The 50,901-nt window shown below is 72.5% G+C and carries 48 protein-coding genes and 1 riboswitch; of the genes, 22 read left to right on the forward strand and 26 right to left on the reverse strand.

Translation table 11 applies throughout. The features are described 5' to 3' along the window. The coding region (locus ACSNOD_RS02820; protein WP_436765092.1) for a TerD family protein at positions 1-534 on the reverse strand (534 nt) is incomplete at its 3' end. 371 nt (positions 535-905) lie between these two features. Here ACSNOD_RS02820 and ACSNOD_RS02825 point away from each other — a divergent pair. From ACSNOD_RS02825 to ACSNOD_RS02840, 4 genes are all read left to right on the forward strand, one after another. Beyond that, on the forward strand, positions 906-2,114 hold the full coding sequence (locus ACSNOD_RS02825; RefSeq protein WP_436765093.1) for a serine hydrolase domain-containing protein: 1,209 nt from the start codon (positions 906-908) through the stop codon (positions 2,112-2,114). A gap of 271 nt (positions 2,115-2,385) precedes the next feature. Further along, on the forward strand, positions 2,386-3,930 hold the full coding sequence (locus ACSNOD_RS02830; protein WP_436765094.1) for an aldehyde dehydrogenase (NADP(+)): 1,545 nt from the start codon (positions 2,386-2,388) through the stop codon (positions 3,928-3,930). 202 nt (positions 3,931-4,132) lie between these two features. Continuing rightward, the gene (locus ACSNOD_RS02835; RefSeq protein ID WP_436765095.1) at positions 4,133-4,792 is read left to right on the forward strand and encodes a GntR family transcriptional regulator; all 660 of its coding nucleotides are present in this window, start codon (positions 4,133-4,135) and stop codon (positions 4,790-4,792) included. A gap of 113 nt (positions 4,793-4,905) precedes the next feature. Beyond that, positions 4,906-5,967 carry an aminotransferase class V-fold PLP-dependent enzyme gene (locus ACSNOD_RS02840; RefSeq protein WP_436765096.1) on the forward strand — a complete coding sequence of 354 codons (1,062 nt, stop codon included), beginning with the start codon at positions 4,906-4,908 and terminating at the stop codon, positions 5,965-5,967. A gap of 130 nt (positions 5,968-6,097) precedes the next feature. Here the strand turns inward: ACSNOD_RS02840 and thpD are convergent, their stop codons facing one another. The 4 genes from thpD to ectA all read right to left on the reverse strand — a co-directional run bounded on the left by thpD (position 6,098) and on the right by ectA (position 9,579). After that, positions 6,098-6,985: an ectoine hydroxylase gene (gene thpD / locus ACSNOD_RS02845; protein WP_436765097.1), complete on the reverse strand. Its 888-nt coding sequence runs from the start codon at positions 6,983-6,985 to the stop codon at positions 6,098-6,100. 3 nt (positions 6,986-6,988) lie between these two features. Further along, entirely contained in the window at positions 6,989-7,387 is a 399-nt protein-coding gene (locus ACSNOD_RS02850) for an ectoine synthase (protein WP_436765098.1), read from the reverse strand. A gap of 263 nt (positions 7,388-7,650) precedes the next feature. After that, complete coding sequence (gene ectB, locus ACSNOD_RS02855; RefSeq protein ID WP_436765099.1) at positions 7,651-8,919, reverse strand: diaminobutyrate--2-oxoglutarate transaminase; 1,269 nt, start codon at positions 8,917-8,919, stop codon at positions 7,651-7,653. 69 nt (positions 8,920-8,988) lie between these two features. After that, on the reverse strand, positions 8,989-9,579 hold the full coding sequence (gene ectA, locus ACSNOD_RS02860) for a diaminobutyrate acetyltransferase (RefSeq protein WP_436765100.1): 591 nt from the start codon (positions 9,577-9,579) through the stop codon (positions 8,989-8,991). 440 nt (positions 9,580-10,019) lie between these two features. Here ectA and ACSNOD_RS02865 point away from each other — a divergent pair, with 440 nt between their 5' ends. Beyond that, positions 10,020-11,111 (forward strand): amidohydrolase family protein, encoded by a 1,092-nt coding sequence (locus tag ACSNOD_RS02865; RefSeq protein WP_436765101.1) that lies wholly within the window; start codon positions 10,020-10,022, stop codon positions 11,109-11,111. 183 nt (positions 11,112-11,294) lie between these two features. Here the strand turns inward: ACSNOD_RS02865 and cobC are convergent, their stop codons facing one another. The 10 genes from cobC to ACSNOD_RS02915 form a co-directional block, all read right to left on the reverse strand. Continuing rightward, complete coding sequence (gene cobC, locus ACSNOD_RS02870; protein ID WP_436765102.1) at positions 11,295-12,356, reverse strand: Rv2231c family pyridoxal phosphate-dependent protein CobC; 1,062 nt, start codon at positions 12,354-12,356, stop codon at positions 11,295-11,297. Further along, positions 12,340-12,864: a cobalamin biosynthesis protein gene (locus tag ACSNOD_RS02875; protein ID WP_436765103.1), complete on the reverse strand. Its 525-nt coding sequence runs from the start codon at positions 12,862-12,864 to the stop codon at positions 12,340-12,342. Before ACSNOD_RS02875 ends, cobC begins: the two co-directional genes overlap by 17 nt. 194 nt (positions 12,865-13,058) lie before the next feature. Beyond that, positions 13,059-14,468, reverse strand: coding sequence for a cobyrinate a,c-diamide synthase (locus ACSNOD_RS02880; protein ID WP_436765104.1), 1,410 nt, complete (start codon positions 14,466-14,468; stop codon positions 13,059-13,061). After that, on the reverse strand, positions 14,468-15,064 hold the full coding sequence (gene cobO / locus ACSNOD_RS02885) for a cob(I)yrinic acid a,c-diamide adenosyltransferase (protein WP_436765105.1): 597 nt from the start codon (positions 15,062-15,064) through the stop codon (positions 14,468-14,470). Before cobO ends, ACSNOD_RS02880 begins: the two co-directional genes overlap by 1 nt. Then, positions 15,064-17,178 (reverse strand): putative cobaltochelatase, encoded by a 2,115-nt coding sequence (locus tag ACSNOD_RS02890; protein ID WP_436765106.1) that lies wholly within the window; start codon positions 17,176-17,178, stop codon positions 15,064-15,066. The genes cobO and ACSNOD_RS02890 overlap by 1 nt, the downstream gene beginning before the upstream one ends. 186 nt (positions 17,179-17,364) lie before the next feature. Then, positions 17,365-18,879, reverse strand: a complete 1,515-nt coding sequence (locus ACSNOD_RS02895; RefSeq protein WP_436765107.1) for a cobyric acid synthase — start codon at positions 18,877-18,879, stop codon at positions 17,365-17,367. Then, positions 18,876-19,838 carry a cobalamin biosynthesis protein gene (locus tag ACSNOD_RS02900; RefSeq protein WP_436765108.1) on the reverse strand — a complete coding sequence of 321 codons (963 nt, stop codon included), beginning with the start codon at positions 19,836-19,838 and terminating at the stop codon, positions 18,876-18,878. Before ACSNOD_RS02900 ends, ACSNOD_RS02895 begins: the two co-directional genes overlap by 4 nt. 125 nt (positions 19,839-19,963) lie before the next feature. Continuing rightward, positions 19,964-20,088, reverse strand: a riboswitch (cobalamin riboswitch). 183 nt (positions 20,089-20,271) lie between these two features. Continuing rightward, a complete protein-coding gene (locus ACSNOD_RS02905) occupies positions 20,272-20,556 on the reverse strand; it encodes a hypothetical protein (protein WP_436765109.1) in 285 nt (94 codons plus the stop codon). A gap of 43 nt (positions 20,557-20,599) precedes the next feature. Then, positions 20,600-21,847 carry an anion permease gene (locus tag ACSNOD_RS02910; protein ID WP_436765110.1) on the reverse strand — a complete coding sequence of 416 codons (1,248 nt, stop codon included), beginning with the start codon at positions 21,845-21,847 and terminating at the stop codon, positions 20,600-20,602. Positions 21,848-21,982: 135 nt separating this feature from the next. Continuing rightward, complete coding sequence (locus ACSNOD_RS02915) at positions 21,983-22,726, reverse strand: lysozyme (protein WP_436765111.1); 744 nt, start codon at positions 22,724-22,726, stop codon at positions 21,983-21,985. Positions 22,727-22,966: 240 nt separating this feature from the next. Here ACSNOD_RS02915 and ACSNOD_RS02920 point away from each other — a divergent pair, with 240 nt between their 5' ends. The 3 genes from ACSNOD_RS02920 (at position 22,967) to ACSNOD_RS02930 (ending at position 26,582) form a co-directional block, all read left to right on the forward strand. Then, positions 22,967-23,779, forward strand: a complete 813-nt coding sequence (locus tag ACSNOD_RS02920; RefSeq protein ID WP_436765112.1) for a class II aldolase/adducin family protein — start codon at positions 22,967-22,969, stop codon at positions 23,777-23,779. Positions 23,780-23,908: 129 nt separating this feature from the next. Then, the gene (locus ACSNOD_RS02925) at positions 23,909-25,033 is read left to right on the forward strand and encodes an alpha/beta hydrolase family protein (protein WP_436765113.1); all 1,125 of its coding nucleotides are present in this window, start codon (positions 23,909-23,911) and stop codon (positions 25,031-25,033) included. Between the two features lie 160 nt (positions 25,034-25,193). Continuing rightward, positions 25,194-26,582: a hypothetical protein gene (locus tag ACSNOD_RS02930; RefSeq protein ID WP_436765114.1), complete on the forward strand. Its 1,389-nt coding sequence runs from the start codon at positions 25,194-25,196 to the stop codon at positions 26,580-26,582. Positions 26,583-26,632: 50 nt separating this feature from the next. Here ACSNOD_RS02930 and ACSNOD_RS02935 read toward each other — a convergent pair whose 3' ends face one another. After that, positions 26,633-27,061 carry a VOC family protein gene (locus ACSNOD_RS02935; RefSeq protein WP_436765115.1) on the reverse strand — a complete coding sequence of 143 codons (429 nt, stop codon included), beginning with the start codon at positions 27,059-27,061 and terminating at the stop codon, positions 26,633-26,635. Between the two features lie 402 nt (positions 27,062-27,463). On the opposite strand from ACSNOD_RS02935, the gene ACSNOD_RS02940 reads away from it, so the two are divergent. The 4 genes from ACSNOD_RS02940 to ACSNOD_RS02955 all read left to right on the forward strand — a co-directional run bounded on the left by ACSNOD_RS02940 (position 27,464) and on the right by ACSNOD_RS02955 (position 31,674). Further along, complete coding sequence (locus ACSNOD_RS02940) at positions 27,464-28,225, forward strand: outer membrane protein assembly factor BamB family protein (protein WP_436765116.1); 762 nt, start codon at positions 27,464-27,466, stop codon at positions 28,223-28,225. A 93-nt stretch (positions 28,226-28,318) separates the two neighbouring features. After that, the gene (locus ACSNOD_RS02945) at positions 28,319-29,917 is read left to right on the forward strand and encodes an ABC-F family ATP-binding cassette domain-containing protein (protein WP_436765117.1); all 1,599 of its coding nucleotides are present in this window, start codon (positions 28,319-28,321) and stop codon (positions 29,915-29,917) included. Positions 29,918-30,544: 627 nt separating this feature from the next. Further along, complete coding sequence (locus tag ACSNOD_RS02950) at positions 30,545-30,766, forward strand: helix-turn-helix domain-containing protein (RefSeq protein WP_188281871.1); 222 nt, start codon at positions 30,545-30,547, stop codon at positions 30,764-30,766. A gap of 122 nt (positions 30,767-30,888) precedes the next feature. Further along, complete coding sequence (locus tag ACSNOD_RS02955) at positions 30,889-31,674, forward strand: enoyl-CoA hydratase/isomerase family protein (protein WP_436765118.1); 786 nt, start codon at positions 30,889-30,891, stop codon at positions 31,672-31,674. A gap of 108 nt (positions 31,675-31,782) precedes the next feature. Here the strand turns inward: ACSNOD_RS02955 and ACSNOD_RS02960 are convergent, their stop codons facing one another. Next, positions 31,783-32,682, reverse strand: coding sequence for a nucleopolyhedrovirus P10 family protein (locus ACSNOD_RS02960; RefSeq protein ID WP_436765119.1), 900 nt, complete (start codon positions 32,680-32,682; stop codon positions 31,783-31,785). A gap of 390 nt (positions 32,683-33,072) precedes the next feature. On the opposite strand from ACSNOD_RS02960, the gene ACSNOD_RS02965 reads away from it, so the two are divergent. The 5 genes from ACSNOD_RS02965 (at position 33,073) to amaP (ending at position 35,728) form a co-directional block, all read left to right on the forward strand. After that, positions 33,073-33,579 carry an Asp23/Gls24 family envelope stress response protein gene (locus tag ACSNOD_RS02965; protein WP_436765120.1) on the forward strand — a complete coding sequence of 169 codons (507 nt, stop codon included), beginning with the start codon at positions 33,073-33,075 and terminating at the stop codon, positions 33,577-33,579. A 113-nt stretch (positions 33,580-33,692) separates the two neighbouring features. Then, positions 33,693-33,884: a hypothetical protein gene (locus tag ACSNOD_RS02970; RefSeq protein ID WP_436765121.1), complete on the forward strand. Its 192-nt coding sequence runs from the start codon at positions 33,693-33,695 to the stop codon at positions 33,882-33,884. Positions 33,885-33,887: 3 nt separating this feature from the next. Next, the gene (locus ACSNOD_RS02975) at positions 33,888-34,292 is read left to right on the forward strand and encodes a hypothetical protein (RefSeq protein WP_436765122.1); all 405 of its coding nucleotides are present in this window, start codon (positions 33,888-33,890) and stop codon (positions 34,290-34,292) included. Positions 34,293-34,315: 23 nt separating this feature from the next. Continuing rightward, positions 34,316-35,002: a DUF6286 domain-containing protein gene (locus ACSNOD_RS02980; protein ID WP_436765137.1), complete on the forward strand. Its 687-nt coding sequence runs from the start codon at positions 34,316-34,318 to the stop codon at positions 35,000-35,002. Positions 35,003-35,131: 129 nt separating this feature from the next. After that, positions 35,132-35,728 (forward strand): alkaline shock response membrane anchor protein AmaP, encoded by a 597-nt coding sequence (gene amaP, locus ACSNOD_RS02985; protein ID WP_436765123.1) that lies wholly within the window; start codon positions 35,132-35,134, stop codon positions 35,726-35,728. Positions 35,729-35,813: 85 nt separating this feature from the next. Here the strand turns inward: amaP and ACSNOD_RS02990 are convergent, their stop codons facing one another. The 5 genes from ACSNOD_RS02990 to ACSNOD_RS03010 all read right to left on the reverse strand — a co-directional run bounded on the left by ACSNOD_RS02990 (position 35,814) and on the right by ACSNOD_RS03010 (position 40,869). Further along, positions 35,814-36,590, reverse strand: coding sequence for an SDR family oxidoreductase (locus tag ACSNOD_RS02990; RefSeq protein ID WP_436765124.1), 777 nt, complete (start codon positions 36,588-36,590; stop codon positions 35,814-35,816). A gap of 4 nt (positions 36,591-36,594) precedes the next feature. Continuing rightward, the gene (locus tag ACSNOD_RS02995) at positions 36,595-38,373 is read right to left on the reverse strand and encodes a glycoside hydrolase family 15 protein (RefSeq protein WP_436765125.1); all 1,779 of its coding nucleotides are present in this window, start codon (positions 38,371-38,373) and stop codon (positions 36,595-36,597) included. A 249-nt stretch (positions 38,374-38,622) separates the two neighbouring features. After that, complete coding sequence (locus tag ACSNOD_RS03000) at positions 38,623-39,417, reverse strand: SURF1 family cytochrome oxidase biogenesis protein (RefSeq protein WP_436765126.1); 795 nt, start codon at positions 39,415-39,417, stop codon at positions 38,623-38,625. 107 nt (positions 39,418-39,524) lie between these two features. After that, positions 39,525-39,758: a hypothetical protein gene (locus ACSNOD_RS03005; protein ID WP_436765127.1), complete on the reverse strand. Its 234-nt coding sequence runs from the start codon at positions 39,756-39,758 to the stop codon at positions 39,525-39,527. An 85-nt stretch (positions 39,759-39,843) separates the two neighbouring features. Next, positions 39,844-40,869 (reverse strand): DEDDh family exonuclease, encoded by a 1,026-nt coding sequence (locus tag ACSNOD_RS03010; RefSeq protein WP_436765128.1) that lies wholly within the window; start codon positions 40,867-40,869, stop codon positions 39,844-39,846. 188 nt (positions 40,870-41,057) lie between these two features. Here ACSNOD_RS03010 and ACSNOD_RS03015 point away from each other — a divergent pair, with 188 nt between their 5' ends. Continuing rightward, the gene (locus ACSNOD_RS03015; protein WP_436765129.1) at positions 41,058-41,993 is read left to right on the forward strand and encodes a sterol desaturase family protein; all 936 of its coding nucleotides are present in this window, start codon (positions 41,058-41,060) and stop codon (positions 41,991-41,993) included. An 80-nt stretch (positions 41,994-42,073) separates the two neighbouring features. Here the strand turns inward: ACSNOD_RS03015 and ACSNOD_RS03020 are convergent, their stop codons facing one another. Then, complete coding sequence (locus tag ACSNOD_RS03020) at positions 42,074-43,648, reverse strand: S8 family peptidase (protein ID WP_436765130.1); 1,575 nt, start codon at positions 43,646-43,648, stop codon at positions 42,074-42,076. A gap of 197 nt (positions 43,649-43,845) precedes the next feature. Then, on the reverse strand, positions 43,846-45,387 hold the full coding sequence (locus ACSNOD_RS03025) for a S8 family serine peptidase (RefSeq protein ID WP_436765131.1): 1,542 nt from the start codon (positions 45,385-45,387) through the stop codon (positions 43,846-43,848). Between the two features lie 805 nt (positions 45,388-46,192). On the opposite strand from ACSNOD_RS03025, the gene ACSNOD_RS03030 reads away from it, so the two are divergent. The 3 genes from ACSNOD_RS03030 to moaA all read left to right on the forward strand — a co-directional run bounded on the left by ACSNOD_RS03030 (position 46,193) and on the right by moaA (position 49,469). Continuing rightward, positions 46,193-46,567, forward strand: a complete 375-nt coding sequence (locus ACSNOD_RS03030; protein WP_436765132.1) for a DUF485 domain-containing protein — start codon at positions 46,193-46,195, stop codon at positions 46,565-46,567. Next, a complete protein-coding gene (locus ACSNOD_RS03035; RefSeq protein ID WP_436765133.1) occupies positions 46,564-48,189 on the forward strand; it encodes a solute symporter family protein in 1,626 nt (541 codons plus the stop codon). Before ACSNOD_RS03030 ends, ACSNOD_RS03035 begins: the two co-directional genes overlap by 4 nt. Positions 48,190-48,479: 290 nt before the next feature. Beyond that, a complete protein-coding gene (gene moaA, locus ACSNOD_RS03040; RefSeq protein ID WP_436765134.1) occupies positions 48,480-49,469 on the forward strand; it encodes a GTP 3',8-cyclase MoaA in 990 nt (329 codons plus the stop codon). A 69-nt stretch (positions 49,470-49,538) separates the two neighbouring features. Here the strand turns inward: moaA and ACSNOD_RS03045 are convergent, their stop codons facing one another. Both ACSNOD_RS03045 and ACSNOD_RS03050 read right to left on the reverse strand, forming a co-directional pair. Continuing rightward, entirely contained in the window at positions 49,539-49,778 is a 240-nt protein-coding gene (locus tag ACSNOD_RS03045; RefSeq protein WP_436765135.1) for a hypothetical protein, read from the reverse strand. A gap of 189 nt (positions 49,779-49,967) precedes the next feature. Then, a complete protein-coding gene (locus tag ACSNOD_RS03050; protein WP_436765138.1) occupies positions 49,968-50,354 on the reverse strand; it encodes a DUF3099 domain-containing protein in 387 nt (128 codons plus the stop codon). Between the two features lie 215 nt (positions 50,355-50,569). Here ACSNOD_RS03050 and ACSNOD_RS03055 point away from each other — a divergent pair, with 215 nt between their 5' ends. Further along, the gene (locus ACSNOD_RS03055; RefSeq protein WP_436765136.1) at positions 50,570-50,860 is read left to right on the forward strand and encodes a GlsB/YeaQ/YmgE family stress response membrane protein; all 291 of its coding nucleotides are present in this window, start codon (positions 50,570-50,572) and stop codon (positions 50,858-50,860) included. The last annotated feature ends 41 nt before the right edge of the window (positions 50,861-50,901 follow it).

Below are 50,901 nucleotides of genomic sequence, written 5' to 3' on the forward strand. Positions count from 1 at the left end.
GGTCGGGGTGGGCGTGGCGGCGGGCGCCGAGGGTTCCTCGACGCTCACCCCGAAGTCGGTGGCGATGCCCGCGAGCCCATTGGCGTACCCCTGGCCGACGGCCCGCACCTTCCAGGCTCCCTGGCGGCGGTAGACCTCCATGACCACCAGGGCGGTCTCCGCGCCCAGTCCGGGCGGCGTGAACGTGGCCAGGACGGAGCCGTCATCCGTACTGCGCACCGTGGCCGTGGGCTCGGTGCCCGCGAACGTCGCCCCCGGCGCGTCCAGGCTGGCGGTCACCACGATCCTGTCGATGTCGGCCGGCACCGCCGCCGTGTCCACACTGACCGAATCCGGGGCGGAGCCGCCACCGGAGCGGTACGTCACGCCGGGGCCGGACGGCTGGTTGTAGAAGACGAAGTCGTCGTCCGAACGGACCTTGCCGTCGGCCGTGAGCAGCAGACCGGACACGTCGAGCCGTACGGGCGCGCTGACGTCCACCGTCACGCGCGGAACGGAGAGCGGAATGTTCGAGCCAGGGGTCATTGCGGTCATGACGGGATAACGAACGGCGCCGCTTTACGGTTCCTTGACCGTCCTCCCGTGGGCGTGCCGCAGTGGGTCAGCCCGGGTTCGCTCCGGCCGCCTGTGCGGCTCGTGGCCGAGCGCACGGGCGCCGGTAAGCCCTGCCGTGGAGAGCGTGCGCCCCGGAGGCATTCCGGGGGCGCGCCGGAGCCATAGGCGGGCTGGCGGCGGCCGCACGGCGGTACGGTCGTCCCGCGTTACCGGATGGCCACCGACGCGCCTGAGCGGCCCCCTGGGCCCTTCCCGGGGCCGGTGGGCCGCGCGGCGCCACGCGCCCTGAGCGGCACCCGGCCGCCCCGCCGGCCGATGCTGGCCGACAAGTGATCGCGAAAGGGTTGCCGATGACCAGTGAGACGCTCACACGGGACCGCGCCCCGTCAGCCGTCCAGGGAACCGTCGCGGTCGGCTACGAACCAGTACGCGAGACGTTCGCCGCGGTGCTCGCCGCGGACCCCGGCCACGCCGCACAGCTGGCCGCCCATGTCGGCGGAGAGCGGGTCGTAGACCTGTGGGGCGGCCCCGGGATGACGGCCGACTGTCTCCTCGGTGTGTTCTCCTCCACCAAGGGCGCCGCCTACCTGGTCACGGCGCTCCTCGCCCAGGACGGCACGCTCGCCCTCGACCGTACGGTGCGCCACTACTGGCCCGAGTTCGCCGCCGAGGGCAAGGGCGCGATCACCGTACGGGAGCTCCTCGCGCACCGCGCGGGGGTGATCGGCACCGACACCGGTTTCGCACCGCACGAACTGGCCGACGACCGTGTGATCGCCGAACGGCTGGCGCGGCAGCGCCCGTACTGGCGGCCGGGAGCCGCCCACGGCTATCACGCGCTCGTCATCGGCGCCCTCATCGGCGAACTGGTGTACCGCACCACAGGACTGACGCTGCAGCGTTTCTACGACGTTCACATCCGCCGGACCCGCGCCCTCGACTTCCACCTGGGCCTGCCCGCGGCCGAGGAGCACCGAGTCCTGGACATCCTGCCCGCCCTCTCCCCGGCGGATCGCGGCGGCGCGGCGGAGGGCGCGGCGGAGGAGACCGCGTACGCCCCCGACAGCCTGCGCGGCATCGCCTTCAACGAGCACCACCCGGACGCCCCCGCCTTGGAGGCCCTGCCGAACCTGCGCGCCGTACGCGCCGCCGGCCCCGCGTCCGTCGGAGGTGTCGCGAGCGCCCGCGGGCTCGCCCGCGCATACGCGGCGGCCATCAGTACGGTCGACGGACGACCGCCGCTCCTGACGCCGGCCATGGCGGCCGAGGCGGCCCAGATCCACTCCTGCGGCCACGACCTCGTCCTGGGCGAGCACCGCACCTTCGGCCTCGGCTTCCAGACCTATGAGACCAGGCTCCCGTTCCTCGGCGCGGGCGCCTTCGGCCACGACGGCGCCGGCGGCTCCGTCGCGTTCGCCGATCCACGGGCCGCGCTGGCCTTCGGCTACACCCGGCGGCGCTTCCCCTGCCCGCGGGGCGTCGGCGACGACGCCGTACGCCTCGCGCGAGCGGTCCGCGCCTGCGCGACCGGCGGCGCGGCGGACCGGCCGCGGGACTGACCACAGCACTGCCGGACCGGGCCGCAGAACTGAAGGCCCGGCCGTGGGCGGCTGGCGGAGCGGGCCGCAGGACTGCCAGACCGGGCCGCGGGACTGCCGGAGCCTGCGGGTCACCAGGGCGAGGCCGGCCACCGCGTAACCGCGCTCCGCGCGACCCTTGACCCCCTCATCCGACCGGAAATAGAAAGAAGACCCCGCAAGACTTCATCATCAGGGAAGCCGTTCAGCGCATCGAACAGCGTTCGATAGGTGGCAGCAGGAGGGACTTGCGGTGACATCGGCGGCGGCAGCACCGGTCTGGAGCGTGGACCCACGAACAGGGAGGCGCCGCCAGCGCGTTGGAACGGAAGCCGGTCCCGAGGACGTCGACCGGGCCGTCCGGGCGGCCCACGCCGCACGCGACGCGCTCGCCGACCGGAGCGTCCGCGCCGCCTTCCTCCGTACTGCCGCGGACCTGCTGGAACGGGAGGCCGAACCCGTCATCGCCACAGCCGACGCCGAAACCGCGCTGGGGACGACGCGCCTCACGGGCGAACTGGCCCGCACCGCCTACCAACTCCGCTGCTTCGCCGAGGACATCGAGGAAGGATCGTTCCTCGATGTCCGCATCGACCACGCCGACCCCCAGGCCGTTCCGGTGCCCCGACCCGATCTGCGCCGCTACAAGATCCCCCTGGGCGTGGTCGCCGTCTACGCGGCCAGCAACTTCCCCCTCGCCTTCTCCGTCCCCGGAGGGGACACCGCGAGCGCCCTCGCCGCGGGCTGCCCCGTGGTCGTCAAGGCACACCCCGACCACCCGGCGACATCCGAACGGTGCGCGGCCGTCCTGCGCCGGGCCGCGGCCCGCCACGGGCTCCCGGAGGACGTCGTGGGGCTGGTGCACGGCTTCGACGCCGGCCTGGACCTGGTGCGGCACCCCCTCGTCGCGGCAGCCGGCTTCACCGGCTCCGTACGCGGCGGGCGGGCCCTCTTCGACGCCGCGGCCGCCCGCCCCACGCCCATCCCCTTCCATGGCGAACTCGGCAGCCTCAACCCCGTTCTGATCACCCGGTCCGCCGCCCGCGAACGCGCCGAACCCATCGCCGAGGGCCTCGCCGCCTCCGTGACCCTCGGCACCGGACAGTTCTGCGTGAAGCCGGGGCTGGTCCTGGCCCCTGCCGACGAGAGCGGCGACCGCCTGCTGAAGGCCCTCACCACAGCCCTCGGGACCGCCGATGCGGGAGTACTGCTCGACGCGCGGATGCGCGACGCCTTCCTCGACGGCGCACGGGCCCGCGCCACCCTGCCCGACGTCGAGAGCCCCGTCGCCCCCGGGGAGAGCGGCCCGAACGCCGTCACCGCCGGATTCCTCACCGTTCCCGCCGCTCACCTCACCACCGGCGGCCCCCACGCCGTACTGCTGGAGGAATGCTTCGGACCCGTCACCGTCGTCGCCCGGTACGCGGACGAGACGGAGGCCTCCGCCGTCCTTCAACGGCTGCCGGGCAGCCTGACGGCCACCGTCCACCTCGGTGACGCCGAGGCCACCCAGGAGAACGGCCCCGCCGCCCGCCTGCTCGCCGCACTCACCCCGCTCGCCGGGCGCGTCCTCGTCAACGGCTGGCCGACAGGAGTGGCCGTCGCCCCCGCCCAGCACCACGGCGGCCCCTACCCGGCCACCACCTCGACCTCCACCTCCGTGGGCGCCACCGCGATCGAACGCTGGCTGCGACCCGTGGTCTACCAGGGCACGCCCTCCCCGCTGCTCCCCGCGGAGCTGCGGGACGGCAACCCGCTGGGGCTGCCGCGGCGCGTGAACGGACGCCTGGAGGCCTGAGGCGCCGGGTGGCCCCGCCGCGACCCGCGGGCCGCCCACGGGCCCGTGAGGGGCGCCGTACGGCCCCGCACGGCCCCGCACAGCCTCTGGGCGGCCCTGCCCCGGCCGGGGAGGAGCGCGGAAGCCGTCAGAGGCCCGTCCGGGAGCAGCCCTGGGGCGCCGGGATTCCCGCCTCGCCGGGAACGGCGTGGACAATAGGGACATGTCGCATGTTCCCTTTGGGATCGATCAGGCATACGACCACGTGAAAGCACGCCTGATGGACGGGCGGCTCGACGTCGGCTCGGTGATCTCCGAAGAGACCGTCGCCGCCGAGCTGGATTTGCCGCGCCTTTCGGTCCACGAGGCATTCCTGCGCCTCCAGGCCGAGGGCTATCTGCGGCTGTACCCCAAGCGCGGCGCGCTCGTCCTGCCGGTCACCCTCGACGAGGCCCGGGCGGTGATGGAGGCCCGACTGCTGCTCGAAGTCTTCGCCCTCGACTCCGTGGCGGCCCGCGGCCGCACCGCCCTGCGAACGCTCGGCGAAGAGCTGATCGCCGACATCCGCGACGTGGAAACCCCCCAGGACGCCCTCGAGGACGCCCGGGCCTTCCACACCCGGCTCGTGCGCTCCGCCGGCAACCACGTCGTATCGGCCATGTTCACCACCCTCTGGGAATGGCAGGTACGCATCGCCGCGGCCTCCACCACCGGGCCCGGCTACGCGGCGCGCGACACCGCCGAGCACACGGAGATCGCCCAGGCCCTGATCCGCGGCCGCGGCGGACAGGCCCGCCAGCTGCTGCACGCACACATGTCCGAGGTCCTGCGTCGGCTCGGCGTCGGCGACGACTTCGCCCTGCCCCGCCCGGCCGACCTCTGACCGCGCGCTCGGGCCGGGCCGCGCCGGGCCCCCGACAAGTCCTGCGCCGGGGCTGGAACGCCCAGCCGAAACGCCATGGACGACAGGATCGGCGTCACCCATAGTTGACGGTTATGGAGACCAGTCCGGGCGGCGCCGCGTTCGCACCACGGCCGAACACCTACCTCAACACCGCCTCCGCCGGCCTGCTGCCGGTCCACGCGGCGTCCGCCCTCAAGGCCGCCGTCGACGCGACGGCCACCGGCGAACCCTCACAGGCCGACGTGTTCGAGGCCAGGGCCGCCGCCCGCGCCGGCTTCGCCCGCCTCGCCGGAGTGCCGATCGAACGGGTGGCGCTCGGCAGTTCTGTCGCCGTCCACATCGGAATGATCGCCACCGCCCTGCCCTCCGGAGCCGAGGTCCTGGTGGCCGACGGCGACTTCAGCTCCCTGATCAACCCCTTCGCCGTACGGCCCGACCTCCGACTGCGCAGCGTGCCGCTCGACGACCTCGCATCGGCCGTACGGAGCACCACCGCGCTGGTCGCGGTCAGCCGCGTCCAATCCGCGGACGGCCGCCTCGCGGACCTGACCGCCATCCGTGCGGCCGCACGCGCCCACGGCGCTCAAACCCTCGTCGACGCGACCCAGTCCGCCGGATGGCTCCCCTTGGACGCGGCCGACGACGACTACACCGTCTGCGGCGGCTTCAAATGGCTCCTCTGCCCGCGCGGTGTGTCCTTCCTCGTCATCCCCCCGCTCGACCGGGCGTTCGCCGACCTGACGCCCCTCCACGCCGGCTGGTGCGCCGGTGACGACCTGGCCGACAGCGTGTACGGCGTGGTCGCCCTCGCCTCCTCTGGCCGCCGCTACGACGAGAGCCCCAACCTCTCCTACCTCGCGGCCCACCACTGCCTGGAGCTCATCGAGAGCATCGGCGTCCCGGTGATCCGCGAGCACAACCTGTCACTCGCCGACCGCTTTCGCACCGAACTGACGGCCATGGGCCACAAGCCGCTGCCCGGGCCGTCCGCGATCGTCGCAGTGCCCGGCCTGGGCAGCGCCCAGGAAACACTGCGGGCGGCCGGTGTCGTGGTCTCCGCCCGAGCCGGCAACCTACGGGCGTCCTTCCACCTCTACAACACCTCCGACGATGTCGACCGCGCTCTGGAGGCCCTCGCACAGTACGGAGGCTGACAGCCCCCGCTGCGGCGCCCCGCCCCCACCTGGCTCTGAACGGCCCCGTGGGCGCCCTGGGACGGGCTCACAACCAGGGGCCCGTCCCAGGGCGCCCACGGGCCGGCGCGGCCGCCCGTACGGCGCCCCGTCACCTCACCGGGGTGAAGTCCCGCGCACCGATGAACTCCGGCCGCCGTACCGGCGCCGCGAACGGCTCCACGGCCTTGTTCTCCACACTGTTGAAGACGATGAAGACGTTGCTGCGCGGGAACGGGGTGATGTTGTCGCCCGAGCCGTGCATGCAGTTGCAGTCGAACCACGTCGCGGAGCCGGCCGGACCGGTGAACAGTTTGATGCCGTGGCGGCCGGCGAGCTCCGACAGCGCCTCGTTGGACGGCGTACCCGCGTCCTGCATCTGCAAGGACTTCTTGTAGTTGTCCTTGGGCGTGGCACCCGCACAGCCGAGGAACGTCCGATGCGACCCCGGCATGATCATCAAGCCGCCGTTGGTGTCGTAGTTCTCCGTCAGCGCGATCGAGACCGAGACCGTACGCATGGCCGGCAGACCGTCCTCGGCATGCCAGGTCTCGAAGTCCGAGTGCCAGTAGAAGCCCGAGGCACCGAACCCCGGCTTGACGTTGATCCGGCTCTGGTGCACATACACGTCCGAACCGAGGATCTGCCGTGCGCGGCCCACCACTCGCGGGTCACGGACGAGCTCGGCGAACACCTCACTGATCCGGTGCACCTCGAACACCGACCGCACGTCCTTGGAGGCCGGCTCCACGATCGACCGCTCATCGGCCCGCACCGCCGGGTCGTTGATCAGCCGGTCCAGCTCGGCGCGGTAGACCGCGACCTCGTCCGGCGTGATGAGCTGGTCGACGGTCAGGAAGCCGTCCCGATCGAAGTCGCGCAGGTGATCCGCGGAGATCGGCCCGGGAGCGCCGGGCTCGGACCAGACCACCGGGTCCATACGAGGCGTGATCACTTCGTTGGCGAGACGGGTCGGGTACAGATCGGTCATGGTCGTCATCGCTCACACCTCCTCGGTGAGCAGCGGGTAGACACCGTTCTCGTCGTGGTCCTCCCGTCCGGTCACCGGCGGGTTGAAGACGCACACGCAGCGGAAGTCGGTCTTCGGGCGAAGGGTGTGGCGCTCGTGGCCGTCGAGGAGGTACATCGTCCCGGGCGATATCCAGTGCTTCTCACCCGTCTCGTCATTGGTGAGCTCGGCCTCGCCCTCGACACACAGCACCGCCTCGATGTGATTCGCGTACCACATCGACGTCTCCGTCCCCGCGTACAGGGTGGTCTCGTGCAGGGAGAAGCCCACCCCCTCCTTGGCGAGCACGATGCGCTTGCTGCGCCAGGTGCCGCTCTTGGCGGTCACGTCGCGGTCGGTGCCCTCGATGTCCTGGAATGATCGAACAATCACGGTGAGTCGAGCCTTTCTCTGTTCTCTGTTCGTATGTCGCCATCGGTCGTGCGCCGACGCTCAGGAGCGGCCGGCTCGCTCCGTACGGACGAGCGGCGGGTCGGCACGCAGTACGGAGCCGGCCGGCGACCGTACGGTGCTTGTCGGGGCGGCGTTCGTCAGAACGGCGCTCGGCAGGACGGTCCTCGGCGGGGCGGTGCTCGGCAGGACGGTCCTCGGCGGGGCGGTGCTCGGCAGGACGGTCCTCGGCGGGGCGGTGCTCGTCAGGCGGTCTCGCGCACGGCGCGGGCCAAGGTGCGCAAGCCCTCGTCCAGCTCGTCGGCGGAGATGGTCAGCGGCGGCAGCAGCTTGACGACCTCGCTCTGCGGGCCCGAGGTCTCGACCAGCAGACCGAGCTCGAACGCCCGGGAGGACACGGCGCTCGCCCGGGTCACGTCGTCGAACTCCAGGCCCCACACCAGCCCACGACCGCGGTAGCGGGCCCCGAGCGACTCGTGCTCCGCGCAGATCGCGCGGAGGGTCTGCTCCACCTGCTCGCCCCGGAGCAGCGTCTGCTTCTCCATCTGGCCGTCGGCCCAGTAGGCCTCCAGCGCGGCCGCGGAGGTGACGAAGGCGGGATTGTTGCCCCGGAAGGTCCCGTTGTGCTCGCCGGGCTCCCACACGTCGAGCTCGGGCTTGAAGAGGGTGAGGGACATGGGCAGGCCGTAGCCGCTGATGGACTTCGACAGCGTCACGATGTCGGGGGTGATGCCCGCCTCCTCGAAGGAGAAGAAGGCGCCCGTACGGCCGCAGCCCATCTGGATGTCGTCCACGATCAGCAGCATGTCGCGTCGCTCGCACAGATCGGCGAGACCCCGCAGCCACTCGGGCCGGGCCACATTGATGCCACCCTCGCCCTGCACCGTCTCGACGATGACAGCGGCCGGCCGGTTGAGCCCCGACCCCTGGTCCTCCAACAGCCGCTCGAACCACAGGAAGTCCGGCACCTGGCCGTCCAGGTAGTGGTCGAACGGCATCGGCGTGCCGTGCACCAGCGGGATGCCCGCGCCGGCCCGCTTGAAGGCGTTGCCGGTGACCGCGAGGGACCCGAGCGACATGCCGTGGAAGGCGTTGGTGAAGCTCACGATCGACTCGCGGCCCTTGACCTTGCGGGCCAGCTTCAGCGCCGCCTCGACGGCGTTGGTGCCCGTCGGCCCCGGGAACATCACCTTGTACGGCAGATCACGCGGCCGCAGAACGGTGTTCTGGAAGGACTCCAGGAAGGCGCGCTTGGCGGTGGTGCCCATGTCGAGGCCGTGGGTGACGCCGTCGCGTTCCAGATAGTCGATGAGCGCGCGTTTGAGCACCGGGTTGTTGTGGCCGTAGTTGAGCGCTCCCGCGCCGGCGAAGAAGTCGAGGTAGACATGACCGTCCTCGTCGAACATGTGGGCGCCCTTGGCGCGGTCGAAGACGGCGGGCCAGCTGCGGCAGTAACTGCGGACCTCGGACTCGAGAGTCTCGAAGACGCTCAGGGCGGGCGGGGTGATGGTCATGGCGTGCTCCTGGGGGTGGTCATCGAACGACAGGACTGAGGCGGAGGAGAGGAAGGAACGGGCACGCCGCTAGAAGACAGCCGTACTGGCCACGGGGCCGATCCGGTACAGCACCTCGGGCTCGTGGCCGCCGTCGGGGAACAGCCCGCCGTCGAACAGCACCTCACGCTCCAGCGAGGCGCCGTGGCGCTCGGCGTACGAGGTGAACAGGCGCTTCGACGCGACGTTGCCCGGCGTGATCGTCGTCTCGACACGGCTGACGCCCAGCGTGTCCACGACGCGCGCGGTCAGGCCGTCCAGGAGGGCGCCCGCCAGCCCGCGCCCGCGCTGCGCGTGATCGACGGCCACCTGCCAGACCACGAGCGTCTCGGGGCGATCGGGGCGTATGTAGCCGGTGACGAAGCCCACCGGTTCACCGTCCGCGCCGCGCGCCACCACGGACGTGGCGGCGAAATCGCGGCACCAGAGCAGATAGCTGTACGAGGAGTTGAGGTCGAGCACCCGCGAATCGCGGGCGATGCGCCAGATCGCGGCGCCGTCCTCGACGTGCGGCGTATCGAGCTCCAGGCCTTCCGGCATTTCACGGAAGGACCCTTCCGTGCGGCCTGGCCGGCCGAGGTGGGAGTGGGCGCGTACAAGGTGTGCTTGTGCGGCGGTCATGCGAAATGAATTTACCCATGCCGAATGCAAAATGCATCGTCGACAGGGCTTCCCGGGAGTCGGGAGCCTGTGTTATCGCGCGGATACGTGCCCGCGCGAGGGGTCCGAGATTTGCGTCTATTGTCCTGAAAATTAAGGGCGAATCGGACCGGATTGTGGAGTCCATCACAGCGCCGCCAGACCCTGGTGCGGCGCGAGGATCGGGGTTCGCACTCTTAATGAAACTCATGCGTTTGGAGGCGACGAAAGCGGGAAGGAGCGATCCTGGAGTCAGGGTTCCGGGAAATTGGATAAAGGGCATTCGTGTATCCCAAAGAAGGTGTCCGAGGGGATGGTGGAATTGTCTTCGCTGCATAGAAGGATTGCCATTCGATGCCGTCGGTGACCCCGGCTCCCGGTCCCCGTACCGCCGTCGGCGGCCGACTCGTACAGTGCGTGCCATGAGCGATAGCGCGGTGCTGCACATCAAGGGGCGGGTGCTCGTCGGGCCCGAGGACGTCCGTGACGAGTTGTGGATCGTGGAGGGCCGGATCTCCTACACGCGCCCACCGGGCGCACGGGAGATCCAGACGCTGTCGGGCTGGGTGCTGCCCGGGCTGGTCGACGCACACTGCCACGTAGGTCTCGACGCCCATGGCCCGGTCGAGTCGGCTGTCAGCGAACAGCAGGCGTTGACCGAACGGGACGCGGGAGCCCTCCTCCTGCGTGACGCGGGCTCCCCGTCGGACACCCGCTGGATCGACGACCGGGAGGACCTGCCGCGCATCATCCGCGCCGGCCGCCACATCGCCCGCACCAAGCGCTACATCCGCAACTATGCCCACGAGGTCGAGCCGGAAGACCTCGTGGCCTACGTCGCCCAGGAAGCCAAGCGCGGCGACGGGTGGGTGAAACTCGTCGGGGACTGGATCGACCGCGAGACCGGCGATCTGGGCGCCTGCTGGCCCCGGGGAGCGGTCGAGGAGGCCATCGCCGAAGCACACCGGCTCGGGGCGCGCGTCACCGCCCACTGCTTCGCGGAGGAGTCGCTCGCCCCCTTGGTCGAGGCGGGCATCGACTGCGTCGAACACGCCACAGGACTGACGGAGGACACCATCCCGCTGTTCGCCGAGCGCGGCGTGGCCATCGTCCCGACGCTCGTCAACATCGCGACCTTCCCCAAACTGGCGGCCGGAGGCGAGGCGAAGTTCCCGCGCTGGGCCGACCACATGCGCCGACTGCACGAGCGCCGCTACGACACGGTGCGCTCGGCGTACGACGCCGGGGTGCCGGTGTACGTGGGCACCGACGCCGGTGGGTCACTCGCGCACGGCCTGGTCGCCGCCGAGGTCGCCGAACTGGTCAAGGCGGGGATTCCGCCCGCGGCGGCCCTTTCGGCCACCACATGGGGCGCCCGGCGCTGGCTGGGGCGCCCGGGCCTCGACGAGGGGGCATCGGCGGACCTGGTCGTCTACAACGCCGACCCGCGCGCGGACGTGCGGGTGCTGGCCGCCCCGAAGCGCGTCGTGCTCCGGGGACGGGTCATCGGCTGAGGCGCGCACCACAGGAACGGCACTGCCGCCCTGCCGAACCGGCGCTCCGGTTCGGCAGGGAACGCTCGACAGAGAGCTGGGGAAACGTTCCTTCGCGGGGCGGGAGAGGACACCGGCGGACGCGAGAGGGGCGTGCCGAGCCAGCTCACCGCCGTGCCGGGCCCCTGCACGGTGAGGCGAAGGTCAGCGGTCGATCAAACTCTTGGCCAGCGCTTCCACGAAGCGATCGGTGACCTCGGCATCGCGCACCGCCAGCCTCAACCAGTCCTGACCGAGCCCAGGGAAAGTATCGCCCCTGCGCACCGCGAAGCCCCTTGCCCGCAACCGGGCCCGCACCACGTCGGCCCCCGCCAGCCGTACGAGAACGAAGGGCCCGGCCGCGGGACCGGCCACCGTCACCTCGGGGAGCTCTGCCAGCCGCGCCACCAGGTGAGCGCGGTTGTCCTCGATCCGCTGCGCCGCCTCCGAAGCCTCCGCCAGCGCCTCCGGGCCGCAACACGCCTCCGCGGCGGCCAGTGCGGGCGTCGACACCGGCCACAGGGGCTGGGCCCGCTCCAGGGCGCCGATGACCCGCGGCTCCGCCAGGACGTAACCGATCCGCAGTCCTGCCAGACCCCAGGTCTTGGTGAGGCTGCGCAGCACCACAAGCCCGGGGAGATCGGTCCGGGACGCAAGGGACTCCCGCTCACCCGGCACGGCGTCCATGAACGCCTCGTCCACGACCAGGACACGGCCCGGGCGGGCCAGCGCGGCCAGTGCCGCTGCCGGGTGCAGTACGGACGTCGGATTGGTGGGGTTACCGACGACGACCAGGTCCGCGTCCTCGGGCACGGCGCCGGCCCGCAGGCGGAAGCCGTCCTCCGCCGTCAGCAGAACGCGCTCCACCGGCCGGCCGGCATCGCGCAGCGCCGCCTCCGGCTCCGTGAACTGCGGGTGCACCACCACGGGCCGGCGTGCCTCCACAGCGCGAGCGATCAGCACGAACGCTTCCGCCGCCCCGGCCGTCAGCAGGACTCGCTCACTGGACACGCCATGCCGCGCCGCGACGGCCTCACGAGCGGCCCTGCCGTCCGGATAGGCGGCCAGTCCGTCCAGAGAAGCGGCGATCCGTTCCTTGAGCCAGGCAGGGGGAGTGTCGGACCGGACATTGACCGCGAGGTCCGTCATCTCCGAGGACAGGCCGCGGACTTCGGCGTCACCGTGGTGACGCAGGTCGTGCTGCTGATCGTCAGAGGGCGTGAGCATGGCCGCCGTGGGGGTGCTGGTGATGAGTACGGGCGTCGGAGTGAGTGGGCGACGGGGGAGCGGTGTCGGGCGCGCGCTCCATCGCGCAGGCGGTGCCCCGGACATGCGCGGGCAACGCCCGGCGCGCGACCGCTGCCGTGGCTTTGGCCGGGCCTCCGCCCACCGCCACCGACTTCCGCTTGGACACCAGCAGCGCGCCGCCGTCGGAAGCGGCCAGGGCGGCCGCCTCCGCGACGCTCGGCGTGCCGACGGCGGCCAGGGGTGTCCGCGACGGATTCGGGACCTCGACCAGGGCGAGCATCCCCGCCGGGAACGTCCGGAGGGGCACGCCCAACCGCTCGGCCGCCTCGATCAGACCGCCTTCCGCCGCCTTCGCCTCCACGGTCGCCAACGCGGCCAGGTCGCTGGCCGAGCTCCCTGCCTCGGCCAGCACCCGGTGGACGAGCGCCAGCACCTCCTCCGGCCCCACACCGCTGCCACCGCCCACGCCGACAACCAGAGCAGGCACCTGCCGCGGAACGCCCCCTCCCGCGCCCCCGGCCTCAACGGCCGACGCCGTGGCCTCAGGGCCTCCCGCTCCACCCACCGGCCGGGCGGGTGCACTGGCCGAACCCGCGCGCGTACCGGAAGGCGACAGCGGCGACCGCGAACCCGTACGGATCGCGGTCGCCCCCTCGCCGTCGGACCGGGCGCCGTCCGGCATCAGGCGCACCCCGCCACGAACCTACGGGCCATCCCGGGTGAGGCGGCCCAGTGCACATGGAGGTATGACGCATGGACCCCCCGCTGCACAAACCCCTCGACCCTGCGCTCCGGGTGGGTGAAGCCCCACGCCGGGTCGGCGCCCGCGCCAGGTTCGAGGACGGTCCGGTGGAACTCGTGACCCCGCACCCGCGCACCGGCGGGGACCAGCGCGTTCGCCGTCACCGCCACCGCTTCGCGATAGCCCAGCGTCAGGCGCTCCGACATCCGGGCGTCGGCGCTGAGCACACCGCACATCGGCTTGCCGTCGATGGACCGGGCCAAATACAACAATCCCGCACATTCCGCAGCGACCGGCGCGCCGGATGCGGCCAGCTCGGCGACCGCCTTCCGCAACAGTTCGTTCTCCGACAGCTCCGGCGCGTACACCTCCGGAAAGCCGCCCCCGATCACCAGCCCGGCCGTGCCCTCCGGCAGCCTCTCGTCCCGCAGCGGGTCGAACGAGACCACTTCGGCGCCCGCCGCCTCCAGCAACTCGGCATGCTCGGCATAGGAGAACGTGAACGCCGGACCGCCGGCGAGAGCCACCACGGGACGCAGCCGGCTCGCCGTCCCCGCAGGGACAGAAGCCAGCTCGGGAGAGGCCGGGGCACTCTGCGGCGGCGTGGCCGCCAGGGCCTCCGCCGCGCTCCACACCGGGCCCGTCACCGGAGGAGCGCTGCGTGCCAGCGCCAGCAGCGCTTCCAGATCGCACCCCTGCCGGACGTGGGCGGCCATCGCCCGCACCGCCTCCAGGGCGTCCGAGTGGCGCTCGGCCACGGGCACCAGGCCCAGGTGCCGGGACGGCGTACGGACGCGCTGTTCCCTGCGCAGCACTCCCATGACCGGGACGCCAGATTCCTCCAGGGCCTCGCGCAGGAGTTGCTCGTGCCGGTCCGAGCCGACCTTGTTCAGGATCACTCCGCCGATCCGCACCTGCGGGTCCCATGAGGCGAAGCCGTGCACCAGTGCCGCGACCGAGCGCGACTGCGAGGAGGCGTCCACGACCAGAACGACGGGAGCGCGCAGCAGCTTCGCCACGTGCGCCGTCGAGGCCAACTCGCCCCGGCCGGCCGCTCCGTCGTAGAGGCCCATCACCCCCTCGATCACGGCCACGTCGCAACCCCGCGAACCATGCGCAAAGAGCGGAGCGATCAGCTCCGGCCCGCACAGCATCGCGTCCAGGTTGCGGCCCGGGCGGCCCGCCGCCAGGGCGTGGTAGCCCGGGTCGATGTAGTCCGGTCCCACCTTGTGCGGGGACACGGACATGCCAAGCTCCGTGAAAGCGGCCATCAAACCCGTCGCGACGGTCGTCTTTCCGCTGCCGGACGCCGGAGCGGCGACGACGAGCCGCGGAGTCGACGCGGACATCACCACTCGATGCCCTTCTGGCCCTTCTGACCGGCGTCCATCGGATGCTTGACCTTGGACATGTCCGTGACCAGATCCGCCGCGTCCACCAGCTTCTCAGGCGCGTTGCGGCCCGTGATGACGACGTGCTGGGTGCCGGAGCGCTCGCGCAGCACCGACACGACCTCGTCAGTGTCGATCCATCCCCAGTGCATGGGGTACGTGAACTCGTCGAGGACGTAGAGCCGATATGTCTCCGCAGTCAGGTCGCGCTTGACCTGCTCCCACCCCTCGACCGCCGCCTCCTCGCTGGAAGCGATGTCCCGCTGGACCCAGGACCAGCCCTGCCCCATCTTGTGCCATGCGACGGTCCCCCCCTCGCCGGAGTCACCGAGGACACGCAGCGCGCGCTCCTCGCCGACCCGCCACTTCGCGGACTTGACGAACTGAAAAACTCCCACCGGCCACGATTGGTTCCATGCTCGCAGAGCCAAGCCGAAAGCGGCAGTGGATTTTCCCTTCCCGACGCCCGTGTGGACGATCAGCAGCGCCCGATTGCGGCGCTGGCGGGTGGTCAAGCCGTCGTTCGGCACGACGGGCGGCTGTCCTTGTGGCATTACGCGGCCCTCCGGGTTCCCTGGACGTTACGTACGAGAGCCGCGACGCTGTCCGCCCGCAGCTCGTCAAGTGTCACCGCGGGCCCGCCCAGATCCCGCGCGAGCGCGCCGGCCAGCCCGAGCCGCACCGGCCCGGACTCGCAGTCCACGACGACGGACGCGGTGCCCTCGGCGGCCAGCAGCCGTGCGGCCCGCGAGGCCAGCGCCACGGGCTCCGGACCGCCGGTCGCGCGCCCGTCCGTCACCGTCACCAGCAGCGGCCGCCGCGACGGGTCGCGAAGCCGCTCCACGCGGAGCACCTCGCGCGCCTTCAACAGTCCTGCGGCAAGCGGTGTACGCCCGCCGGTCGGCAGCGCCTCCAGACGCGCGGCGCCCGCCTCCACGGACGACGTCGGAGGCAGCGCCACCTCCGCCGAACTGCCCCGGAACGTCACCAGGCCCACCTTGTCGCGCCGCTGGTAGGCGTCCAGCAGCAACGACAGTACGGCGCCCTTCACGGCACTCATCCGCTTCCGCGCCGCCATGGAGCCCGAGGCGTCCACGACGAACAGCACCAGATTGCCCTCCCGCCCTTCCCGGACGGCCTGCCGCAGATCGTCACGGCGAACCACCAGGCCGGGCCCCCGCCGGCCACGCGCGTGCTGATGCGGCGCCGCCGCCTGTACGGTCGCCGCCAAATGCAGCTTGGTGAGCGCTCCCCGTGGCCGGTGCGCACCCGTGGTGCGACCGTGCGCCGTACGGGCGCGGGAGCGCCGGCCGGCAGCGCCTTCGCCCAGTCCGGGCACGCTCAGGACGCGGGCCCGAAACGGTTCCGCCGCGGCGACAGCGCCCTGCTCGCCGCCGCCCTGGCCGCCGGTGCCATGGCTCTCCGTGTCGTGCGGGGCGGAGTCGTTCGGGGCGGGTTCGGGACGAGAAGGCCGGTCGGGCGTCTCGCGCGCCTCATCCGCCGCCCCGGGCTCCTGTCGTTCTTGCGGTCCCTGCGGCTCCTGCGGCCCGTCCGCGGGCGGCAGGCCGCCCCCGCCGTCAGGACCGCCATCGGGGCCGCCGTCAGGGCCATCCGGCTGGGGGCCGTCCGGTTCCGGGTCGTTGTCGCCGCCGTCGAACTCGTCCAGTGTCCGGTCGAGCTTCTCGGTGTCCAGCCCTGGAGCGTCGAAGGGGTTGCGCCGACGCCGGTGAGGCAGCGACAGCAGCGCGGCCTGCCGTACGTCCTCGGTGCGGACCTCCGTACGGCCGTCCCACGCCGCCAGAGCGGTCGCCGTGCGCGCGGTCACGATGTCCGCACGCATCCCGTCGACCTCGAACGCCGCGCACACGGCGGCTATCTGCCGGAGGGCGTCGTCCCCCAGCTTCACGGACGGCAGCAGCGTGCGCGCCGCCGCGATCCGCTCCCGCAACGCGCTCTCCTCGGCCTCCCAGCGCGCCGAGAAGCCGGCAGGGTCCTCGTCGTACGCCAGACGCCGCCGGACGACCTCCACCCGCTGATCGGGCTCCCGTGACGCCGCCACCTCGACGGTGAGGCCGAACCGGTCGAGCAACTGCGGACGCAGCTCACCCTCTTCGGGGTTCATCGTGCCCACGAGGAGGAAGCGCGCCGCGTGCCGTACTGACACGCCCTCGCGCTCCACGTACGAGGCGCCCATGGCCGCGGCGTCCAACAGGAGGTCGACCAGGTGGTCGTGAAGGAGGTTGACCTCGTCCACGTACAGGACGCCGCGGTGCGCGTCCGCCAGCAGCCCCGGTTCGAAGGCCTTCTTGCCCTCGGACAGGGCCCGCTCGATGTCCAGGGCGCCCACCAGCCGGTCCTCGGAGGCACCGACGGGCAGTTCCACCATCCGGGCCGGCCGGGAAACGCCCTGGGCCGCCTCATGGGGGCCGTCCGGGCACGCCGGGTCCGGAGCCGCCGGATCGCAGGAGAACCGACAGCCGGGCACGACGTCGACCGGCGGCATCAGTGCTGCCAGCGCGCGCACGGCAGTGCTCTTCGCGGTTCCCTTCTCGCCGCGCACCAGTACTCCGCCAACCGCGGGGGAGACGGCGTTCAGGAGCAGAGCCAGCCGTAGATCGTCCATGCCGACGACCGCGGTGAACGGGTAGTGCGGGACGGTGGTGCTCATACGGTGCCCTCCAGGTGGCCCAGCATCGAATGGGGCGTAGCGAGCCGCCTCGGCGTCTCGACGTCGGGTTCGGCAGGTCGGTCATGGCGCCGGGGCCATGCGGCGTGCGTGGGTAGGCCACCACCGCCGTCAGTGGCGGCCGTGACGGGGTGCGTCGTCCTCATGGAGCCCCCACGGTGGCGGCCCTCACGGCGCGCCGGGCGGTATGAAGGGCAGTCCGGACGGCGCCCCCGCCTCGATCAGCCGGAGCAGCGCGTCGGTGTCCGCGTGCTCTTCGATCAGGTCGCCCAGGCGGTCCAACTGCTCTTCCCGGAGGGTGTCGAAAGACGTGTCGGGGGCCGGTATGAACCGACGGCCGGCTGCGGCGGCCACCTTCTGCAGAAAGGCACGCCGAAACCCGTCGCTCTCCAGCGAGCCGTGCCAGTGGGTGCCCCACACGGCGCCGACCCGGCATCCGTCCAGGAAGAACTCGTCCCCCTCCTCGACCTCGGCGACGCCATGGTGGATCTCGTAGCCCTCCACGTGCTCGCCGTAGGCCTCACCCACGGGGCGCGCGAGCGTCTTCTCCGCCGCGAACCGGACCCGTACGGGCAGCAGCCCGAGCCCGTCCACCGTTCCGGCCCGTGACTCCACCTCGTCCTCGATGGTCCGGGCCAGCATCTGGAAGCCGCCGCAGATGCCCAGCACCGGGCGCCCCTCGGCGGCCCGCCGCGCCACCGCGTCGGCGAGCCCGCGCTCCCGCAGCCAGGCCAGCGCCCGTACGGTGCCTCGGGTGCCCGGCAGCACCACGAGGTCTGCGTCGGACAACTCCTCCGGGCGGTCCACGAACCGGACCACCACGCCCGGCTCGGCGGCCAGCGCGTCCACGTCCGTGAAGTTCGACATGAGGGGCACGGCGGCCACCGCGACCCTCAGCACGTCCTCGCCGTGCGGAGGCGCGACCGTGGACTCCCGCACGGTGCCCCGGAGCGATACGCGCAGACCGTCCTCCTCGTCGATGCCCAGGCCGTGCTGGTACGGCAGGACGCCGAAGGTCCGCCGGCCCGTGAGGTCGTACAGCATGTCGAGGCCGGGCTCCAGCAGGGTGACGTCGCCGCGGAACTTGTTGACCAGATATCCGGCCACCAATGGCTGGTCCTCGCGGCTGAGCAGGGCCGTCGTGCCGAAGAAGGACGCGAAGACGCCGCCCCGGTCGATGTCACCGACCACCAGTACGGGCAGCCGGGCCGCCCGCGCGATGCCCATGTTGACGATGTCGGTGCGCCGGAGGTTGATCTCGGCAGGGCTTCCCGCGCCCTCGCAGATCACCGCGTCGTACGTGCTCCGCAGCTCCTCCAGACACTCCAGTACGGTGCCCAGCAACTGCTCCTGGCGCCCCGCGTGGTAACCCCGCGCGCTCAGTTCTCCGACCGGCTTGCCCAGCAGCACGACCTGACTGCTGCGGTCGCTGCCCGGCTTGAGCAGTACGGGGTTCATCAGCGCCGAGGGTTCGACCCGGGCCGCCGCCGCCTGCATGGCCTGCGCTCGCCCGATCTCCGCGCCCTCGCGCGTCACGAACGAGTTCAGTGACATGTTCTGTGCCTTGAACGGGGCGACCTTCACACCCCGGCGCGTCAGCCAGCGGCAGATCCCCGCCGTGACGACGCTCTTGCCGGCGTCCGATGTCGTCCCGGCGATCAACAGCCCTTTGCCGCCGTTCACGCCCGCCCCTTTCCCGCGCGCCGCAGCGCTCCCCACGCCAGCCGGCCACCGACGCACACGCCGAGGGCCAGTACGTTCACCCGCCGCGCCAGCCGCACGGCGCGCTCGATGTCGTCCACGGTCACAGGACGGTTGCCCTCGCCCAGTACGGGGCGGTGCTCCACGCGCCCTGCGTATGCGAGGGTGCCGCCCAGCCGAACGCCCAGCGCGCCCGCGAAGGCGGCTTCCACGGGGCCCGCGTTGGGACTGGGGTGCTTGCGCGCGTCACGGCGCAGCACGCGCCAGGCGCCCCGTGGGTCCGGCCCGGCGACGGCCGTCAGTACGGCGGTCAGCCGCGCCCCCGGGAACCCCACGGCGTCGTCAAGCCGGGCGGAGGCCCAGCCGAAGCGCCGGTACCGCGGGGACTTGTGGCCGACCATGGCGTCGAGCGTGTTGACCGCGCGGAAGCCGACCAGGCCGGGAACGCCCGCCGCCGCGCCCCACACCAGGGCGCCCACGACGGCGTCCGAGGTGTTCTCGGCCACGGATTCGACCACGGCACGGGCGATCTGCTGCCCGTCGAGGGCCTGCGGGTCGCGGCCGCACAGGTGCGGCAGTCTCTCCCGCGCCACCTCGATGTCGCCCGCGGCCAGGGCCCCGCCGATGGCACGGGCCTCACGGCGCAGCGACGTCCCGCCGAGGACGGCCCAGGTGGCGGCGGCGGTCAGTACGGTCGACGCGGCGGGTGAGCGCCGTACGGCGCGCGAGAGCGCTCCCGCGGCAACCGCGGCTCCGCCCGCGCACAGAACGGTGTGCAGGGCTCCGACAGCGCGGTGGTCGCGCCAGAGCAAGCCCTCGACGGCTCCCGCGGCCCGCCCGAAGGCGGCGACGGGATGCCCGCGGCGTGGGTCACCCACGAGGAGGTCACCGATGAATCCGAGGGCCGCGCCGCCGGCGAAGGTGGCGAGGTCGGCACGCATCCGGTCAGACCGCCGTCGTGCCTCGGTGGAACGGGGATATCGGGGTGGGCGTTCGACGGCAGCCGGGCATGGTGGTGTGTCCTCACTCAGGGTCCGCGCCCTGGATCGACGTGACCGGCGGTGAGAGTCTCCTGGCTCCCGGATCGGCATCTCCCCCGGCCTTCCAGCCCGCAGTACGGGCCGTGGCTCCGGTGGGGGATCGCTCCCCGGTGACAGTGGCGGGACCGCGCCGGATTCGCACCGGCTTCCTCTCCTGCCGCCGTTTGGCCCCGGCAGTCCACCATGGGCCGCGAAGGCCCGTCAACTTGCCTTGACCTGGGGCGGGGAGGGCGCGCGGGCCTTCCCGACGACGACAACGCGCCCCGCCGGATGGCGAAGTCCTGGTCGGCGCTTCGCCATCCGGCGGGGCGGAGGCTGTGAGAGGGGATCGCTGTCAGGAGACGATCAGAAAGATGCCGTAGGCCACGGCCGCCGCGCACAGCGCGAAGCAGGCGTACGCGCCGGCGCGCGCCGCAGCGGTCGGGCTGGTGGACACCGCCACCGTGCCGTCGGGCTGCACATGCATCCGGGCCGAGGCCTGCGCGGAGTCCTGCGGCCCGGCGGGCCGCGTCTTGCGCGAGGTGCCGACGATTCCGAGGGTGAAGAATCCGACGACGCCGACGGTCACGATGAGGCTGACGCCGAAGACCTGGCCGAGTGCTGCCCAGTCGATGCTCATGTGGTTGCTTCCTTGGCTTCTCGTGTCGTGCCGGGGGCGGCCGTCAGGCCGTGACCCGCTCGGCCGCAGGGGCCGGGGCCGTCGTCTGGTGGGGGAGGACGCCCACCGGCTCGGGGGCGGTCAGCACGCCGGCCGGCGGCGGGGCGACGGTCTTGATCGCCGCGGTCACCACGCCGTCGGGCTCGGCGTCGAGCTCGTTGACGTTGGTGTGGTCGACCGGCTTGCGGCGCGAGGCCGCCCAGATGGCACCGCAGGCGATGACGGCCAGGACGGCGACGGTGGTGACACCCCAGTCACCCTGCTGGGCGAGGAGCGCCGCGCCGCCCGCGACCAGTCCTGCGGCCGGCAGCGTCAGGCCCCAGGCGATGATCATCCGGGTGGCGGTGGACCAGCGGACCACGCCGCCCTTGCGGCCGAGGCCGGCGCCCATCACCGAGCCGGAGCAGACCTGCGTGGTGGAGAGCGCGAAGCCGAGGTGCGAGGAGGCGAGGATGACCGTCGCGGCGCCGGTCTGGGCGGCGAAGCCCTGCGGCGGCTGGATGTCGGTGAGCCCCTTGCCGAGGGTGCGGATGATCCGCCAGCCGCCCAGGTAGGTGCCCAGGGCGATCGCCACACCGGCCGAGACGATGACCCACATCGGCGGGTCGGAGTTCGGGACGAGCACGCCGCCGGTGACCAGCGCGAGGGTGATCACGCCCATGGTCTTCTGCGCGTCGTTGGTGCCGTGGGCGAGGGAGACCAGGGCCGCCGAGGCGATCTGGCCGGCCCGGTAGCCCTTGGCGGTGTCCTGGGGGTCGCGGCCGCGAGCCAGGCGGTAGGTGAGCCGTGTGGCGGCCGTGGCGGCCAGTCCCGCGACGATCGGCGCGGCCACTGCCGGGATCAGCACCTTCATGACGATCTTGTCGGCGTTGACGCCGTCCATGCCGACCGCGACGAGGGTGGCCCCGATGAGACCGCCGAACAGAGCGTGCGAGGAGCTCGAGGGCAGGCCCGCGAGCCACGTCAGCAGGTTCCAGACGATCGCGCCGACCAGACCCGCGAAGATCACTTCTGGTTGGACGCCGGCGCTCTCGTCGATGATGCCGCCGGAGATCGTCTTGGCGACCTCGACGGAGAGGAACGCTCCGACGAGGTTGAGGACCGCCGACATCGCCACCGCAGCCTTGGGCTTGAGTGCCCCGGTGGAGATGGTCGTGGCCATGGCGTTGGCTGTGTCGTGGAAGCCGTTCGTGAAGTCGAACACCAAGGCCGTGATGATCACGATCCCGATGAGAAGCGTGATGTTTTCCATTCACCCAGGCAATCAGTTTGGTGGTCAGTGGCACGGCGACCGTAGGGACTTTTGGTGAACGGAAGGTGAACTGGGCTAGGCGTTGCGGTGCCGCCCTCTCTGGATGCCCGCAGAGGGCGTCGAATCCGGTCGAAATCACCCTCCGGCCAGGCGCTTCAGCTGGTCGTCCGTCCCGTTGAAAACGTTCTGATCGCCCGGGAGGTCGCCGGCGTTGGAGTACTGCCAGAACGTCCAGAACTGCCATCCCGCGGGCAGGGGCCCGGGCGAGTCCGCCCACCGGGCCAGCCAGAGCGGGTGGTCGGCCCCGAAGGCCGTACTTCCGGCCGTGCAGTCGTTCCACCACTTCGTCGTGGTGTAAATCACGGGGCGCCGCCCCGAGACCCTCCTCACCTCGTCGCTGAACGAGGTGATCCAGGCCACCATCTCCCGCGGATCGAGGCCGTAGCACTTCTTGCGGCCGCGAGGGTAGTTCTCCAGATCCAGCGCGGGTGGCAGGGTCCAGCCGTCCGGTCGCCCCGCTCCGCCGTGCTTCAGGAAGTAGGCCGCCTGGGCCTGGCCGGAGGACTGGTCCGGTACGGCGAAGTGGTACGCCCCGCGCACCATGCCCACCTTCCGTGAGCCGCCGTACTGCTGCTCGAAATAGGGATTGCGGTACGAGGTGGACTCGGTCGCCTTCACATAGACGAAGGCCGCGCCCTTGCTCCTCACCGCCGCCCAGTCCACGTCCTTCTGGTGCGAGGACACGTCGTGGCCGCGCGGCTGTCCCGCGGCCGACGCCGTCGGCGCGCCGGAGAGGGTGGTTCCGATGAGGGTCAGTATCGCGGCGGAAGCCGCGAACAGAAGCTGGCAGTGGCGGCGCGACGACCGGCTGTGAGTCATTTGTCCCCCGATTGGCGACGTTCATGACAAATCGTGCCGAGATTACTGGAAGATCCCACCCGGACCGACGGTTCCCGATGGGTCCGCGGGGCGGCGTGCTGAGGCAGCAGAGGCGCGAGGCATGTGCCGCGCGCCCAGATGCGCTCGGCAACGCCTGATCGCAGGCTGCTCCACCTCGCGCGCCCCGCGCACCGCGCCGCGCCCGGCACCTGCCAGGATCGGCTCAAGGAGGTGAGCCGCATGGCGGAGCCGGACGGCGCGGGCACGGCGGACCCGGCGGGAGCGCGGGCACGGGAGAGCGCGGCACAGGCGGCGGGAAGGGCCCCGGCGGGCCCTTCGAGCCCGCCACGGGGGCGACCCGACCCCGAGGCCGCGGGAGAGCGGTCCAGGGCCCTGGAGCGGGCGTGGCGGGACCTGCTCCGTACCGCGCGCCGGACTGCCGAGAGTGGGCTGGTGGTCGGCACCTCGGGAAACGTCTCCGTACGCGTGGGGGACACGGTTCTCGTCACGCCCAGCGGCGTTCCGTACGACCGACTCGGCCCTCGCGACATGACCGGCACCGATCTCCACGGCCGGCAGGTCATCGGCGACCTCGCACCCACCAGCGAGCTCCCCATGCATCTGGCCGTCTATCGCGCCACCGACGCCCGAGCCCTGGTCCACACCCACGCCGTGCACGCCACGGCCGTCTCCACCCTCGTCCCCGAACTGCCTCCCATCCACTACGTGACCGCGGACCTCGGCGGGCCCGTCCGCGTCGCGGACTACGCGCTGTACGGCACCGAGGAACTCGCCGCGCGCGTACGCGAGGCCCTGCGCGGCCGTACGGCCTGTCTTCTGCGCAACCACGGCACGCTCGCCTGTGGAGCGACCCTCGACCAGGCCTACGACCGCACCGCTCAGCTCGAATGGATGTGCCAGGTGTGGCTCGCCGCCCGGTCCGTCCCAGGACTGTCGCCCAGCCTTCTCTCGGGAGACGACCTGCGACAGGCCGCCGACAAGCTGCGAGGCTACGGTCCCCAGGGCGCCCAGGACCGCTCCCCTCAGGACTGACGACGGGCGCTCAGTACTGCCGACGGCGCCCAGCCGCTCAGTACTGGCGACGGGCTGCGCCGGCTCGACACCTCACCCGACGGCTCCGCCCACTGGCCCCACGCCCGCATGCCGCCCACACTGGTACGGATGCGCGTGCGAACCGTGGCGGCCGCGGCCGCGACCTCCGTGCTCGGTGTCGGCGTGGCCGCGGTGGCGGCCGGCCGATACGCCTCCGGCGCTGCCCTGAACCCGGCGCGGCTGCGGCCGCTGCCGGGCGACCCACCGCTCACCGTCCACACCATGACCCCCGACCGCATCACCCTGACCCGTAGCCTGGCTTCCCAGCGGCCGGGCACCTACGGGCTCATGGGGCCGGGCTGCCATGCCATCGTCGGCCCCGTCCTGGACACCGTGCCGCACCCGGTGGACTGCGTCGTCCGGCGGCTGGAGCGGGTCACCCACGGCGTGCTCGAGACCGGCACCCGCATGTGGCTCACGCCGCAGGTCCACATCGGCAACCCGCGCGACGCCCTCGGCCTCGACCACGCCGATGTCGACGTGCCCGGCGACGTCGGCTCCCTGCCCGCCTGGTTCGTCCCCGGCGCCCGCGACACCTGGGTGATCGCCGTGCACGGCCTCGGCACCAGCCGTGAGCACCCCATGGTCGTGATGCCCTTCCTGCACCGCCATCACATATCCGTCCTCTCGCTCGCCTACCGGGGAGACCTCGGCGCGCCCCGCTCACCCGACGGCGTACGGCACCTCGGGGACACCGAGTGGCGCGACGTGGACGCGGCCATCCGCTACGCCGTGCGGTACGGCGCGCGGCGCGTCATCCTCCACGGCTGGTCGACCGGCGCCACCATGGTCCTGCGCGCCGCGGCCGAGTCCCCGCTGAAGCAGCGCATCACCGGCCTCATCCTGGACTCGCCGGTGTTCGACTGGCGGACGGCCGTACGGACGCTTGCGGCGGCCGATGGGGTCCCGCGCCCGCTCCTGCCTCTCGCAGTACGGGCGGCGCAGGGCCGTACGGGCCTCGACGAGCGGCTGGCCCGGCTGGCCGCCCCGGACGGCTTCTCGGTGCCCACCCTGATCCTCCACGGGCCCGATGACGCCATCGCCCCGTGGGAGACGTCCCGCGCCCTGGCCGCCGCGCGTCCCGAACTGATCACCCTGCACTCGTTTCCGCGGGCGCCCCACGCGGCCATGTGGAACGCCGACCCCCACGGCTACGAGGAGGCCCTCCGCCGCTTCCTCACGCCCCTGATGTGAACCGCGCCACGCCGCGAAGCCGATAGCAGGTGCCGCGCCGTGCGGTGCACGGCGCACCGCGCGGCGCGCGAGGCGCGGCGGCTCACTACAGTTCAGGCCGGGAACCCGTAAGGCAGGTTCCGATTGGGCTTTCGGGGCGTCAGCCGTAAGACTGCTCCTCGTGACGTCCCGTACTCCGCGCGACTCCAGGCTCCGCCTTGTGCCTCGACAACCGATCGCCACAGCACGCCAGGCCGTGACGAATCGGCGTCGTCGTCCGGCACCCAGACCGCCGGCCGGAACGCCGGCACCCGCGGAACTCGCCCGGTACGCCAGAACCGGGCTCGCCGACGCCGTACGGATCGCTCGCTGGGCGGAGAAGCAGCGCGCGCACGGGCAGGGGCTGCGCCCGGAGCCCACCGGTGCCCTCTCCGACGCCGCCGCCGCCCGAGCCGCCGCGGACCTCGGGCTGACGCCCCGACAGGTGAGGGCCGACTGGGACCGCGCCCGGCTGGCGGGCCTGGTCGAGTTGCACGGCGACGCCGCCCTGCCGGGCTGGCGCCTCCAGGCCTGGGACCGGGACGACTCCGCGGCGCTGCGCGGTTGGGTGGCCCTGTTCGACGCGTGGTCGCTCGCTCACCCCGCCCCTGCCGCGTTCGCCCCCACGGCGGTCGCGGAAGTGGTGGAGGCCGTGCCGCAGCTGCTGTCCCTGCTCCAGCTCTCCGCCGGCCCCGTACTGCTGCCCGTTCTGCGCGATCTGCTGGAGCAGCGTGTCGCCGAGCTCCGTACGGAGCGCTGCGAGGTGCCCTACGGCAGTACGGAGGCCGCGGAGACGGCGGCCACCGAGCCGCCGCCCCCGGCGCTCCTCGCCTGGGCGCTCGACGCCCTGGCGGAGGTGGGGGCGCTGACCCTGCAGGAGGGCCAGGCGACCCTCACCCCGCTCGGCAACTGGGCGGTGTGGGTCAAGCTCGAACAGATCTGTGTGGCGGCGCAGAGCCCCGCCGGGAACATCGAGCAGTCCGCGGAGGCCATGCTGCGCGGCTGCGCGGGGCTCACCCCGGGCCCCGCGCGCGCCGAGTACCGGGCCTGGCTGGCCGCCCGCCCTGTCGGCAGCGCCGTCATCGAACTCCTGAACGCCGCACGGGGTGACGACGCCCTGCTGCGCGGCCTCGCGTTCGAGGCGCTGCGCGTGGTCGGGGCCCCCGCCGAACCCGCCGTGCGGGCCGTCGTGGACGAGGTCTGCCTGCGGCCGTACGCGCTCCTGTGGCTCGCCGAGTACGAGGGCGGGGACCCGGACGACCTGACGGACGTGCTCACCCGCGAGGAGGCCACCTGGCTGTGGGTGGACACCGCGGCGGCGGTGGCCGACCACGGTGACGGCCCCCTGCTCGTGCGGCACCTCGAATCCGCGGTGCAGGGCACGGTCCCCGCGCTGCTCGAGGAGGTGCGGGCCGTCGGGCACCCCCGCACGGTGCAGGTCCTCGTCGCCCTGGCTGCGGCACACCCCGACCCGGCGCTGGCCAAGGCCGTGCGCAGGGCCGCCTTCCAGGTTCACACCGGAGGCGTCTAGCCCGGGCCTGAAGGCGCGCGGGACAGGCCGGACCGGCGCGGCAGGGCCTTTCAGCCCGCCGCGCCGGGAGCGTAGGTCCCGAAGCTCCAGACGTTGCCCTCGCCGTCGCGCGCCATGTACTCGCGCGAGCCGTACTCCTGATCCGTCGGCTCCATCAGGATCTCGACGTTGTGGTCGCGGGCCCGACGGTAGTGGTCGTCCACGTCGGCCACGACCACGTAGACGCCCGTCGGGCCGGCGTCGCGCATCGCCGTGGCGTAGGCGCCCTCCCCGCCCGCGGAGCCGAGCAGCACCATCCCGGTGCCGTACGACAGTTCCGCGTGCTGGACGCGCCCCGTGTCGTCCGCGTACACGGCCCGCTCGGTGAAGCCGAAGGCGTCCTGCAAAAGGGCGATCGCCGCCCGCGCGTCGCGGTACAGCAGGGTCGGGCACACCTGGCAGAAGCCGCCGTCCGGCCGCCCCGCACCGTTGTCCGCCATGTCACCACTCCTGTTCGACTGTTCGACCGGGCGCGTACGCGGGGCCGGAGCACCGCCCCTCGTGCAGTATCGGGCGCGTGGCCCCAGGACGCGCGGCATGGACGCGCGGCATGCGGAGGCGCGGGAACCGGCCGTTCGGCGGGCCGATCCCGTACGGGGCCGCTCCCTCGCGCCAGGACTGCGGCCGAACGGACGACGGCCGCCCGCCGTGTCGTCCCGTGTTCGCCTCGCGCGGCTCTCCTCGCGACTACGCTCTGCGCCTGTTCTGTGACCAGCCGTGCGGAAGGGGGGTACGTGGCCGGTACGTCCGATGCCCCGCCGGCCAGGACATCGGCACGCACGCCCGTCCCGGCCGCTCTGCGCGGCCGCGCGGCCCGTGCGGTTCTCACCGTCGCGGCCCTGGTGACCCTGCCCCTGGCGACCGCGGCCCACCAGACCCGGCCCGTTCCCTACGGCGACCGGCTCACGGTCCACGAGGCCGCCGCGGCCGTGGCGCCCGCGCCGAAGATCCGGCTGCGGGGCCGGGTCGTGGAGGCGTACGACCCACGGACCGGGGCGCGCCAGTGGACATACGCCCGCCTGGGGCGCAGACCGGTGACCGTACGGTCCGCGCCGGGCCACGCGGTGGCGCTGTGGGACGACGGGATGGTCACGGACACCGGCAGCGGCGTCGACGGCTCCGGCGGAGCGGTCCGCTGGCACCGCGCCATCCCGGGCGCCGGGGAGTGGCTGGCGAGCCGCTCGGCCCGCCGGGGGGCGGGAGTACTGCGCCCGCTGGACCCGGACACCAGGATGCTCGCGGTCGTCACCCCTCGCCGCATCGCCGCCTATCGCACCGCCGACGGAGATCTGCGCTGGGTGCTGCCCGCGCGACCCGGCTGCGCCTTCCAGCCGCACCGCGCCGTGCAGCGTGGCTCCGTACTGTTGCTCGCTCAGCCCTGTCAGGGGGAGCGGCGGCCGGCACCGCCCGCACGGGGCACCCGCGCCGCGGCCCGTACGGGCGGCCCCGCCGTCGGTGGTGGCCCGGCCCGTCCGGCCGGCGACCCGTCCTGGACCTCAGAACTGATCGCCGTGGACAGCCTGGGACCCGTGACCCCCGACCGGTCCCCGCTGGGCAACGAGGTGCGAGGGCGGCGCGGAAAACCGGTTGCACACCACCGCTAGACTTCTCGTATGGCAAATCTCCTTGCGCATTAGACGGCGTCGCTCGACCCCGGCCCCCGTCCGACGCCCTCACCCTGCCCTGGAGTCCCCACCGTGATCACCGCCACCGGCCTTGAGCTGCGCGCCGGCGCCCGTGTCCTCATCGAGTCCGCGTCCTTCCGCATCGCCAAGGGCGATCGCGTCGGCCTGGTCGGCCGCAACGGCGCGGGCAAGACCACGCTCACCAAGGTGCTCGCCGGCGAAGGCATGCCGGCCGCCGGCACCGTCACCCGTTCGGGTGAGGTCGGCTACCTGCCGCAGGACCCGCGCACCGGCGACCTCGACGTTCTCGCCCGCGACCGCATCCTGTCCGCCCGCGGCCTCGACTCCGTACTGCGCAAGATGCGCGAGAACGAGGACCGGATGGCGAACGGGCAGGGCGCCACCCGTGAGCGCGCCATGAAGAAGTACGAGCGGCTGGAGACGGAGTTCCTGACCAAGGGTGGGTACGCCGCCGAGGCGGAGGCCGCGACCATCGCCGCCAGCCTCGGTCTGCCCGACCGGGTCCTCGGCCAGCCCCTGCACACCCTGTCCGGTGGTCAGCGCCGCCGCGTCGAACTGGCGCGCATCCTGTTCTCCGACTCGGACACCCTGCTGCTGGACGAGCCGACCAACCACCTCGACGCCGACTCCATCGTGTGGCTGAGGGACTTCCTCAAGACCTACCGCGGCGGCTTCGTGGTGATCTCCCACGACATCCAGCTCGTCGAGACGGTCGTCAACAAGGTGTTCTACCTGGACGCCAACCGGTCCCAGATCGATGTCTACAACATGGGCTGGAAGCAGTATCTGGCCCAGCGCGAGGCGGACGAGCGCCGGCGCAAGCGGGAGCGCGCCAACGCCGAGAAGAAGGCCGCCGCCCTCAACGCCCAGGCCGACAAGATGCGCGCCAAGGCCACCAAGACCGTCGCCGCGCAGAACATGGCCCGGCGCGCGGAGAAGCTGCTGTCGGGCCTGGAGGAGGCGCGCCAGTCCGACAAGGTCGCCAAGCTGCGCTTCCCCGACCCCGCGCCCTGTGGCAAGACCCCGCTCACCGCCGCGGGCCTGTCGAAGTCCTACGGCTCCCTGGAGATCTTCACCGACGTCGACCTGGCGATCGACAAGGGCTCCCGGGTCGTCATCCTGGGGCTCAACGGCGCCGGCAAGACGACGCTGCTGCGGCTGCTGGCGGGCGTCGAGAAGCCCGACACCGGCGATGTCACGCCCGGCCACGGCCTGAAGCTCGGCTACTACGCGCAGGAGCACGAGACGCTCGACCCGGACCGCACGGTCCTGGAGAACATGCGGTCGGCCGCCCCGGACATGGACCTCGTCGACATCCGGAAGACGCTGGGCTCCTTCCTGTTCTCCGGTGACGACGTCGACAAGCCCGCCGGCGTCCTCTCCGGTGGCGAGAAGACCCGGCTGGCCCTCGCGACGCTGGTCGTCTCCTCGGCCAATGTGCTGCTCCTGGACGAGCCCACGAACAACCTCGACCCGGCCAGCCGCGAGGAGATCCTCGGGGCGCTACGCAGCTTCACCGGCGCCGTCGTCCTGGTGACGCACGACGAGGGCGCGGTGGACGCCCTCCAGCCCGAGCGGATCATCCTGCTTCCGGACGGCGTCGAGGACCTCTGGGGCGAGGACTACGCGGACCTCGTCGCCCTGGCCTGACCCTCGTGCCGCGGCCGTACTGCGGGCCTGCGGCCTAACTGCGGGCGCGGGCCGGCGGCCGTACTGCTCAGGGTGGCCGCGGCGCGTGAGCAGTACGGCCGTCGTGTGAGCAGTACGGCTGTCGTGCCACCGTCCCGCGCGTGAGGGCGCGGGTGGCCGCCGGCCCGGCGCACCACCGTACGGTCGCAGGCTCACGCGTACGGTCTCACGCGTACGGCCGAAGGCTCTCGCCGTACCGAGCTCGGGCGTCGGCCTCGCTCATCGGACCTCGTGCGTCGCCCACCGGGCCCCTGATCCACTTCCACTGGATCATTCGGACGATGCGTGATCCATCATCTGAGTGAGACCGGGTCGTACCTGAGCGTGCTCGGGCGAGCACTGCCGGAATTCATGGTGATGGAAACCACTTCCCGGTGGCCTGTCCATCCGCGCCCCGCTGACCAGCCACGACGCCGCGCGAGGCGGCTGCCGTGAGATTCGGCGGCGAAGGGAATCCGTCGTTCCGCCGACGCTTGAGCGGCGCGGAAACGGAAACGATGTCGCACAGACCTTGCTGAATGGGTGGCCAGGAAGCCCCCAAGGGGTGATCATGAGAGTCCAGAGCGCACTTCCCATGAGGAGGCACGGGTGGCCGAGACTCTGAAGAAGGGCAGCCGGGTGACCGGCGCCGCGCGCGAGAAGCTCGCGGCAGACCTGAAGAAGAAGTACGACTCCGGGGCAAGCATCCGGGCGCTGGCCGAGGAGACCGGCCGGTCCTACGGCTTCGTTCACCGGATGCTCAGTGAGTCCGGTGTGACCTTGCGCGGACGCGGTGGCGCCACGCGAGGCAAGAAGGCCGCTACGGCCTGACCAGATAAGACGGCAGGTGTGTGGACAGTCACCACCCGGTCGGTCGGCCGGTCGCCCGGGTGGTTACTGTGCAGTCAGCTCAGCACAACAGCTCGCTGACCGCAGCCGATCCGGAGGCTCCCATGACCCTGCTCGACAAGGACGGCGTACGGCTCACCGTCGATGAAGCCGTTGCCGTCGCCACCGTCACCTTGGCCAACGGAGCCAAGCGAAACGCTCAATCGCCCGCCATGTGGCGGGCGTTGACGGAGGCGGGGCGGCTGCTGCCGGGCAGTGTGCGGGTCGTGGTGCTGCGCGGAGAGGGCATGTCGTTCTCCGCCGGCCTGGACCGGCAGGCGTTCACTCCCGAGGGGTTCGACGGCGAACCGTCCTTCCCGGAGCTCGCCCGCTCCACCGACGACGAGCTGGACGCGGTGATCGCCGAATACCAGGAGGCTTTCACCTGGTGGCGGCGGAACGACCTCGTCACCATCGCCGCCGTCCAGGGGCACGCGATCGGCGCCGGCTTCCAGCTCGCGCTCGCCTGTGACATTAGGGTGTGCGCCGATGACGCCCAGTTCGCCATGCGCGAGACCTCGCTCGGGCTCGTGCCCGACCTCACCGGCACGCATCCGCTCGTCGGGCTGGTCGGCTATGCCCGCGCTCTGGAGATATGCGCCACCGGGCGCTTCGTCCGCGCCGCCGAGGCCGAGCGCATCGGGCTCGCCAACCTGGTGGTGCCGGTGGCCGAACTCGACTCCGCGACAAGGGATCTGACGGCCGCGCTGCTGGCCGCGCCCCGCGATGCCGTGATCGAGACCAAGGCGTTGCTGCGCGGAGCGACGGAGCGCGGCTACGAGGAGCAGCGTGTTGCCGAGCGCGCCGCTCAAGCGCGGCGGCTACGGGATCTGGCGGGGCTCTCCGACTGACACTCGGGCCGGCCGACGGTTTCCGGGCCGCCGGTGGACCGAGGCCGGTGGCGACCCTCGTACGGCACGCCCGGGGCCGGTGAGGCCCCTCGCGCGGCGGCGGCGCGCTCAGAACTCCGGCTCCGCCGACCGCGCCGCTTCGGGCCCTGTCGGCGTCCCAGGAGGCCGCGCCGCGCCCGCCGGCACATCCGTCACGACGACGGCGACGGTGGCCGGCCGCCCCGGCGCGGCGGCCTCGGAGACGGCCCGGCGGACGGCTCGCGCCACATCCAGGGGGCGGTGGCCGGCCGCCACCGCGAGCTGCACCAGGACGTGCCGCCGCGGCAGCGCGGCGGCCTCGCCCGGGGAGTCGCTGACACGGATGGGCCGGCCGAGCCCGCCCAGTACGGAGCTCAGGCCGGCCACGCCCGGTACGGCCGTCACCGTGGCGGCCAGGGCCTCCTCCGGCGCGCCGGAGCCGGCCGCGTCGCCCGCCGTGGCCCGGGCTGGGGACGGCCCGAGCTGCCCGGCCTCCCAGGCTTCTTCGCTCGGTGCGGTCACCGGGGCCACCTGCCGAGCGGCAGGCGCCTCCTTGGAAGAGGCTTTCTCGGCAGGTGCCTCCTCGTCGAGGAGCGCCGTCACCCGCAGGTCTGCCGCGACCGCCCGCAGCCCCAGCTGTTCCCGGGCGGCCAGCAGCAGAACGGTGCGCAGTTCCTCCGCCAGTTCCGGCAGTGACTGCCGTGGCGATGCCCCCGTCGCCACGGCGAAGTCGGCCTCGACCCTGAGCGGGCAGGGTGGCAGAGCGCTAGGAGGGGCCGGCACCACGGGTTCGCGCGCGGCCGCCGGGTCGTCGAGGTCGACCCGTACGGTGCCCGGCTCCACCCCGGGCAGCCCGCGCGCCGCGTGGCGCAGCACCTCGGCCGCGGCCCGTTCCACCAGCCAGGCGCCGTCCGCCGGACCGCCGAGCGGCAGCAGCCGCCCCAGCCCGAGCTGACGCCGTACAGCCTGTGCCCATCCCTCAGTCACCACCGGGATCGCCCCTTTCCGCCTCGCCTGCCACGGCTGTGCTCCGTGCGCCGTCGCGTGCCTCGCCCGCCCGCCGGGGGCCACTCGTGGCCGTGTCTCCCACAGTGCTCCCCGTCGCCCCGGCCCGCCCGGTCAGCCTGCCGTACGGGGTGCGGCAGGGCACACCGCGCCACTCCGGCAGTACGGCGCATCGCACGTCTGCCCAGCAGTACGGCGGGTCGTACGCCGGCCCGGCAGTACGGCGGGTCGCACGCCTGCCGCATCCCCTGAGCGGGTCTGGGCAATCGGTCTTAGTGTGGGCAGCGGAGCGGCTCGTCCGCTCCGCAGTCCGGGATTCCCGGTGCTCGGGTTTCCCGTAAAGGCTTCTCGGATCTCGGAAAGGGACGACCGGCGATGAGCGAGACCGCACAGCGGAACCGGCCCGAGACCTCCACAGCGGAGACCACGGCCGAGAGCGGGCAGAAGACCCTAGGCGGCAAGCGCGGCAGTGGCGTCGCTCCTGGCGACCGGGGCCGCACCACGATCGCCGACGGAGTGGTCGAGAAGATCGCGGGCCTGGCGGCCCGGGATGTCGTTGGCGTGCATGCCATGGGCAGCGGGTTCGCCCGTACGTTCGGTGCGGTGCGGGACCGGGTGCCCGGCGGCGGCAAGGGCGTGACCCGTGGCGTGAAGGCCGAGGTGGGAGAGGTTCAGACGGCGCTCGATCTCGAAATCGTCGTCGACTACGGCGTCGCCATCGCGGATGTCGCGAGAGCGGTGCGCGAGAACGTCATCTCCGCCGTGGAGCGCATGACCGGCCTTGAGGTCGTCGAGGTCAACATCGCGGTCGGCGATGTGAAGCTGCCGGACGAGGAAGAGGACGAAGGCGAGAGCGAGGACGAGGGACCCCGGATCAGGTGATCCGACGGGCCCGCGTCACCGTCGCTCCGTACGACGGGCGGCCGCCGCACCGGCGACGGTCGCACAGTACGGATGGGCGGCCGCCGCACCGGCGATGAGCGAAGGAGCGCACGATGAGCATGGCCATGGTCGGCTTGATCGCCGGCATGGGGTTGGGCTTCGCCGGGTACTTCGGCGGCTTCGGGGCCTTCCTCCTGGTGGCCGCCCTGGGGGCGGTCGGTTTCGTCGTCGGTCGCTTCGTGGACGGGGACCTGGAGCCGGGTGACTTCTTCCGTCCGCGCGAACGCGACGAGCGGCGGCGGTGACGGGTGACGACGGAGACTGCCGTCGGCGGGCCGTCCGCCGTGCCCGCCTCCGACCGGGGAGCGACCAGGATCGCCGACCGCGTGATCGCCAAGATCGCCTCACAGGCGGCCCGCGAAGCGCTGCGCCAGGCGGTGGCGCCCGAATGGCTTCCCGCAGTACGGGCCACGCCGCACGCGACGGTGGCCGTACGGAGGGCCAAGGGGCCGGGTGCCGACGAGGCCCGGGTCCACGTCGCCGTCGAGCTCGGCTACCCCGCCGACATCGGCGCCCAGTGCGGCGCGGTGCGCCGCCATGTCACCGAACGCGTGCGCGATCTGTCGGGCATGGCCGTGCCCGAGGTCGCCGTGTCGGTGGAGCGGCTGCACTCGGCGTCCACGCGGTTCGCCGGGCAGGGGAGGGTGCGATGAGCAGGGACGGCCCCTCTGTCGACATGTCGTCACCGGGCGCGGCTCGCGCGTCGCGGGATTCCCTCGCGTCGCGCACCGCTCAGGGGGTGCCGCCGGCCGAGGGCCGGGACACGCCGCCGTCGCGTGAGCCACCGCCGCCCCACGCTCCCGACGAGGCGGCGCCCGGTCCCCGCGCGCACCGCTTCTGGTCCGCCCGCCGTGTGCCCGCCGGACTGATCGCGCTGGCGGCGGCCGGCGGCGTGGGACTGCTGCTCTACGACGTCGCCGCCGTGCGCGCCGACCGGCCCGCGATGTGCTGGCGACGGCGCCTCGCGCGGGAACTGGCCTCCCGCCCCCTCGACGACCCGTGGATGATCGGCGGCGCGGCGGCCGCCGTGGTCCTCGGGGTGTGGCTGATGGTGCTGGCCCTGACGCCAGGACTGCGCCAGTTGCTGCCCATGCGGCGGTCCGGCCCTGAGGTGCGCGCCGGGCTCGACCGGTCCGCGGCCGCGCTGGTTCTGCGGGACCGGGCCATGGAGGTGTCGGGGGTGCGCTCCGTACGGGTCGAGGTCGGCCGGCGGAAGGTCCGCGCGCGGGCACTGGTCCACTTCCGCGATCTGGCCGAGGTCGAACGCGACCTCGACGAGACGCTCACCGAGGGCATTCACGACCTGGGGCTGGAGCGGCGGCCACGGCTGTCCGTACGGGTGCGCCGCCCGGCGAAGGGCTGAGGAAACGAGACGGCCTGAAGGAACGGGACGGCTGAGGGAACGAGACAGACCGAAGCAGGAACGGGACAGTCCGAAGGACAGGCCGAAGCGATCAGACGGGGCGAAAGGACGGGACGGGGTGAGAGACGGATGCTCAAGGCCGTGAACCGGGTTCTCGTCGGCCTGACCGGGCTCGGGCTGTTCGCGCTGGGCGGCGCGGTGCTGCTCGGCGTGCTCGACGCGCGCCGGCGCTGGAACCTCGCCCTCCCGGACTGGTGGTTCCTCACCGGGCCCGACGACGTGGTGCTGGGGGACTGGGGGCGCACCCGGTTCCGTGACGAGGGCTGGTGGTGGCCGGTGGTCATCGCCGTGCTCGCCCTGCTGCTGGTGGCGCTGCTGTGGTGGTTCCTCGTCCAGTGGCGCCGCCCCCGGATCGACGAGGTGCTGATCGACAGCGGCGACGGCACCGAGGCACGGGTGCGGGCCGCAGCCCTGGAGGAGGTCACGGCGGCCGAGGCGAGCGACTGGGAGGGCGTCGCGGGAACGCGCGTTCGACTGGCGGGGCGCCGTACCGCACCGGTGGCGCGGGTCACCCTGACGCTCGACGGGCACGCCGCTCCCCGTACCGCCCTGACGCGGCTGAGCGAGGAGGCGCTGGAGCGCGCCCGGTCCTCCCTCGGGCTGGAGCGGCTGCCGGCGAGGGTACGGCTGCGGGCGGCCCGTCACAGGGCCCGGAAGGTCACCTGAGCCCGGCGCGGCGGAACCCCGTACGGCCTCCGCCCGGAGAGGCCCCGAGAAGCCCCGAGAGGCCCTCCGAGCCCCCCAGGCGCCGTCAGTAGCCGTGGCGCGCGCCACCGTCCACGGGCAGCATCACCCCGGTCAGATAGGACGCCGCCGGGGACAGCACGAAGGCCGCCGTCCTGCCGAACTCCTCCGGCGTCCCGTACCGCCGCAGCGGGATGCCCGCGCAGTTGCGCGCCCGCGCCTCGTCCGCGTCGCCCGACAGGGCGTCGAGCTCCCGCACCCGGTCGGTGTCGATCCGGGCCGGCAGGAGCCCCACGACGCGGATGCCGCGCGGCCCCAGCTCCGCGGCCAGGGACTTGGCGAAGCCCGCCAGCCCCGGCCGCAGCGCGTTGGAGATGGTCAGCCCGTGGATCGGCTCGTGGACGGAGCCCGACAGCACGAACCCGATGACGCCACCGCCGTCGCCCTCGCCGAACTCGTGTGCGGCCGCGCGGGCCAGCCGCACCGCGCCCAGGAAGATGGCGTCGAACGACGCCTGCCACTGCTCGTCGGTGTTGTCGGTGGGCAGGCCGATCGGCGGGCCGCCGACGCTGATGAGGATGCCGTCGAACCGGCCGAAGTGGCCGCGTGCCGCGGAGATCAGGCGTTCGGGGGTGGCGGGGTCGGCGTTGTCCGCGCTCAGCCCCACCGCGCTCTTGCCGTCCCTGCGGTCGAGTTCGAGTGCCGCGGCCCTGGCCGTCGCCTCGTCGCGGCCGCTGACGACCACCCTGGCGCCGTCGGCGACCAGCGCGTGCGCGGTGGCCAGGCCCAGTCCACGGGTGCCGCCGGTGACGACGTACACGCGGTCCTTCAGTCCGAGATCCATGGGGCTATCCTGCCGCGTCCGGCCCGTGCAGCGCGAGGGCGGTGTTGACCAGTCCGACATGGCTGAACGCCTGCGGGAAGTTGCCCAGCTGGCGTTCCGCGACGGGGTCCCACTCCTCCGCCAGCAGCCCCACGTCGTTCCGTACGGACAGCAGGCGCTCGAACAGCGCGCGCGCCTCCTCCCGCCGCCCGGTGAGATGCAGCGCGTCGGCCATCCAGAACGAACAGGCGAGAAAGGCGCCCTCGCCCCCGGGGACCCCGTCCACCCCGTCCTGCGTGTAGCGCCGTACGAAGCCGCCGTGGTCGAGCTCGCGCCGTACGGCGTCGACGGTGCCCACCACCCGGGGGTCGTCCGGCGGGAGGAAGCCCACCTTGGGGATGAGCAGGGTCGCCGCGTCCAGCTCCGTCGAGCCGTAGTACTGCGTGAAGGTTCCGCGCTCCGCGTCGTAGCCCTCGCGGCAGACCTCGGCGTGCACCGCCTCGCGCATGGCGCGCCACCGGTCGGCGTCGCCCTCCAGCCGCGGGTGGGCTTCGACCGTACGGACCACGCGGTCGGCCGCCACCCAGGACATGACCTTGGAGTGGACGAAGTGCCGGCGCGGCCCCCGCACCTCCCACAGCCCCTCGTCGGGCTCGCGCCAGTGGCCCTCCAGGAAGTCCATCAGCGCCCGCTGGATGCGCCAGGCGTGCTCCTCCTGCGGCAGCCCCCGCTCGCGGGCCAGGAACAGCGAGTCGAGCACCTCGCCGTACACATCGAGTTGCAGCTGTTCGACGGCTGCGTTGCCGACCCGGACGGGGGCCGAGCCCTCGTAACCCTTGAGCCAGGGCACCTCGAACTCGGTCAGCCGCCGCTCGCCCGCTATCCCGTACATGATCTGGAGGTCCGCCGGGTCGCCGGCGATCGCGCGCAGCAGCCAGTCCCGCCAGGCGCCGGCCTCGTCCAGATAGCCGCCGCACAGCAGGGCGTTGAGGGTCAGGGTCGCGTCCCGCAGCCAGCAGAAGCGGTAGTCCCAGTTCCGTACGCCGCCGATCTCCTCGGGCAGCGAGGTGGTGGCGGCCGCGACGATGCCTCCGCTGGGCCGGAAGGTCAGCGCCTTGAGGGTGATCAACGAGCGCAGTACTGGCTCGCGCCAGGGCCCGTCGTAGCGGCACTGCTCCGCCCACCCCGTCCAGTCCTCCAGGGTGTGCCGGAGGGCCTCGTAGGGGTCGATGCGGCGGGGGCGCCGCTCGTGCGAGGGGTGCCAGGTCAGGACGAAGGCGACGCGTTCGCCCCGGCGCACGGTGAAGTCGGCGTGGGTGCGGAAGGCCTTGCCCTCCATCGGCAGCCGCGGCTCGCTGCGCAGCCAGACCGAGTCCGGGCCCGCGACGGCGATGCGGTGGCCGTCGGCGCGCCGCACCCAGGGCGTGACGTTTCCGTAGTCGAAGCGGAGCCGGAGCGAACTGCGCATCTCCACCGTGCCGGCGATGCCCTCGACAATCCGTACGACGTCGGGCGCGCGATCACGTACGGGCATGAAGTCGGTGACCCGTACGGTGCCCTCGGGGGTCTCCCAGAAGGTCTCCAGCACCAGAGTGTCGCCGCGGTACGCGCGCCGGGTGCAGACGTCACCGCCGCGGGGGGCGATGCGCCAGTGGCCGTTCTCCTCGTCCCCGAGGAGGGCGGCGAAGCAGGCGGCGGAGTCGAACCGGGGCAGGCAGAGCCAGTCGATGGACCCGTCCCTGCCGACGAGTGCCGCCGTCTGGAGGTCGCCGATGATGGCGTAGTCCTCGATCAGTCCTGGCACGCTGCCGCCCCCTCCCTCGGCCGTGCCGTCCACTCGCGACACCGGCGCTGAGGTCCCTCTGCCCGGGGCGGCCGTGGGCATGCCTGCCGTCGACCGTACTGATCACGGCAGGGGGCGCGCGCGGGTCCGCCGGAGCGTGGCGCCGTACGGTTCGCGACGCTCTTCCTTGGCCTCGGGGCCGGGAGGCTCTCCGCACCCACATCAGGTCGGACCGCCCGGCCGCGATCGCCCTCGGCTCCGGCGCCGGCCTCAGGCCGGGACGGCCTTCGCCTCGGCCGCGCTGCCGCTCTCGGCGCGCTGGGCGAGCCGGTCCTTGCGCTCGCGCCGGACCAGGATCACCCAGCCGACCGGCACGCCGGCCGCGAACAGCCACCACTGGATCGCGTACGCCATGTGCGCGCCGATGCTGCTGTGGTCGGGGGACGGCACCGGCTCCGGGGACTTGCCCGCCGGCTCGGGGGCGCTCATCTCGATATAGCCGCCGAGCACCGGCCGGGAGAGGTCCTTCCCCCGCTGCTCGCTGTTGATCAGCATGACCTGGCGGGGCGGCAGGCCCTGCCGGTCCTTGATGCCGGTGCGCGCGGTGGTCTCGTCGGGCCGCAGCCGGCCCGTGACCGTGACCTCGCCGGACGGGGGCGCGGGCACCGAGGGGAAGCTCGTCTGGTCCGCCGCGGAGGGCACCCAGCCCCGGTTGACCAGGACGGCCCGGCCGTCCTTGAGGATCAGCGGGGTCAGGACGTGGGCGCCCACCCGCTCGGCGGAGGACAGCCGGCGGCGGACCACCACCTCATGGGCGGTGTCGAAGGTGCCGGTCGCCGTCACCTGCCGCCAGGTGTTCTCCCGGGAGACCTCCCGGCCCGGGGCGGTCAGCTCGGCGACGGGCACGGGCGGCGCGGTGAGGTTGTCGGCGATCAGCTGGTTGTTGGCCACGCGGTTCTCGTGGCGGTGCAGCTGCCAGAAGCCCAGCTCGATCATCACGGGGACGAGAACGAGCGCGATGAGGGTGAGGATCACCCACTGCCGGGACAACAGGAAGCGGTACACGTCTCGACGGTACCTGGCCCCGGCCGGGCCTCACCGGGCGGGTGCCGGTCACACCCCGTCGCGCCGGCGGGTGCCGGTCGGACCCGGTCCCACCGGGCGGGCGCCGGTCAGACCCGGTCGACGATGCCCACCCTCCCCTCCGACCGCGCGCAGTGCGCACCGCAGTACCAGTGGCCCTCGACCTCGACGCCCTGGCCGATGATCTGGACCCTGCAGTGCTCGCAGATCGGCGCCATGCGGTGGATGGCGCAGGAGAAGCAGTCGAAGACGTGCACCGCGCCCTGCGCGTGCACCTCGAAGGACATGCCGTAGTCGTTTCCGCAGACTTCGCAACGTGCCATGGGCCACAGGGTGCGCCGCGCGGGGCGGCGTGCGGGCACCGGCCCCGGGCGCGTCGCGCAGGTTCACTCAGTCGCGCGGGTTCCCTCAGTCGCCGGCCGGCTCGCGGCCCGGCGCGGGCGCCACGTCCCGCAGCAACTGGGTGAAGGCCGCCTCGTCCATCACCGGCGTGCCGAAGGAGCGCGCCTTGGCCACCTTGGACGTCACCGCGTCGGGGTCATTGGTCACCAGCAGGCTGGTGAGCCGCGACACGCTCGTCGCCACGTGCAGCCCCGCTTCGACGGCGCGGTCCTCCAGCAGCTCGCGGTCGACCGAGGTGTCCCCGGAGAACGCCACGCGCATGCCCTGGACGAGCCGCTGGCCGGGCTCGTACCGCCCCGGGTTGGGGTAGGGGCAGGCCGGGCGCTTGCGGCTGGGGCGCCAGCTGGAGCGGTAGGACGCCGAGGAGCCGGGGTAGCGGCTCGTACGGGACGCGGGGGAGTCGGTCCACTCGGTCAGCTGCTGGCAGGCCATCAGCGGCAGCGCCATCCCCGACGCGGCGGCGAGCCGCAGGCTGGGCCGGAACGCCTCGGCGAGCACCCGGGCGTCGTCGAGGGCGTGGTGGGCGCGCCGCTGGACGACGCCGTAGTGCGCGGCGAGCGACTCCAGCTTGCTGTTGGGCAGTGGCAGCCCGAGGTCCTTGGCGAGGGCGATGGTGCACAGCCGCTGCCGTACGGGGGGCGTGCGCCGGGCCCGCGCGTACTCCCGGGCGAGCATCGACCAGTCGAAGTAGGCGTTGTGCGCGACGAGCACGCGCCCCTCGAGCCGCTCGGACAGCTCGTCGGCGATATCGGGGAAAAGCGGGGCATCGGCGAGCATCTCGCTCGTCAGGCCGTGAATCCAGACCGGGCCGGGGTCCCGCTGCGGATTGACGGGGGTGTACCAGTGGTCCTCGACCTCACCCCGGGCGTCCAGACGGTAGACGGCCGCGGACACTATCCGGTCGTCGCGGGCGAGGCCGGTGGTCTCCACGTCGACGACCGCGTAACCCGTCGGGTACGCGGCCGGCCAGGGGGACGGCGGCGCGGACTGCTGCGCCGGGAGGAAGGCGGCTGCCGTCTGGTCTTCAAGCATGGTCACTGAGGATACGGGCCGCCTCTGACAGCCGCGGACGGGTGCCACCGCCCGGGGTGGCGGCGGGCCGTGACCCGCCGTGCGGTGACAGCGCGCCAGGGGCCTGGCCGAACCGCCGGTAACCTTGACCAATACTGATCGGTAACTACCCCTAGCGGGCTCCCAGTCGGCGCCTTTATGGTGCGGCCATGCCGCACCTGCCCGATGTCGTGTTGTGGTCCGTCCCCGCCTTCGTTCTGCTCACGGTCGTCGAGATGGTGAGCCATCGACTCCACCCGGACGAGGATCAGGCGGGCTACGAGGCCCGGGACGCCGCGACCAGCGTCACCATGGGTCTCGGCAGCCTCGTGTTCGACTTCCTGTGGAAAATCCCGATTGTCGCCATCTACACGGCGATTTACGAACTGACACCGCTGCGCGTGCCCGTTCTGTGGTGGACGCTGCCGCTGATGCTGCTCGCGCAGGACTTCTTCTACTACTGGTCCCACCGCGGCCACCATGTGATCCGCATCCTGTGGGCCTGCCATGTGGTGCACCACTCCAGCGAGAAGTTCAATCTCACCACCGCGCTCCGACAGCCCTGGACCTCATGGACGGTCTGGCCGTTCTATGTGCCGATGGTCGCGCTCGGGGTGCACCCGGCGGCCGTCGCCTTCTGCTCGTCGACCAACCTCGTCTATCAGTTCTGGATACACACCGAGCGGATCGGCAAGCTGCCCAGGCCCTTCGAATTCCTCTTCAACACCCCCTCGCACCACCGGGTGCACCACGCCTCGCAGGGCGGCTATCTGGACCGCAATTTCGGCGGCATCCTGATCGTCTGGGACCGGCTCTTCAAGTCCTTCGTGCCCGAGACGGAACGGCCGGTCTACGGCCTCACCAAGAACATCAACACGTTCAATCCGCTGCGGGTGGCCACCCATGAGTACACGGCCATCGCCCGGGACCTGCGCCGGGCGCGCTCCTGGCGGGAGCGGGTCGGCCGGGTCGTACGGGGCCCGGGCTGGCAGCCGGAGGAGCCGGCCGCCCCGGCCCCGGCCGTCGCCCGTACGGCGAGCGGTGCCTCGCTCAGTACGGCGAGCGACGCGGCCCCTCGTACGGCGGCAGACGCCTCGCTCAGGTAAGGGGCGGGCGCCACGGCGCCCGCCCCTTACCCCGCGTCACGTCAGTCGGTCACATCACGTGGCCGCGTCACGTGGTCACGTCACTTGGTCACGGCGTCCAGCGCGTCCGCCAGCCCCGCCCCGTAGAAGCCGTTGTTGCTCGCGCTGCCCTCGCACACGGCGTCCGGCGTGCCGTCACCGTCGATGTCGTACGGCGACGGGCAGGCCAGGTCGTCCGCCTGGTTCTTGAGCATGGCCTTCACCTGCGCCGGGGACGCGGTGGGGTGGGTGCTCTTGATCAGGGCCGCGACGCCCGCGGCGTGCGGGGTGGCCATGGACGTACCGGCGTAGTAGGCGTAGCCGCCGCCGGGGACCGGGCCGAGGATCAGCCCGTTGGTGGCCGGCGGAGCCGGCGGCTGGTACTGGGTGCTGTCGCCACCCGGGGCCGCGATGTCGACGACGCCCCGGCCGTAGTTGGAGTACGAGGCCTTGAGGTTCTTGGCGCCGGTGGCGGAGACGGTGACGACGCCCGGCAGCTGCGTCGGCAGGTCCAGGCACACCCGGGGGTCGATCTCGCGGTCGGCCGGCGTGGAGTCATTGGGGCTGCTCGGGTCGACGAGCTTGTCGGCGGCGAGGTCGTAGCCCTCGTTGCCGGCCGCGGCCAGGTTCACCAGTCCCTTGCGCTCCGCGTACCGCGCGGCCCGCGCGATGGCGTCCACCAGGGCCCTCTGGTCCGGGTCCGCCTTGCAGTTGAACATCCACGGGTCGACGTAATAGCTGTTGTTCGTGATGTCCGCGCCGTGCTCGGCGGCCCAGACGAAGCCGCAGACGACGGCCTCGGTGTAGAAGAAGCTGTTGCCCTGGGTGGACACCTTGATGCCGGAGACCTTGACGCCCGGGGCGACACCCGTCATCCCGACGCCGTTCTTGGGGGCCGCGATCTCACCGGCCACATGCGTGCCGTGCGCGTTGCCGCCCTCCTCGTAGGGGCGCCACGCGCCGTCCGCCGTGTTCGGCTTGCCGCCCACGCAGTCGACGGAGGCCGCGCGGTCGAAGTTGGGGGCGATGTCCGGGTGGGTGTCGTCGACGCCGGTGTCCAGGACGGCGACGGTGACGTCGGCGCTGCCGAGCGTCTTCTCGTGGGCCTTGTCCGCCTTGATGGCGGGCAGGTCCCACTGGAGGGGCTGCATGGGGTCCTCGCCGGCCTTCGCTCTCGCGGCGGCCGCCTCGGCCTGCTCGGCGGTGAGCTTCAGCGGGGTGCCGACGTCGGTGGTGCTCTGGGCCGGCAGCGGGGCGGTGCGGGTGGCACCCACGGAGTCCACGCCGCGCACGGCGCGCAGCGTCTTGGCGAAGTCCGGGTTGGCCGAATGGACGACGATGACACCGATCTGGTCGTACGCGTGGACGATCGTGCCGCCCGCCTTGGGTATCTCCTTCTTCACCTTCTCGGGCCAGCCGTAGCCGGTCTCCACGTTGACCACGTAGCTCATCTGGCCGGCCTGGGCGCCGGAGCCCGTGGCACCGGCGGAGTTCGAGGAGGCCGGGGCGGGGGCGGCGGCCGGTGGCCCCGCCGGCGCCGCGGTGGCCGCGGCCGGGAGGAAGGCGAGCGCGGCGGTCAGGGCCATGCCGAGGGGTATCGCGAAACCGCGGCGCGAGCGTGCGGAGCGAGGCGTCATGGGGTCTCCACTTCGTTCGGACAGGGGCAAGTCTCCCGGCCGGCCCGAGGCGGTGTCCCCGGGCCGGCGTGAAGTCATACATTCAGCGCAGTTGTTGTGCACCCATCACTGGGCGGGCCCATCACGGGACCCGGCACTGGGCCCGCCCATCGCCGGGCGCACCCATTGCCGGACGGGCCCATCGCCGGACGGGCCCCTCACTGGGTGACGGCGTCCAGCGCGTCGACGATGCCGAAGCCGTAGAAGCTGTTGACGTGCGGGGTGCCCGTGCACTCGGCGTCGGCCTTGCCGTCACCGTTGGTGTCGTACGGCGCGGTGGGGCAACCCGGGTTGTCCGCCTGTGCCTTGAGCAGCCACTGGATCTCCTGCGGACGGGCGTCCGGGCGCTTGCTCTTGATCAGCGCGGCGACGGCCGCCACATGGGGCGAGGCCATGGACGTGCCCTGGAGGAAGGCGTAGTCGCCGCCCGGCATCGTGGAGAGGATGCGGCCGTCCTTGGCCGGCAGCTGGGGCACCTGACGGCGGTCGCCGCCCGGGGCGGCCACATCGATCTGGTTGAGGCCGTAGTTCGAGAAGTACGACTTGAGTCCCGACGGGCCGGTCGAGGCGACGGTGACGACACCCGGCAACTGGGTCGGCACGTCCAGGCACTTCGACGGGTCGATCGTGCGCGGCACGGGCGTGGTGTCGTTCGGGCTGGAGGTGTCCGTGATCTCCTTCGCCGCCAGGTCGAAGGCGGAGTTGCCCGCCGCGGCGACATTGAGCACGCCCTTGCGCTGCGCGTACTGCGCCGCCCGGTTCACCGCCTCCAGGATGGCCGCCTGGTCGGTGTCCTCCTTGCAGTTGAACATCCAAGGATCGACGTAGTAACTGTTGTTGGTGACCTCGACGCCGCGGTCGGCGGCGAAGACGAACGCGCAGACGACGCTCTCGGCGTAGAACATGCTCGTGCCGGGCTCGCTCACCTTGATGGAGGAGACCTTCACCCCGGGAGCGACGCCGGCTATGCCCGCGTTGTCGCGGGCGGCGGCTATGGAGCCGGCGACGTGCGTGCCGTGGTAGTCCTCCGCCGGGTCGTACGGGCGCCAGGAGCCGGGGGAGGTGTCGGCGACACCGCCCACGCAGTTGGCCGACTGGGAGCGGGAGAAGTTGGCCGTCAGATCGGGGTGGGTGTCGTCCACTCCGGTGTCGATGACGGCGACGGTCACCTGGCGGCTGCCCGGGTTGACCTCGGCGGCGCGGTCCGCCTTGATCGCGGGGATGTCCCACTGCAAGGACTCCAGCGGCTCCCGGCCCGCGGTCCGGGCGGCCTCGCGCGCCGCGGCGGACGGCGGTGCCTTGAGCATCTCGGGCTTGCCGACGTCCGTGGTCGCCGCGGACTTCAGCGGCGCCGTACGGGTGGCTCCCGCCGACTGCACGCCGCTGACCGTACGGATCGTGCGGGCGAAGTCGGGATCGGCCGCGTGGGCCACGATTACACCGATGGCCGGATGCGCGGTCACCACGGTGCCGCCGGCCTTGGCGATCTCCTTCTGCACCGCCGCGACGGTGGCCCGGTCCGCGGTGGTGTTCACCACGTACGACAGCGAGGGGCCGGTCGTCGTCGCGGCCCGGGTCGCCGGGGCGCTGTCCGGCGCCGCGGCCGTGGCCGCGCCGGGGAGGAACCCGAGGGTCGCGGTGAGGGCGAGACCGAGCGGCACGGCGAGGGCCCGCCCGGGTCTGGATCGGAGAGGAGCCATGGGTTCTCCACATCGTCCGTAAGGCCACCCTTCGCACGGTTGTGCGTGGGCGGGTACATGACGAGGGAAGCTAGCGCCGAACCGGCGGCCTGATCAATGGATTCCGGCAAAAAGCCCGGTTTCCCGGGAGAGTTGGCGTGGATGGCCGAAAGCGCCCGGACATGCCGGGAGCACGGCTCCGGACACGCCGGGAGTACGGCCTTGGGCGCGCCACCAGTACGGCCGACCGGGGCGCTCACGCGGCGTGGGCCGTCGCTGGATCGGGTGAAATCGATCGACGGGGATCGGCTGTGAGTGGGCCGTGAGCCGGCCGCTCAGCTCCGGTCCGGCTCCATCCGGAGCGCCTCGAAGCTCAGGGGCGGCAGCGGCACCCGTGGCCCGTACCAGCGGCCCGGCGCCGCTGAACCGATCCGGCGTTCGGGCCGTGTCGCGGTCACGGGACCGGCCAACCGCACCATGCCGTACGGCCGGCGGCCCGGCCCGGGCGGCTGGTGGATCGGCAGGGTGCTCACACCGGGTCAACGACCAGGAAGGCGGGCGGTGTCGCGCGTACCGAGCTCAGGCGGTGTCGCCCGTACCGAGCTCTCGCGCACCGCGCCCGGCGGCCCGGAATTCCGCCGGACACCCCCTGTTGGATCTCGCCGTACCCCGCCTACCATGCCGATCTCCGGTGTCGGCGTGATCCAGCTCACCCGGCACCCTTGCCGTCCCCGTCCCGCGCCCCTCAACGCCTCACCCCAACGCCGCGCCCTCAACGCTTCGTCCCCAACGCCTCGTCCCAGCCGCCGCACCCCCAGGAGAGTCCGTGGACACCGCATCACCACCCCCCGAGGAGACGTCGGAGACGTCGGACGCCCGTTCCGCCGCCGTCGGAGCGCAGGACTACCGCGAGGTCCAGACGAGCGCCGAGTTCACAGAACTGCGCCGCGCCCACCGGTCCTTCGCCTTTCCGCTCACCGTCGGCTTCATCGCCTGGTACCTGCTGTACGTGCTGCTGTCCAACTACGCGGGCGGCTTCATGGGGACCAAGCTGATCGGCAGCGTCAACGTGGCCTTCGTCCTCGGCCTGGCGCAGTTCGCCACGACCTTCCTCATCGCCTGGTGGTACTCCCGCCACGCCGCCGCCGAGCTCGACCCCCGGGCCGAGGCGATCAAGACACGCCTGGAGGGCGACGCATGACCGAGGCCATCCAGCTCGCCGCCCAGGGCGCCGGCGAGCACCGTACGCTGATCATCTCGCTGTTCTCCGTGTTCGTCGTGGCCACCCTGGCCATCACCGTGTGGGCCGGGCGGCAGACCAAGGACGCCACCGACTTCTACGCCGGCGGACGCTCGTTCTCCGGCTTCCAGAACGGTCTCGCGATCTCCGGCGACTACATGTCCGCCGCGTCCTTCCTCGGCATCGCGGGCGCCATCTCCCTCTACGGCTACGACGGCTTCCTGTACTCCATCGGCTTCCTCGTCGCCTGGCTGGTGGCCCTGCTGCTGGTCGCGGAGCCGCTGCGCAACTCCGGCCGCTTCACCATGGCGGACGTGCTCGCCTTTCGGCTCCGGCAGCGGCCGGTGCGCACCGCGGCCGGCACCTCCACCATCGTGGTGTCGATCTTCTATCTGCTCGCGCAGATGGTGGGCGCAGGCGCCCTCGTCGCCCTGCTGCTCGGCGCCTCGGGGGAGGGCTCCCGGCGCTGGATCATCGCCCTGGTCGGCATCGTCATGGTGCTGTACGTGACCATCGGCGGGATGAAGGGCACCACCTGGGTGCAGATCGTCAAAGCAGTACTGCTGATCGCGGGCACGCTCCTCATCACAGTTCTGGTGCTGACCAAGTTCAACTGGAACCTGTCCACCCTGCTGGAACGGGCGGCCGACGAGAGCGGCAAGGGCCGGGCCTTCCTCGAACCCGGCCTTCAGTACGGCAAGGACGACACCTCCAAGCTCAACTTCATCTCGCTCGGCATGGCGCTCGTCCTGGGCACCGCCGGCCTGCCGCACATCCTGATCCGCTTCTACACCGTGCCCACGGCCAAGGCCGCCCGGAAGTCGGTGAACTGGGCCATCGGCATCATCGGCGCCTTCTATCTGATGACCATCGCGCTGGGCTTCGGTGCCGCCGCCCTCGTCGGGCCGAAGGCGATCACCGCGTCGAACGAGGCGGGCAACACCGCGGCCCCGCTGCTCGCGCAGGCCGTCGGCGGCGGCGAGGACTCCGCGGGGGGCGCCATCCTGCTCGCGGTGATCTCGGCGGTCGCCTTCGCCACCATCCTGGCGGTGGTCGCCGGGCTGACGCTGGCCTCCTCGGCGTCCTTCGCCCACGATCTCTGGGCCAATGTGATCCGCAAGGGCAGGACCACCGAGAAGGAGGAGGTGCTCACCGCCAAGCTCGCCGCCGTCGCCATCGGCGCGGTCTCCATCGTGCTCGGCATCTTCGCCCACCGGCTCAACACCGCCGCGCTGGTCGCCCTCGCCTTTGCCGTCGCCGCCTCGGCAAACCTGCCGACGATCCTCTACAGCCTGTTCTGGAAGCGCTTCACCACCCGGGGCGCGCTGTGGTCGATCTACGGCGGACTGGTCTCCTCCGTCGCCCTGGTGATCTTCTCCCCGGTGCTGTCGGGCAACGCCAAGGCGCTCTTCCCCGGCATGGACTTCGCCTACTTCCCCCTGGCCAACCCCGGCCTCGTCTCGATCCCGCTCGGCTTCCTGCTCGGCTGGCTGGGCTCGATCACCTCCCGGCCGGAGGACCTGACCGGGGAGAAGTACGCGGAGCTGGAGGTGCGCTCGCTCACCGGCGTCGGGGCGCACTGAAGCGCTCGCCAACGGCCCGGCCAGGACCTTCCCGGCCGGGCCGACCCGCCACGCCCGGCCGCGCCGTCCGGCACCGCCCCGGCCAGGGCTTTCCCGCCCGGGCCGGCCCATGCCCCGGGCCCGACCCGGCAGCGGCGGCCACGGAGCGTGCACCCCCCGCAACCTCAACGATCTGTTGAAGCTCGAAGTGATCGCGTACCCTGCGAGACACGGGAGTCCGGTGGGAGGACGCCGACGGCCGACAACCGGCAGCTGACGACCGACGACCGACCGGGGAGGGGACGTACCAGATGCTCGTCGACACCTACGGTCGCGTCGCGACGGACCTCCGGGTATCGCTCACCGACCGCTGCAATCTGCGCTGCACCTACTGCATGCCCGAAGAGGGCCTCCAGTGGCTGGCCAAGCCCGATCTGCTGACCGACGAGGAGATCGTCCGGCTGATCCGGATCGCCGTCACCGACCTCGGCATCACCGAGGTCCGCTTCACCGGCGGCGAGCCCCTGCTGCGCCCCGGGCTGGCCGCCATCGTGGCGCGCTGCGCCGCCCTGGAGCCGCGTCCCACGCTCTCGCTGACCACCAACGGCATAGGCCTCGAGCGCACCGCCCAGGCGCTGCGCGAGGCCGGCCTGGACCGGGTCAACGTCTCGCTCGACACCCTGCGCCCCGAGGTCTTCCACACCCTGACCCGGCGCCGGCGCCACGGCGACGTGCTGCGCGGCCTCGCCGCGGCGAGCGCCGCCGGGCTCACCCCCGTCAAGGTCAACGCCGTCCTCATGCCCGGCCTCAACGACGACGAGGCGCCCGAGCTGCTCGCCTGGGCCATGGAGCACGGCTACGAGCTCCGCTTCATCGAGCAGATGCCGCTGGACGCCCAACACGGCTGGCAGCGCGACGGAATGATCACGGCCGGGGACATCCTGGCCGGTCTGCGCACCCGCTTCGCGCTCACGGCGGAGGGCGGCGAGGAGCGCGGCTCGGCGCCCGCGGAGCGCTGGCTGGTGGACGGGGGACCGCACCGGGTCGGGGTCATCGCCTCCGTCACCCGGCCCTTCTGCGGCGCCTGCGACCGCACCCGGCTGACCGCCGACGGACAGATCCGCACCTGTCTCTTCGCCCGCGAGGAAACGGATCTGCGCGGGGCGCTGCGCTCCGGCGCCTCCGACGCGGAGATCGCCGAGCGGTGGAAGCGCGCGATGTGGGGCAAGAAGGCGGGCTCGGGGCTGGACGACCCGTCGTTCCTCCAGCCCGACCGGCCCATGTCGGCGATCGGCGGCTGACGGGCTGCTGTCGGGCGGCGCCTCCGGCCATACGGAGGCCCTCGGAGTCTCAACCGCCGTCCGGAGCCCTCAACCCCCGTCCGGCTCCTGCCAGTCGGCCAGCGGCACCACGTCCTTGAGGAAGCCGCGCACCCCCAGGAACGCCGACAGGTGCTCGCGGTGCTCCTCGCACGCCAGCCACGCCTTGCGCCGCTCCGGCGTGTGGAGCTTGGGGTTGTTCCAGGCCAGCACCCAGACGGCGGCCGTACGACAGCCCTTGGCCGAGCAGATCGGCGACTCGTCGTTCGCGGTGGTCACAGCGTCGTTCACGCCTTTCGTTCTACAGGGCCGTGAACATGGCGACGCCGGGCAGCCACGGGGGGAGCCGCCCGGCGTCGGTCCGTCGCTCCGACGGGGGATGCGGAGCGCGTACGAAGTATGTCACGGGGGAGTGGGCCCAGTGCACCGGAACCACATGATTGATCTGAGCTTTTCTTGAGCTTTGTGGACCGGCCCAGGTCAGCCGCGGCCGTGTTCCTGTTCGTGTCGCAGGTCCTCGCCGCGCCCGTCCCCGGCTTCCGGGACGGGTTCCGCGGGGGCCTCCCGGTCGCCGGCCTCCAGCATGGGGCGCGTCGGTCCCGGCACGAAGGTCGAGGGGAGCGAGGGGGCGTTCTCGCGGCCGGCGTTGGCGATCACCACCGCGATGTACGGCAGGACCAGGCCCAGGACGAGAGCCACCATCGCGACATACCGCTCCACGTTCCACAAGCACGCCGCCAGTACCACGGAAACGGTCCGAATGGACATGGAGATCACATAGCGGCGCTGCCGCCCACGCACGTCGTCCCGCAGCCCCTGACGGGCCCCCGTGATCCGGAAGACCTGGGCGTTGCTCTGCTTCCGCATCACGTTCCACCACCTGATGTCCACGCCGAGGACGACCCGGTCCCCGGCACCTTCCACGGTACGCCGTGGCTCCGCCGCATTCGAGACCGGGGCCGCCCCGCGCGGTAGCGGGTTGCCCGCGCACGGCGCGTACGGCCCTCTCCGACATGCGCCGTACCCCGGACGGACCCACACTGGCCGAGACGGCTCATATCGCGCCGGATGAGGAGGCAACCATGGGCTGGTTGTGGGCAATCGTCGTCGGATTGGTGCTGGGCCTGCTGGCCAAGGCGATTCTGCCGGGAAAGCAGAACATCCCGCTCTGGCTGACGGTGATCTTCGGCATCCTCGGCTCCATCGTCGGCAACGCGGTCGCGCGGGGCATCGGCATCGACGAGACCAAGGGCATCGACTGGGGCCGCCACCTGCTGCAGCTGGCCGGTGCCGTCCTCATCGTGGCGGTGGGAACGCCGCTCTACGCCGCGATCAGAGGTGACAGGCGCCGGGCCCCGCCCGACCGCGCCTGACCACGGCGACGACGGGCGTTCGACCCGCGACGTACAGGGGC

The sequence above is a fragment of the Streptomyces sp. URMC 123 genome (assembly GCF_051386515.1).
Taxonomy (GTDB): domain Bacteria; phylum Actinomycetota; class Actinomycetes; order Streptomycetales; family Streptomycetaceae; genus Streptomyces.

What these genes read in the sequence shown, in the direction of transcription:
- ACSNOD_RS02825 (WP_436765093.1), top strand. Translation starts at nt 906, where the DNA reads ATGACCAGTGAGACGCTCACACGGGACCGCGCCCCGTCAGCCGTCCAG.
- ACSNOD_RS02835 (WP_436765095.1), top strand. Translation starts at nt 4,133, where the DNA reads ATGTCGCATGTTCCCTTTGGGATCGATCAGGCATACGACCACGTGAAA.
- ACSNOD_RS02840 (WP_436765096.1), top strand. Translation starts at nt 4,906, where the DNA reads ATGGAGACCAGTCCGGGCGGCGCCGCGTTCGCACCACGGCCGAACACC.
- thpD (WP_436765097.1), bottom strand. Translation starts at nt 6,985, where the DNA reads ATGACGACCATGACCGATCTGTACCCGACCCGTCTCGCCAACGAAGTG.
- ectB (WP_436765099.1), bottom strand. Translation starts at nt 8,919, where the DNA reads ATGACCATCACCCCGCCCGCCCTGAGCGTCTTCGAGACTCTCGAGTCC.
- ectA (WP_436765100.1), bottom strand. Translation starts at nt 9,579, where the DNA reads ATGACCGCCGCACAAGCACACCTTGTACGCGCCCACTCCCACCTCGGC.
- ACSNOD_RS02865 (WP_436765101.1), top strand. Translation starts at nt 10,020, where the DNA reads ATGAGCGATAGCGCGGTGCTGCACATCAAGGGGCGGGTGCTCGTCGGG.
- cobC (WP_436765102.1), bottom strand. Translation starts at nt 12,356, where the DNA reads ATGCTCACGCCCTCTGACGATCAGCAGCACGACCTGCGTCACCACGGT.
- ACSNOD_RS02880 (WP_436765104.1), bottom strand. Translation starts at nt 14,468, where the DNA reads ATGTCCGCGTCGACTCCGCGGCTCGTCGTCGCCGCTCCGGCGTCCGGC.
- cobO (WP_436765105.1), bottom strand. Translation starts at nt 15,064, where the DNA reads ATGCCACAAGGACAGCCGCCCGTCGTGCCGAACGACGGCTTGACCACC.
- ACSNOD_RS02890 (WP_436765106.1), bottom strand. Translation starts at nt 17,178, where the DNA reads ATGAGCACCACCGTCCCGCACTACCCGTTCACCGCGGTCGTCGGCATG.
- ACSNOD_RS02900 (WP_436765108.1), bottom strand. Translation starts at nt 19,838, where the DNA reads ATGCGTGCCGACCTCGCCACCTTCGCCGGCGGCGCGGCCCTCGGATTC.
- ACSNOD_RS02905 (WP_436765109.1), bottom strand. Translation starts at nt 20,556, where the DNA reads ATGAGCATCGACTGGGCAGCACTCGGCCAGGTCTTCGGCGTCAGCCTC.
- ACSNOD_RS02910 (WP_436765110.1), bottom strand. Translation starts at nt 21,847, where the DNA reads ATGGAAAACATCACGCTTCTCATCGGGATCGTGATCATCACGGCCTTG.
- ACSNOD_RS02915 (WP_436765111.1), bottom strand. Translation starts at nt 22,726, where the DNA reads ATGACTCACAGCCGGTCGTCGCGCCGCCACTGCCAGCTTCTGTTCGCG.
- ACSNOD_RS02920 (WP_436765112.1), top strand. Translation starts at nt 22,967, where the DNA reads ATGGCGGAGCCGGACGGCGCGGGCACGGCGGACCCGGCGGGAGCGCGG.
- ACSNOD_RS02925 (WP_436765113.1), top strand. Translation starts at nt 23,909, where the DNA reads ATGCGCGTGCGAACCGTGGCGGCCGCGGCCGCGACCTCCGTGCTCGGT.
- ACSNOD_RS02935 (WP_436765115.1), bottom strand. Translation starts at nt 27,061, where the DNA reads ATGGCGGACAACGGTGCGGGGCGGCCGGACGGCGGCTTCTGCCAGGTG.
- ACSNOD_RS02955 (WP_436765118.1), top strand. Translation starts at nt 30,889, where the DNA reads ATGACCCTGCTCGACAAGGACGGCGTACGGCTCACCGTCGATGAAGCC.
- ACSNOD_RS02965 (WP_436765120.1), top strand. Translation starts at nt 33,073, where the DNA reads ATGAGCGAGACCGCACAGCGGAACCGGCCCGAGACCTCCACAGCGGAG.
- ACSNOD_RS02970 (WP_436765121.1), top strand. Translation starts at nt 33,693, where the DNA reads ATGAGCATGGCCATGGTCGGCTTGATCGCCGGCATGGGGTTGGGCTTC.
- ACSNOD_RS02980 (WP_436765137.1), top strand. Translation starts at nt 34,316, where the DNA reads ATGTCGTCACCGGGCGCGGCTCGCGCGTCGCGGGATTCCCTCGCGTCG.
- amaP (WP_436765123.1), top strand. Translation starts at nt 35,132, where the DNA reads ATGCTCAAGGCCGTGAACCGGGTTCTCGTCGGCCTGACCGGGCTCGGG.
- ACSNOD_RS02990 (WP_436765124.1), bottom strand. Translation starts at nt 36,590, where the DNA reads ATGGATCTCGGACTGAAGGACCGCGTGTACGTCGTCACCGGCGGCACC.
- ACSNOD_RS03005 (WP_436765127.1), bottom strand. Translation starts at nt 39,758, where the DNA reads ATGGCACGTTGCGAAGTCTGCGGAAACGACTACGGCATGTCCTTCGAG.
- ACSNOD_RS03010 (WP_436765128.1), bottom strand. Translation starts at nt 40,869, where the DNA reads ATGCTTGAAGACCAGACGGCAGCCGCCTTCCTCCCGGCGCAGCAGTCC.
- ACSNOD_RS03015 (WP_436765129.1), top strand. Translation starts at nt 41,058, where the DNA reads ATGCCGCACCTGCCCGATGTCGTGTTGTGGTCCGTCCCCGCCTTCGTT.
- ACSNOD_RS03020 (WP_436765130.1), bottom strand. Translation starts at nt 43,648, where the DNA reads ATGACGCCTCGCTCCGCACGCTCGCGCCGCGGTTTCGCGATACCCCTC.
- ACSNOD_RS03025 (WP_436765131.1), bottom strand. Translation starts at nt 45,387, where the DNA reads ATGGCTCCTCTCCGATCCAGACCCGGGCGGGCCCTCGCCGTGCCGCTC.
- ACSNOD_RS03035 (WP_436765133.1), top strand. Translation starts at nt 46,564, where the DNA reads ATGACCGAGGCCATCCAGCTCGCCGCCCAGGGCGCCGGCGAGCACCGT.
- moaA (WP_436765134.1), top strand. Translation starts at nt 48,480, where the DNA reads ATGCTCGTCGACACCTACGGTCGCGTCGCGACGGACCTCCGGGTATCG.
- ACSNOD_RS03050 (WP_436765138.1), bottom strand. Translation starts at nt 50,354, where the DNA reads ATGCGGAAGCAGAGCAACGCCCAGGTCTTCCGGATCACGGGGGCCCGT.
- ACSNOD_RS03055 (WP_436765136.1), top strand. Translation starts at nt 50,570, where the DNA reads ATGGGCTGGTTGTGGGCAATCGTCGTCGGATTGGTGCTGGGCCTGCTG.